Annotated in this window: 54 protein-coding genes and 2 pseudogenes (1 of these 56 running past the window's edge); 26 read left to right on the top strand and 30 right to left on the bottom strand. The window is 66.6% G+C overall.

Features of this window, described 5'->3' with window-relative positions; genetic code table 11:
• The 6 genes in view from WNB94_RS16720 to WNB94_RS16695 are tightly spaced (at most 43 nt apart) and all read left to right on the top strand, a layout consistent with a single transcriptional unit that may run on beyond the window.
• On the top strand, positions 1-1,461 hold the 3' portion of the coding sequence (locus WNB94_RS16720; protein WP_341391511.1) for an FAD-dependent oxidoreductase. Its footprint begins 558 nt before the window's first position; 1,461 of the gene's 2,019 nt are visible here — the last part of the coding sequence; its start codon lies off the left edge, out of view; it ends in the stop codon at positions 1,459-1,461.
• Between the two features lie 10 nt (positions 1,462-1,471).
• Positions 1,472-2,974, top strand: coding sequence for a cytochrome c3 family protein (locus WNB94_RS16715; protein WP_341391510.1), 1,503 nt, complete (start codon positions 1,472-1,474; stop codon positions 2,972-2,974).
• 43 nt (positions 2,975-3,017) lie between these two features.
• Positions 3,018-3,587: a Tll0287-like domain-containing protein gene (locus WNB94_RS16710; RefSeq protein ID WP_341391509.1), complete on the top strand. Its 570-nt coding sequence runs from the start codon at positions 3,018-3,020 to the stop codon at positions 3,585-3,587.
• A 1-nt stretch (position 3,588) separates the two neighbouring features.
• Positions 3,589-3,945, top strand: coding sequence for a c-type cytochrome (locus tag WNB94_RS16705; RefSeq protein WP_341391508.1), 357 nt, complete (start codon positions 3,589-3,591; stop codon positions 3,943-3,945).
• A 35-nt stretch (positions 3,946-3,980) separates the two neighbouring features.
• On the top strand, positions 3,981-4,391 hold the full coding sequence (locus WNB94_RS16700) for a globin family protein (RefSeq protein ID WP_341391507.1): 411 nt from the start codon (positions 3,981-3,983) through the stop codon (positions 4,389-4,391).
• Between the two features lie 29 nt (positions 4,392-4,420).
• Positions 4,421-5,875 (top strand): EAL and HDOD domain-containing protein, encoded by a 1,455-nt coding sequence (locus WNB94_RS16695; protein WP_341391506.1) that lies wholly within the window; start codon positions 4,421-4,423, stop codon positions 5,873-5,875.
• 66 nt (positions 5,876-5,941) lie between these two features.
• On the opposite strand, the gene WNB94_RS16690 is transcribed toward WNB94_RS16695, so the two are convergent.
• From WNB94_RS16690 to WNB94_RS16680, 3 genes are read right to left on the bottom strand one after another with little or no spacing between them, the layout of a single operon-like run.
• Positions 5,942-6,190 (bottom strand): hypothetical protein, encoded by a 249-nt coding sequence (locus WNB94_RS16690; RefSeq protein WP_341391505.1) that lies wholly within the window; start codon positions 6,188-6,190, stop codon positions 5,942-5,944.
• 7 nt (positions 6,191-6,197) lie between these two features.
• Entirely contained in the window at positions 6,198-7,115 is a 918-nt protein-coding gene (gene yghU / locus WNB94_RS16685; protein ID WP_341391504.1) for a glutathione-dependent disulfide-bond oxidoreductase, read from the bottom strand.
• 44 nt (positions 7,116-7,159) lie between these two features.
• The gene (locus tag WNB94_RS16680; protein WP_341391503.1) at positions 7,160-7,738 is read right to left on the bottom strand and encodes an NAD(P)H-dependent oxidoreductase; all 579 of its coding nucleotides are present in this window, start codon (positions 7,736-7,738) and stop codon (positions 7,160-7,162) included.
• Positions 7,739-7,838: 100 nt separating this feature from the next.
• Between WNB94_RS16680 and WNB94_RS16675 the strand changes: the two genes are divergently transcribed.
• Entirely contained in the window at positions 7,839-8,465 is a 627-nt protein-coding gene (locus WNB94_RS16675; RefSeq protein ID WP_341391502.1) for a TetR/AcrR family transcriptional regulator, read from the top strand.
• On the opposite strand, the gene WNB94_RS16670 is transcribed toward WNB94_RS16675, so the two are convergent.
• Entirely contained in the window at positions 8,450-9,238 is a 789-nt protein-coding gene (locus WNB94_RS16670) for a CHAP domain-containing protein (protein ID WP_341391501.1), read from the bottom strand. The genes WNB94_RS16675 and WNB94_RS16670 overlap by 16 nt on opposite strands.
• Before the next feature lie 114 nt (positions 9,239-9,352).
• Between WNB94_RS16670 and WNB94_RS16665 the strand changes: the two genes are divergently transcribed.
• Complete coding sequence (locus WNB94_RS16665) at positions 9,353-10,312, top strand: class I SAM-dependent methyltransferase (protein WP_341391548.1); 960 nt, start codon at positions 9,353-9,355, stop codon at positions 10,310-10,312.
• Here WNB94_RS16665 and WNB94_RS16660 read toward each other — a convergent pair.
• From WNB94_RS16660 to WNB94_RS16650, 3 genes are all read right to left on the bottom strand, one after another.
• Positions 10,299-10,640, bottom strand: a complete 342-nt coding sequence (locus WNB94_RS16660) for a zinc ribbon domain-containing protein YjdM (RefSeq protein ID WP_341391500.1) — start codon at positions 10,638-10,640, stop codon at positions 10,299-10,301. The genes WNB94_RS16665 and WNB94_RS16660 overlap by 14 nt on opposite strands.
• Positions 10,641-10,679: 39 nt before the next feature.
• The gene (locus WNB94_RS16655) at positions 10,680-10,853 is read right to left on the bottom strand and encodes a hypothetical protein (RefSeq protein ID WP_341391499.1); all 174 of its coding nucleotides are present in this window, start codon (positions 10,851-10,853) and stop codon (positions 10,680-10,682) included.
• A gap of 171 nt (positions 10,854-11,024) precedes the next feature.
• Positions 11,025-12,524: an amidase family protein gene (locus WNB94_RS16650; protein ID WP_341391498.1), complete on the bottom strand. Its 1,500-nt coding sequence runs from the start codon at positions 12,522-12,524 to the stop codon at positions 11,025-11,027.
• Between the two features lie 112 nt (positions 12,525-12,636).
• On the opposite strand from WNB94_RS16650, the gene WNB94_RS16645 reads away from it, so the two are divergent.
• A complete protein-coding gene (locus tag WNB94_RS16645; protein ID WP_341391497.1) occupies positions 12,637-13,671 on the top strand; it encodes an AraC family transcriptional regulator in 1,035 nt (344 codons plus the stop codon).
• 171 nt (positions 13,672-13,842) lie between these two features.
• Here the strand turns inward: WNB94_RS16645 and WNB94_RS16640 are convergent, their stop codons facing one another.
• Positions 13,843-14,838 carry an AraC family transcriptional regulator gene (locus WNB94_RS16640; protein ID WP_341391496.1) on the bottom strand — a complete coding sequence of 332 codons (996 nt, stop codon included), beginning with the start codon at positions 14,836-14,838 and terminating at the stop codon, positions 13,843-13,845.
• A 74-nt stretch (positions 14,839-14,912) separates the two neighbouring features.
• Here WNB94_RS16640 and WNB94_RS16635 point away from each other — a divergent pair, with 74 nt between their 5' ends.
• On the top strand, positions 14,913-15,650 hold the full coding sequence (locus tag WNB94_RS16635; RefSeq protein ID WP_341391495.1) for an SDR family oxidoreductase: 738 nt from the start codon (positions 14,913-14,915) through the stop codon (positions 15,648-15,650).
• A 195-nt stretch (positions 15,651-15,845) separates the two neighbouring features.
• Here WNB94_RS16635 and WNB94_RS16630 read toward each other — a convergent pair.
• The 5 genes and pseudogenes from WNB94_RS16630 to WNB94_RS16610 all read right to left on the bottom strand — a co-directional run.
• Positions 15,846-16,015: pseudogene (locus WNB94_RS16630) on the bottom strand (integrase); the annotation flags it as partial.
• Between the two features lie 383 nt (positions 16,016-16,398).
• Positions 16,399-18,084, bottom strand: coding sequence for an acetolactate synthase large subunit (locus tag WNB94_RS16625; protein ID WP_341391494.1), 1,686 nt, complete (start codon positions 18,082-18,084; stop codon positions 16,399-16,401).
• Positions 18,081-19,253 (bottom strand): L-lactate dehydrogenase, encoded by a 1,173-nt coding sequence (locus WNB94_RS16620; RefSeq protein WP_341391493.1) that lies wholly within the window; start codon positions 19,251-19,253, stop codon positions 18,081-18,083. Before WNB94_RS16620 ends, WNB94_RS16625 begins: the two co-directional genes overlap by 4 nt.
• The gene (locus WNB94_RS16615; RefSeq protein ID WP_341391492.1) at positions 19,250-20,134 is read right to left on the bottom strand and encodes a bile acid:sodium symporter family protein; all 885 of its coding nucleotides are present in this window, start codon (positions 20,132-20,134) and stop codon (positions 19,250-19,252) included. The genes WNB94_RS16620 and WNB94_RS16615 overlap by 4 nt, the downstream gene beginning before the upstream one ends.
• An 18-nt stretch (positions 20,135-20,152) precedes the next feature.
• Positions 20,153-21,778 carry an FAD-dependent oxidoreductase gene (locus WNB94_RS16610; RefSeq protein ID WP_341391491.1) on the bottom strand — a complete coding sequence of 542 codons (1,626 nt, stop codon included), beginning with the start codon at positions 21,776-21,778 and terminating at the stop codon, positions 20,153-20,155.
• 83 nt (positions 21,779-21,861) lie between these two features.
• On the opposite strand from WNB94_RS16610, the gene WNB94_RS16605 reads away from it, so the two are divergent.
• Positions 21,862-22,869 carry an AraC family transcriptional regulator gene (locus WNB94_RS16605; protein WP_341391490.1) on the top strand — a complete coding sequence of 336 codons (1,008 nt, stop codon included), beginning with the start codon at positions 21,862-21,864 and terminating at the stop codon, positions 22,867-22,869.
• A 135-nt stretch (positions 22,870-23,004) separates the two neighbouring features.
• Positions 23,005-23,511 (top strand): hypothetical protein, encoded by a 507-nt coding sequence (locus tag WNB94_RS16600; RefSeq protein WP_341391489.1) that lies wholly within the window; start codon positions 23,005-23,007, stop codon positions 23,509-23,511.
• 16 nt (positions 23,512-23,527) lie between these two features.
• On the opposite strand, the gene WNB94_RS16595 is transcribed toward WNB94_RS16600, so the two are convergent.
• Positions 23,528-24,427 carry an AraC family transcriptional regulator gene (locus WNB94_RS16595; RefSeq protein ID WP_341391488.1) on the bottom strand — a complete coding sequence of 300 codons (900 nt, stop codon included), beginning with the start codon at positions 24,425-24,427 and terminating at the stop codon, positions 23,528-23,530.
• A gap of 167 nt (positions 24,428-24,594) precedes the next feature.
• Between WNB94_RS16595 and hchA the strand changes: the two genes are divergently transcribed.
• The 3 genes from hchA (at position 24,595) to WNB94_RS16580 (ending at position 27,643) form a co-directional block, all read left to right on the top strand.
• On the top strand, positions 24,595-25,464 hold the full coding sequence (hchA, locus tag WNB94_RS16590) for a glyoxalase III HchA (RefSeq protein ID WP_341391487.1): 870 nt from the start codon (positions 24,595-24,597) through the stop codon (positions 25,462-25,464).
• A gap of 39 nt (positions 25,465-25,503) precedes the next feature.
• Entirely contained in the window at positions 25,504-26,676 is a 1,173-nt protein-coding gene (locus WNB94_RS16585) for an aminotransferase class I/II-fold pyridoxal phosphate-dependent enzyme (protein ID WP_341391486.1), read from the top strand.
• A gap of 94 nt (positions 26,677-26,770) precedes the next feature.
• The gene (locus tag WNB94_RS16580; protein ID WP_341391485.1) at positions 26,771-27,643 is read left to right on the top strand and encodes a PEP-CTERM sorting domain-containing protein; all 873 of its coding nucleotides are present in this window, start codon (positions 26,771-26,773) and stop codon (positions 27,641-27,643) included.
• On the opposite strand, the gene fdhD is transcribed toward WNB94_RS16580, so the two are convergent.
• From fdhD to WNB94_RS16555, 5 genes are read right to left on the bottom strand one after another with little or no spacing between them, the layout of a single operon-like run.
• A complete protein-coding gene (gene fdhD, locus WNB94_RS16575; protein ID WP_341391484.1) occupies positions 27,634-28,446 on the bottom strand; it encodes a formate dehydrogenase accessory sulfurtransferase FdhD in 813 nt (270 codons plus the stop codon). The two genes, WNB94_RS16580 and fdhD, sit on opposite strands and share 10 nt — an antisense overlap.
• Entirely contained in the window at positions 28,443-30,722 is a 2,280-nt protein-coding gene (locus WNB94_RS16570) for an FdhF/YdeP family oxidoreductase (RefSeq protein WP_341391483.1), read from the bottom strand. Before WNB94_RS16570 ends, fdhD begins: the two co-directional genes overlap by 4 nt.
• Before the next feature lie 57 nt (positions 30,723-30,779).
• Positions 30,780-31,628: an S-formylglutathione hydrolase gene (gene fghA, locus WNB94_RS16565; RefSeq protein WP_341391482.1), complete on the bottom strand. Its 849-nt coding sequence runs from the start codon at positions 31,626-31,628 to the stop codon at positions 30,780-30,782.
• Between the two features lie 13 nt (positions 31,629-31,641).
• A complete protein-coding gene (locus tag WNB94_RS16560) occupies positions 31,642-32,775 on the bottom strand; it encodes an S-(hydroxymethyl)glutathione dehydrogenase/class III alcohol dehydrogenase (protein WP_341391547.1) in 1,134 nt (377 codons plus the stop codon).
• Between the two features lie 22 nt (positions 32,776-32,797).
• Positions 32,798-33,061, bottom strand: coding sequence for a metal-sensing transcriptional repressor (locus WNB94_RS16555; protein WP_341391481.1), 264 nt, complete (start codon positions 33,059-33,061; stop codon positions 32,798-32,800).
• A gap of 135 nt (positions 33,062-33,196) precedes the next feature.
• Between WNB94_RS16555 and WNB94_RS16550 the strand changes: the two genes are divergently transcribed.
• Positions 33,197-34,303 (top strand): hypothetical protein, encoded by a 1,107-nt coding sequence (locus tag WNB94_RS16550; protein ID WP_341391480.1) that lies wholly within the window; start codon positions 33,197-33,199, stop codon positions 34,301-34,303.
• A gap of 35 nt (positions 34,304-34,338) precedes the next feature.
• Positions 34,339-35,766, top strand: coding sequence for a TAXI family TRAP transporter solute-binding subunit (locus WNB94_RS16545; RefSeq protein ID WP_341391479.1), 1,428 nt, complete (start codon positions 34,339-34,341; stop codon positions 35,764-35,766).
• On the opposite strand, the gene WNB94_RS16540 is transcribed toward WNB94_RS16545, so the two are convergent.
• Positions 35,730-36,476, bottom strand: coding sequence for a response regulator (locus tag WNB94_RS16540; protein ID WP_341391478.1), 747 nt, complete (start codon positions 36,474-36,476; stop codon positions 35,730-35,732). The two genes, WNB94_RS16545 and WNB94_RS16540, sit on opposite strands and share 37 nt — an antisense overlap.
• Before the next feature lie 64 nt (positions 36,477-36,540).
• Between WNB94_RS16540 and WNB94_RS16535 the strand changes: the two genes are divergently transcribed.
• Positions 36,541-38,577: an ATP-binding protein gene (locus WNB94_RS16535; protein ID WP_341391477.1), complete on the top strand. Its 2,037-nt coding sequence runs from the start codon at positions 36,541-36,543 to the stop codon at positions 38,575-38,577.
• Here WNB94_RS16535 and WNB94_RS16530 read toward each other — a convergent pair.
• Positions 38,543-39,694 carry a DUF3734 domain-containing protein gene (locus tag WNB94_RS16530; RefSeq protein ID WP_341391476.1) on the bottom strand — a complete coding sequence of 384 codons (1,152 nt, stop codon included), beginning with the start codon at positions 39,692-39,694 and terminating at the stop codon, positions 38,543-38,545. The two genes, WNB94_RS16535 and WNB94_RS16530, sit on opposite strands and share 35 nt — an antisense overlap.
• Positions 39,691-40,476: a 3-hydroxybutyrate dehydrogenase gene (locus WNB94_RS16525; RefSeq protein ID WP_341391546.1), complete on the bottom strand. Its 786-nt coding sequence runs from the start codon at positions 40,474-40,476 to the stop codon at positions 39,691-39,693. The genes WNB94_RS16530 and WNB94_RS16525 overlap by 4 nt, the downstream gene beginning before the upstream one ends.
• Before the next feature lie 153 nt (positions 40,477-40,629).
• Here WNB94_RS16525 and WNB94_RS16520 point away from each other — a divergent pair, with 153 nt between their 5' ends.
• The 4 genes from WNB94_RS16520 to WNB94_RS16505 all read left to right on the top strand — a co-directional run bounded on the left by WNB94_RS16520 (position 40,630) and on the right by WNB94_RS16505 (position 43,282).
• Positions 40,630-40,908 carry a hypothetical protein gene (locus WNB94_RS16520; RefSeq protein WP_341391475.1) on the top strand — a complete coding sequence of 93 codons (279 nt, stop codon included), beginning with the start codon at positions 40,630-40,632 and terminating at the stop codon, positions 40,906-40,908.
• 114 nt (positions 40,909-41,022) lie between these two features.
• Positions 41,023-42,594 carry a methyl-accepting chemotaxis protein gene (locus WNB94_RS16515; protein WP_341391474.1) on the top strand — a complete coding sequence of 524 codons (1,572 nt, stop codon included), beginning with the start codon at positions 41,023-41,025 and terminating at the stop codon, positions 42,592-42,594.
• A 149-nt stretch (positions 42,595-42,743) separates the two neighbouring features.
• Positions 42,744-42,992, top strand: coding sequence for a type II toxin-antitoxin system Phd/YefM family antitoxin (locus tag WNB94_RS16510; RefSeq protein ID WP_341391473.1), 249 nt, complete (start codon positions 42,744-42,746; stop codon positions 42,990-42,992).
• Positions 42,989-43,282 carry a type II toxin-antitoxin system VapC family toxin gene (locus WNB94_RS16505; RefSeq protein ID WP_341391472.1) on the top strand — a complete coding sequence of 98 codons (294 nt, stop codon included), beginning with the start codon at positions 42,989-42,991 and terminating at the stop codon, positions 43,280-43,282. Before WNB94_RS16510 ends, WNB94_RS16505 begins: the two co-directional genes overlap by 4 nt.
• Positions 43,283-43,306: 24 nt before the next feature.
• Here the strand turns inward: WNB94_RS16505 and WNB94_RS16500 are convergent, their stop codons facing one another.
• Positions 43,307-44,185, bottom strand: a complete 879-nt coding sequence (locus tag WNB94_RS16500; protein ID WP_341391471.1) for a discoidin domain-containing protein — start codon at positions 44,183-44,185, stop codon at positions 43,307-43,309.
• Positions 44,186-44,254: 69 nt separating this feature from the next.
• Positions 44,255-44,536, bottom strand: a complete 282-nt coding sequence (locus tag WNB94_RS16495) for a ribbon-helix-helix domain-containing protein (RefSeq protein WP_341391470.1) — start codon at positions 44,534-44,536, stop codon at positions 44,255-44,257.
• A 186-nt stretch (positions 44,537-44,722) separates the two neighbouring features.
• Between WNB94_RS16495 and WNB94_RS16490 the strand changes: the two genes are divergently transcribed.
• The 4 genes and pseudogenes from WNB94_RS16490 (at position 44,723) to WNB94_RS16475 (ending at position 46,521) form a co-directional block, all read left to right on the top strand.
• Positions 44,723-44,893 carry a hypothetical protein gene (locus WNB94_RS16490; protein ID WP_341391469.1) on the top strand — a complete coding sequence of 57 codons (171 nt, stop codon included), beginning with the start codon at positions 44,723-44,725 and terminating at the stop codon, positions 44,891-44,893.
• Positions 44,894-44,938: 45 nt separating this feature from the next.
• Entirely contained in the window at positions 44,939-45,565 is a 627-nt protein-coding gene (locus WNB94_RS16485) for a class I SAM-dependent methyltransferase (protein WP_341391468.1), read from the top strand.
• A 3-nt stretch (positions 45,566-45,568) separates the two neighbouring features.
• Positions 45,569-45,742: pseudogene (locus WNB94_RS16480) on the top strand (phosphorothioated DNA-binding restriction endonuclease family protein); the annotation flags it as partial.
• A gap of 155 nt (positions 45,743-45,897) precedes the next feature.
• Positions 45,898-46,521, top strand: coding sequence for an HNH endonuclease (locus WNB94_RS16475; protein ID WP_341391467.1), 624 nt, complete (start codon positions 45,898-45,900; stop codon positions 46,519-46,521).
• Here the strand turns inward: WNB94_RS16475 and WNB94_RS16470 are convergent.
• From WNB94_RS16470 to WNB94_RS16445, 6 genes are all read right to left on the bottom strand, one after another.
• Positions 46,515-49,685 (bottom strand): type I restriction endonuclease subunit R, encoded by a 3,171-nt coding sequence (locus tag WNB94_RS16470; protein ID WP_341391466.1) that lies wholly within the window; start codon positions 49,683-49,685, stop codon positions 46,515-46,517. The genes WNB94_RS16475 and WNB94_RS16470 overlap by 7 nt on opposite strands.
• A gap of 72 nt (positions 49,686-49,757) precedes the next feature.
• The gene (locus WNB94_RS16465) at positions 49,758-50,273 is read right to left on the bottom strand and encodes a hypothetical protein (RefSeq protein ID WP_341391465.1); all 516 of its coding nucleotides are present in this window, start codon (positions 50,271-50,273) and stop codon (positions 49,758-49,760) included.
• On the bottom strand, positions 50,273-51,466 hold the full coding sequence (locus tag WNB94_RS16460) for an AAA family ATPase (protein WP_341391464.1): 1,194 nt from the start codon (positions 51,464-51,466) through the stop codon (positions 50,273-50,275). The genes WNB94_RS16465 and WNB94_RS16460 overlap by 1 nt, the downstream gene beginning before the upstream one ends.
• A gap of 86 nt (positions 51,467-51,552) precedes the next feature.
• On the bottom strand, positions 51,553-52,413 hold the full coding sequence (locus tag WNB94_RS16455) for a GIY-YIG nuclease family protein (RefSeq protein ID WP_341391463.1): 861 nt from the start codon (positions 52,411-52,413) through the stop codon (positions 51,553-51,555).
• The gene (locus WNB94_RS16450) at positions 52,410-53,681 is read right to left on the bottom strand and encodes a restriction endonuclease subunit S (protein WP_341391462.1); all 1,272 of its coding nucleotides are present in this window, start codon (positions 53,679-53,681) and stop codon (positions 52,410-52,412) included. Before WNB94_RS16450 ends, WNB94_RS16455 begins: the two co-directional genes overlap by 4 nt.
• Positions 53,678-55,423: a type I restriction-modification system subunit M gene (locus WNB94_RS16445; protein ID WP_341391461.1), complete on the bottom strand. Its 1,746-nt coding sequence runs from the start codon at positions 55,421-55,423 to the stop codon at positions 53,678-53,680. Before WNB94_RS16445 ends, WNB94_RS16450 begins: the two co-directional genes overlap by 4 nt.
• Between the last annotated feature and the right edge of the window lie 175 nt (positions 55,424-55,598).

Genomic DNA, 55,598 nt, shown 5'->3' with positions numbered 1-55,598 from the left:
CAGGTCACCATCATCGAGCAGGCGCCCCGCCTGATGGCCCGGCAGCTGGACACCTCGGCCGCGCAGGCGCTGCAAACACGGCTGGAGCAGTTGGGCATGCGGGTGATCACCGGCGTGGCCGTCAAGCGCCTGCGTGGCCAGGGGCAGGTCACCGGGGTGGAACTGCGCGATGGCACCGTGGTGGAGGCCGACACGGTGCTCATCGCCGCGGGCATCGTGCCCAACACCGCGCTGGCGCTGGACGCCGGCCTCTCGGTGGGGCGCGGCATCCGTGTGGACGACCGCATGCGCACCAGCCACCCCGACGTGCTGGCCATCGGCGAATGCGCCGAGCACCGCGGCGAAGTGCATGGCCTGGTGGCCCCGGGGCTGGAGCAGGCCGGCGTGGCCGTTCACACCGCGCTGGGAGGCGAGGCCCACTATGAAGGCACGGTCACGGCCACCCGGCTGAAGGTGGCCGGCGTGCCGGTGTGTTCGGTCGGCGTGCTGGACGCCGATCTGTTTGGCAAGCCCCTGCAGCTCATCCGCCGTGCAGACCCCCTCGCCGGCACGCACCTCACGGTGGCGCTGCATGAACACAAGATGGTGGGCCTGGCCGCCGTGGGCGAGGTGCCGCACCTTGGCCGCCTGCAAGAAGCGGTGCTGGCCCAGCGCTGGCTGTGGCCCTGGCAGGTGCGCCGGCTGCGGCGGCAAGGCCGCTTCTGGGCCGACGACGCCGAAGACAGCGTGCTGGCCTGGACAGCCGACACCATCGTCTGCCAGTGCAACCAGATCAGCCGTGGCCAGCTGGGTGAAGCCATGGCCCAGGGCTGCGACAGCGTGGAATCGCTGTCGACCTGCACCCGCGCAGGCACCGTGTGTGGCAGCTGCAAACCCTTGATGACCGAGCTGGTGGCCGGCAGCACCGGCCGGCCGGTGCAACTGCCCGCCCTGCCAGCCTGGCGCAGCCTGGCCACCGGCACGGTGCTGGCCGGGCTGCTGGCCCTGCTGTTGCTGCTGGTGCCCGGCATCGTCTACTGGGACACGGTGCAAGACGCCCCCCGTTGGCATCGCCTGTGGACCGACGGGTCACTCAAGCAATGGACCGGCTACAGCGTGCTGGCCCTCACGGCCGTGGGCCTGGTGATGAGCCTGCGCAAGCGGGCCGACCTGGCGCGGCGCTGGGGCTCGTTCGACGGCTGGCGGCTGATGCACACCCTGCTGGGGGCCGTCGCCCTGGCGGGCTTGATGGTGCACACCGGCGCCCGCCTGGGTGCGCGGGCCGACGCCGCCCTGATGCTGTGCTTTCTGGGCCTGGCCCTGCTGGGCGTGACGGCGGCGGCGGTCACCGCCTGGCAGCACCGCCTGTCGCCGGCCCTGGTGGGCCGCTGGCGCCGCGTGTCCACCTGGGGGCACATCCTCCTGTCGTGGCCCGTGCCCCTGCTGCTGGCCCTGCACATCCTGAAGTCGTACTGGTATTGAGCCCCCCGCCATGAGCACGCCCACCCCTTCCGACCCCGCCCGCCGACGCCACCGCCTGTGGTGGCTGTGGCTGGCCCTCATGGCCGGCCTGGGCGCTTACGCGGCCTGGGCCCTGAGCACGCACCAGCGCGCCGACGAGCCCCTGGCCATGCCCCTGCGGGTGGCGCTGCTGCCCGGGCAGACCACACACGCCCACCACCAGATCGAGATGGCCTGCGCCAGCTGCCACGGCGATGCCTTCGGGCAGGGGCCGGTGCTGCAAAACGCCTGCATCAACTGCCATGGCAAGGCCCTTGAAGAAGCCAACGACAAACACCCGGCACGCAAGTTCGAAGACCCCCGCAACGCCTTTCGACTCGACAAGATCGACGCCCTGCAGTGCATCACCTGCCACGCCGAGCACAAGCCGCAGATGACGCTGGCCATGGGCGTGACGCAACCCAAGGACTTCTGCTTTCACTGCCACGCCGGGCCTGAAGAGATGCCGCCCAGCCACAAGGACTTCGACTTCGAGGGCTGCACCGACTGCCACAACTACCACGACAACCGCGCCCTGTACGAAGACTTTCTGCTCAAGCACGCCAGCGACCCTGCCATCAAGGCCACGGCGGCCGTGCCCGGGCTGGACAACCTCGTCGAGGCCTTGCAAGGCCTGAGCAGCTACCCGGCAGAGCGTTTTCCGTTCGAACCGCTGAGCCCCACCCAGGCCGACGCCCCCACCGACTGGGCACAAGGCGCGCTGGCCAAGGCGCACGCTGGCGCACTGGACACCTCACACGCCCGTGCCGGCGTCAACTGCAGTGCCTGCCACCTGGCACCGCCCCCCGAAGGGCAGCTGGACGCCCAGGCCCTGGCCCGCTGGAGCGCCGACAGCCAGCACTGGATTCGCAAGCCCAGCATGCCGCAAGCCTGTGTGGCCTGCCACGCCGATGAGGTCAAGGGCTTCACCCAGGGGCTGCACGGCATGCGCCAGCTGGTGGGTCTGGACGCCATGCGGGTGGGCGATGCGCGCCTGCCCATGAAGGCCTCGGCCGGCCACCAGGCCCTCAGCTGCGTGAGCTGCCATGGCTCTCACGAGTTCAACACCGGCATCAAGGCATCGGTGGACGCCTGCATGACCTGCCACAACGACCAGCACACCCGATCGTTCAAAGACTCGCCTCACTTTGCCCTGATGCGCAAAGAGCTGGCCGGCGAGCTGCCCGCCGGCTCGGGCGTGACCTGCGCCACCTGCCACATGCCCCGCGAGCGCTTCGAAGGCGAGTTCAGCAGCCGCATCGGCGTGCAGCACAACCAGAGCGCCACCATGCGACCCTTCAGCAAGATGGCCCGCCCCGTGTGCATGAGCTGCCACGGCCTGGGCTTCAGCCTGGACGCGCTGTCCGACCCGGCCCTGGTGGCCCGCAACTTCACAGGCCAGCCCGCGGCCGTGCACAAGAGCATCCAGATGGCGGTGGACAAGGACATCGCCTTCCGCGAGCGACGCGCTGCGGAGCAGCCCAACGCCCCATGAGTTCTCTCCCCCCGTCCCTTCCCACCCTCACCAGGAGCTTGCCATGTCCCGTCGATTCCGCTTCATCCCCCACACGCTGATGGCCGCCACGGCCATGGCCTGCGCCACGCCGGCGCTGGCCCAGGGCATCACCCCGCAGATGATGACCGACGCGCTGCACGCCGTCATGTCGGCCGACCGCACGGTCTACACCAAGCTCATCGTCAACCGCCTGCAAAACGAAGAAAAGATCATCAAGGCCAGCGAGCACTGGAAGGACGACAAGGCCCTGGTGCTGCCCGCACAGATGTTCCGCTTCGGTGCTGAAGAAGTGGCCAAGACCAACAAGAGCTTCAGCTACTCGCTGCAGTCGCTGTGGCCCATCAACAAACAGAACGCACCCCGCACCCCCGCTGAAAAAGAAGGCCTGCAGTACGTGGCCGACAACCCCACCAAGGCCTACTACAAGGAAGAAGTGCTGGGCGGCAAGAAGTACTTCACCGCCGTGTACGCCGACCGCGCCGTGGCCCCGGCCTGCATCACCTGCCACAACGACCACAAGGACTCGCCGCGCAACGACTTCAAGATCGGCCAGACCATGGGTGGCGTCGTCATCCGTGTGCCGGTGCAATGACATGCGCCGCGCCCGCATCGCCGCCTGGCTGACCGCGCTCATGGCCCTGAGCGGTGCCGTCCACGCCGAAGAGTTTCCCGTCATCGCGGGGCTCGAAGCCCAGCGATCGGTGTGGATGGGCACCTGCGTGGGCTGCCACGGCGACGGCCTGGCCGGCGCCCCGCCCGTGCTGGACCGCCAGGCCTGGGCCCCCCGCCTGGCCAAGGGCCGCGACACCTTGCTGCGTCATGCGCTGAAAGGCTTTTTTGGCCCCGACGGCAGCATGATGCCGCCGCGCGGGGGCAACGACCAGCTCAGCGACGCCGAGGTCGCCATGGCACTCGACTACATGCTGGCCGTCGCAGGCGGCCAGCCCTGACCTTCACCCATCCCACCGCTCAAGGAGAGCACCCCATGACCCCCGAACAAGTTGCCCTGATCCAGACCTCCTGGCAAAAGGTTGTCCCCATCCGCGAGAAGGCCGCCGAGCTGTTTTACGGCAAGCTCTTCGAGCTGGACCCTGCGCTCAAGCCCCTGTTCAAGGGCGACATCAAAGAGCAGGGGCGCAAGCTGATGATGATGCTCAACACCGTCGTGACCAACCTGGAAAAGCTCGACAGCCTGGTGCCCGCCGTGCAGGACCTGGGCAAGCGGCACGTGGCCTACGGCGTGAAGGACGCGCACTACGGCACCGTCGGCGCGGCCTTGTTGTGGACCCTGGGGGCGGGCCTGGGTGATGCCTTCACAGCGGACACGGAGGCGGCCTGGACCGAGGCCTACACCGTGCTGTCGACCGTGATGAAGGATGCGGCCGCCACCGTGTGAGCCCAGCGGCAGGCGCCATCCGCCGGCAGATGTGCGAAGTACTGCCGCAATTGGCGCTCAAGCCGCTGCCGCGATTGAAGCAGGACACGCCCACGGCCGACTCCAGTGGCCAAGGGGCGGTGAACCGCACCCCACAAGGGAGTCGCGTGCTGAAGTTTCTGTTGTCGCTGCTGGGGGTGCTGCAACCCCACCGCAAGCTGCCGGTGGATGCCCGCGTGCGCGTGCCCGCCAGGGACAGCGCGCCCAGCAAACCTGCGCCCCGCCAGCCCGCGACCAGCGGCCCCGCACCCGGCCAGTTCGGCAGCACCTTGTTGCTGCGCGAAGAAATGCTGGACCACCGCGGTCGCCTGGCCGGTCACCGCGTGGGTGCGCCCACCTCGGGCCAGGGCCATGCCGGCCTGCTGCAGGCCTTGATGGCCAGCCAGGTGCAACGCCAGGCCGAGCGCCGCTGGGTGCTCATCGACCTGCAAGGCGGCTGGCCGCACCCGTGGCAAGACAGCGATTGGCGCGGCCTGGTGCAGCAGCACACCGTGGTGCAACTGGCGGCCGCTGACGCCCCGCACGCCCCGGCCCTGCGCCAACGGGGCGCCGGTGTGGCCCTGCGCTGGACGGGCGCCACCCCGGAGCCGTCGGTGCTCAGCCCCGCGCTCACCCACATCGTGCTGTCGCTGCGGCAAGACCCGCTGCAGCTGATCGAGCAGCGCCTGCAGCACCTGCGCCGCACCCAGCCCCACCTGCAGGTCCTTGTCGAAGACGTGGGCACCTGGGCAGAGCAGCGCCTGTGCGTGGCCCAGGGCGCCCACCTCGTCATGGGCCCGTTCCTCACCACGCTGGACGAACACGGGGCGCAGGAGCCCGTGTCCCCGGGCCGCCTGGTGTTGATGGACATGCTGCAGGCCGTGCGCCAGGGCGCCGACAACGCCGCGCTGGCCGAGCTGGCCAAACGTGATCCGGGCATCGCCGTGCAACTGCTGTCCATGGTCAACAGCCCGGCCTTTGGCCTGAGCCAGCCCCTGAGCAGCCTGGACCAGGCCATGACCGTGCTGGGGCGCGATGCGCTGTACCGCTGGTTGTCGGTGTCGCTGTTTGCCGGCGGGCGCGAACGCCCCCACGACCTGGCCCTGCTGGAGATGGCCCTCACGCGGGCGCGGTTCATGGAGCAGCTGGGGCGTGCGCACAGCAGCCCCGGCCAGCCTGGCCAGGCCGATGAGCTCTTTCTGGTGGGCTTGCTGTCGTTCGTGGACCGCCTGCTGGGCCTACCCCTGAACGACCTGCTGCAGCGCATGGCCGTGCCCCAGGCCGTGGCCGATGTGCTGCTGCACAGCCAGGGCCCTCACGCCCCGTGGATGCTGCTGGCGCTGGCCATGGAGCGCTGCGATGCCGACCGCCTGCTGCGCATCGCCCAGGCCCAGGGCCTGCCCCCGGGCGACTTTGCGCGCTGGCGCGACGAGGCCGTGCTGTGGGCGGCCGACGCCGTGCACTGAAACCCTGGTTCCACCGATCCCAATGGCTTGACAAGCCCGCCAGATCCTGTCGAAATCAAAGCGCTGTCAGCAGTCACAGACAGCCACCGGCGGTGGCGTGCGCCGCCTGTTTCGTGTGGGGGTGCGGCCATGCATCGTCATCTTGAACCACTGGAAGTGAGACTGCTGCTGGCCTTTCTGGCCGGTTTTGGCGTGGGCTGGCTGGGCCAGACCCTGCTCACCCCGCTGCCCCTGGTGGGGCCGCTGCTGGGCAGCGTGGTGGCGCTGAGCGCGCCCATGGTGCTGCCCCTGGCGCTGTGGTGGTGGTCCGGCCACGCGGGCCTCAAACAGCCGGCGTCTGCGGCGCCAGGCGATCCTGGGTCTTCGTCTCAAAATCGCTGGCCTCATGACGCTCATGAAGCTGACTGGACGGCTCACCCCAGACACGGTTGACCATGCGGCCTCGGCGCGCGGCCGGGCGCTGCGCGATCTCATCGGCCCAGCGCTGCACATGGGTGTACTCGTGCACCTGCAAGAACTCGCCGGCCTCGTACAACTGGCCCTTCACCAGGGCACCGTACCAGGGCCACACGGCCATGTCGGCGATGGTGTAGTCGTCGCCGATCAGGTAGCGGCGCTCGGCCAGCAGGCGGTTCAACACGTCCAGCTGGCGCTTGACCTCCATGGCGTAGCGGTCGATCGCGTATTCGATCTTGACCGGCGCGTAGGCATAAAAGTGCCCAAAGCCCCCGCCCAGAAACGGCGCGCTGCCCATCTGCCAGAACAACCACGACAGGCACTCGGCCCGCGCCGCTGGCGCGGTGGGCAAAAAGGCCCCGAACTTCTCGGCCAGGTGCATCAGGATGGCGCCCGACTCGAACACGCGGATCGGCTCGCCCCCCTGCGCCACGGGGCTGCGGTCCAGCAGCGCCGGGATCTTGCTGTTGGGGTTCACCGCCACAAAGCCGCTGCCAAACTGGGCGCCCGTGTTGATGGGGATGAGCCAGGCGTCGTACTCGGCCCCCGTGTGACCGGCGGCCAGCAGCTCTTCGAGCATCACCGTCACCTTCACGCCATTGGGCGTGCCCAGCGAGTACAGCTGCAAGGGGTGGCGCCCCACGGGCAACTCAGCCTCGTGCGTGGCCCCGGCGACGGGCCGGTTGATGTTGGCAAACTGGCCGCCGTTGCCCTGCTTCCAGGTCCAGACCTTGGGCGGGGTGTAGGCGGTGGCCTCAGGGGCATCGTGGGGGGCGTCAGGCATCAGGGGCTCCGGCTGAAAGCGATCCAGACCCCAGCTTAACAAGCTCAGGCGGCACGCCCCAGGGCCAGGGCTTTTTGCAGCCAGGCCTGGCGCCGCTCGGGCGTCGAGCCCTTGACCGAACCAAAACTGTGGATGCGCACCGGCGTGATGCCACTGAACTGCAAAATGGTCTTGCGCATCTGGTGGTGGCCGGGCATGCGGTTCACCAGCCGGAAGTACCACGGGGGCGAATCCATGGTCACCAGCAGCTCGGCGCTGCGGCCGGTCAGCAGGCGATCCCACAAGGGGCTGCCCTGGCGGTACTTGAAGGCAAAGCCCGGCAAAAACACCCGGTCGATGAAGCCCTTCACCAAGGCCGGCATGCCGCCCCACCACAGCGGGTACACCCACACCAGATGCTGGGCGGCGGTGATGGCCTCGCGGGCCGCCGCCAGATCGGGCTCCAGCGGCTGGCTGCCCTGGTAGCCGCCATGCAGGATGGGGTCGAAGCGCAGCTCGGCCAGGCGCAGCACCCGCACCTCGTGCCCGGCCGCGCGGGCGCCATCAATGTAGTGCTGGGCCAGGGCCCCGCACAGGCTGTCGACTCGGGGGTGGCCCAGCACCACCAGGATCTGTTTCGGCATGGATGGCCTCGATGACTTGACACTGTCTAGCAGCAATGGCGCCATGCTAAAGTTCAACACTAGACACTGTCAAGTGGCTGGCATGCCGCATGATGACGCCATGGCAACCTCCACCCGCGCCACCCCAGGCCGCGACCTGCGGCAAGAGATCCTGCACACGGCCCGCGCGCTGCTCAATGACGCGGGCGTCAGCGGCCTGAGCATGCGCGAGGTGGCGCGCCGCGCGGGCGTCACGCACCAGGCGCCCTACCACCACTTTGGCGACCGCGAATCCATCCTGGCCGAGCTGGTGGCCGAAGGCTTTCACGAGCTGGGGCGCGACCTGGCCCAGGCCAACACCCTGGCGGCGCACGACCTGCGCGGCGCCGTGATCGCCTCGGGGCGCGCCTACATCGACTTTGCGCTGCGCAACCCGGGTGTGTTTCGCGTGATGTTCAGGCCCGAAACCTGCGACCCCGCGCGCTTTCCGGCCGTGCAGGCCGCCGGGCAAGCCGCCCAGGCCACCCTGATCGAGCTGGTGTCGATGGTGCATGGCGCGCAGGCCAGCCCGGCCCTGTGCATGGTGTACTGGGCCCATGTGCACGGCATGGCCAGCCTGCTGCTGGACGGCTCACTGGGCCAGGAATGCCCCATGGGCCCCCTGCGCGACACCCTGCTCGACGAGGTGACCCAGACCTTCGCCACCCTGGTGATGGGCCCGCCCGCCAGCGCTCACACCCCGGCGTAATCGATGAAGCCCCGGTTGATGCTGCCCAGCTTGCGCTGAAGGCGGTACACACCACCGCCCTCGCGGGTTTGAGAGGCATCGGTGTTGCCCTCGATGGTGTGCACGTAGCCGCCTTCCACCCGCTCGACAAAGCCCGTGTGCCCCTTGCCGCCCCCAAAGTCCATGATGAAGACCATGCCCGGCTGCACCAGCGCCGGGTTGTCGGTGGCCTCGCGCACGCTGATGCGGCGCGCGCCCCGTGCGGGCGCCTTGTTCCAGTGGGCCAGGCAACCGGCCGTCTTCACCATGGGGTTGGGGCGCCCTGCGGCCAGCGCGGCCTCGTCAAAACACCAGTAGGTGAAGGCACAGCACCAGGCCAGGCCCACGGGCACCCCGGTGCGCTTGAGGTAAGCGTCCACCTCGGGGCCCCGGTTGCTGTTGCGCGGCACCTCCATCACGCCCACCTGCGAGGCCGCCTGGGCCAGCACGGCGGCGATGAACGGGTTCTTCACCACCTCGGCCTGGGGCACGCGCTCGGCCCCGAACAGGGCCGACCAGGTCAGCGAGCCCACCTCGCCATCGATCTTCAGCGGCAGGCCCTGGTCGTCCAGATGGCGGGCCTGGAACAGCTTGACCGCCCGCTTCATCGAGGGCCCGAAATGCGGGTTGTCGGGGTCGAGCTGCAAGGCCTCGTCACCGCGCAGCACCAGCGCCTTGTTCAGCGCCGTCTTCAATGCCTTGACAATGCGGGCGTCGCGTTCGCCTTGTTTGATGACCCGTCCGGGGTATTTCATGGATGTTCCTTTGATGACACTGCCGGCTCGCTGGCAGCCCGCCAGTCTCATGTGGCCACGGCGCGCTGCCCATCACTAAGTCTAGGGATTCAAGCTGTGCCCCACCTGCTTTTGCTGCAACCGTTGCTGGACGCCATCGGCGCCCTGCCCACCCTGCCCGCCGACGCCCAACGCTGCTTTCATGGCCGTGGCGGCACCCACCCCGGCTGCGACGCCTGGACGCTGGACTGGTACGCCCCCGTGTGGCTGCTCACCTGCTTTGCGCCCGTGAGCGACACCACCCTGGCCCAGGCCGAGGCGGTGCACCAGGCGCTGGCCGTGCGCTGGGCCACGCTGGCGCCCGGCCAGCCCTTGAACCTGGTGCTGCAACACCGCGACGAGGTGCGCGCCGCCACGCGCGTGCTGGCCGGCGCCGTGCCCGATCCGCACGTGGTGACGGAAGCCGGGGCGCGCTTTCGGGTGCACCTGATGCGCGGCTACAACCACGGGCTGTTTCTGGACATGGCCGAGGGCCGCCGCTGGGTGCGCAAGCATGTGGCCGAACACGTGACGCAGGCCCTGACACAGCGGCCCGGTGAGCGCTTCAAGGTGCTCAACCTGTTTGCCTACACCTGCGCGTTTTCAGTGGCCGCGCGCCAAGGCGGCGCCACACAGGTCGTCAACGTGGACATGGCTGCCGGTGCCCTGGGCATCGGCAAGGCCAACCACCAGCTCAACGGCCTGGGCACGGGCGCCAGCTTCTTGCCGCACGACATCTTCTCATCGTGGGGCAAGATCGGCCGCATGGGGCCGTACCAGCTCGTGATCGCCGACCCACCGTCATACCAAAAGGGCAGCTTCGTGGCCGAGAAAGACTACGCCCGCCTGGCGCGCCGACTGCCCGGCCTGCTGACGCCCGGGGGCCATGCCCTGCTGTGTCTGAACTCGCCCAAATACACCCCCGCCTTCATCCAGGACGTGGTGGCCGCCGAGGCCCCCGAGCTGCAATTCATGCAACGCCTGGCCAACCCGGCGGGCTTTCCGGATGCGCAGCCCGAGCGGGGGCTGAAGGTGCTGGTGTTCAGGCTTTCTTGATGAACTCCGACTTCAGCTGCATGGGGCCAAAGCCCTCGATCTTGCAGTCGATGTCGTGATCGCCGTCGATCAGGCGGATGTTCTTCACCTTGGTGCCCACCTTGATCACGGCCGACGAGCCCTTGATCTTCAGGTCTTTGACCAGGGTGACGGTGTCGCCATCGGCCAGCAGGTTGCCGTGCGCGTCCTTCCACACCTTGGCCACCGGCTCGGCCTCGGCCGCTGCGGCCGCTGGCCATTCATGGCCACATTCAGGGCAGACGAGGTTGGCGCCATCTTCGTAGGTGTAGACCGAGGCGCATTGGGGGCAGGGGGGCAGGGTGCTCATTGGCGGGATGATAACCCCGCCAACTGTGGGGGCATGGCCTCACTTGGGGCTTGGGTGGGCGTCTTCGCCACGCGCCATGCGCTCCCGGAAATGGCGCTCGGTCTTGAGCGCCGACACCTTTTCGGCAATATCAGCGTTCGTCCACCAGCCTGCAGCACCGCGAACGAAGCTCCGGGCCGTGGAGTTTCGTTGCGCACTGACGGGCGACACCATGGGGCAAACCCCGCCAGAAGGTCTGGCAGCGCTTGACGCCGGGTCGGGGAGCCTCCACGCACTGATCTATTCACAAAGCAATTCAAATCCGTGACGGGCATGCGCACGCCCCAGCGTCCAGCACACAGCCCTCTCTGCAGACCCGTGGGCATTTTTCGTCAGATGCCACTCTTACCGGCGCCCCGCCATCGGCGCCAACACCTCTCCTCGCATCTCGGACAACAACTTTGCAAACTGGATGGTCTTCCGGTCCTCGTAGGGGGCGCCGATGATCTGCACATTGACCGGCAGCCCTTCCGATGTTCGAGCGATCGGTGCGCTGGTGGCGGGCAGGCCCAGCACTGTGGCAGGGGCAATCCACATGAAGAGGTCGCTGTAATGGCGGGCGCGCCCCTCGACCACCAGCTTGCGCGTGGCGAAGAGCGAGGCGTCGTGGGGGAAGGCTGTTGTCATCGTGGGGGGAGCCAGGATCACATCGTATTGCTCAAAGGCGGCCATGAACCGTTCTCGCAGAACGAGCGAATCTTCGATCACCTTCAGCCAACGGCTGTGGCTCATGGTCATGCCTTCCACGAACTTGTCGATGCATTTGGGCGAATCCATGACCTTCGCCAACGTCCGCAGCAAAGCCGGCGTCCAGCCCATGGCCGGCGCCACCATGCCCTTTGCCATCCGCTCACCTCTCGTCAGCCAGGCCTTCATCAGTGCGCCCATCTGCAAGGTGTAGTTGGGGTACAGGTCCATGAGCCCCAGGTTTGCAGGGGCGCCGCGGCTCACTTTAGCCCCTGCTTGTGAAAGCTGCTCCACAAGATTCCCGTACGCGCTGGCCAGGCGCGAATCAATGGGGCAATCGTCGTCCTCGGTCCACATCAGTACCCGGAAATCAGCCAGACGATCGTGCCTCGGTGGCGGAAGATCCAGTCGCCAGCCGGGCTGCGTGCCGGGTGGAGGCACCGTGATGATGTCCAGCAAAAATGCGAGATCGTCTGCGCTGCGCGCCATGGGGCCGGCCACCCCGAGGTCCGGCTCCCCGATGTGCCCTGGTTCGGCCGGGACGTGGCCGCGCATCGAGATCATCCCGTGCGTGGTCTTGTGTCCATAGACGCCACAGAAGTGGGCTGGAATGCGGATCGACCCGCCGATGTCGCTGCCGACTTCCAATGGTGTGAAGCCGCATGCAAGCGCTGCGGCCGCACCACCCGATGAGCCACCCGTGGTCAGCTCTGGCGCCCATGGGTTGCGGCTGAGACCGTAGACCGGATTGTCGGTCTGGATGTCCAGCGCCTTGTAAGGCACGTTGGTTTTGCCAAAGATGATGGCGCCTGCTTGCTGGAGTCGCTGCACCACGGGCGCAGGCTGCTGCGGGCGGTGGTTGGCGTACTCTGGTGCGCCTGCGGTACATGGCATGCTGGGCACTTCCCAAGTGTCCTTGATCGTCATCGGCAGGCCATGCAGCGGCCCCCAACACTCGCCCCGACGGATGGCGGCATCGGCCTCGTCGGCTCGGATGCGTGCCTTCTCCAGGGCCACCGCAACCACGGCATTGACGGCGGCATTGCGGTCTTTGATCCTGGACAGATGCTGCTCCAGCAGATCTCGGCTTCCCAGGCGTCCGGCAGCCAAATCCTTGGCGAGATCCCTGGCGCTTTGCAAGTTGTCGGTGGCACTCATTCTGGGCGGTCCTTCTCGTTGGCGACGCGGGATTGTTGACGTGCGGCACGGCACGGCGTGAGAGACGCTGCGGCCATAATGCTTGTCAATTTCGGCCAACCGTTCACGACCGATGCCCTCATCCGAAAACGAATCCCTGCAAGCAGTCACGGTTCCTGCGCTGTTCACGCGCAGCTACCTGGCGCTGGCAGAGGAACATGGGCATGCGCGACAGCAGGTCCTGCGACGCGCTGGGATCTCGGCTTCGCGCATCGCATCTGGGCATGAGCTGTCGATGCCCGAGTACCTGTGCCTGCTGAGCGCCGTCGGAGACTTGCTAGGGCCTGAGGTGTGCATTGGCGTCGAGATGGGCTGGCGGATCCCGCCGACGGCGTTAGGGCCGCTGGGCGCGGCCGTGTTGTCCAGCACGACAGGGCGCGAGGCCCTCGCTTTGTGCCGCCGTTTTTGGCGCTTCTACGGCGTGGGTCTGACGCTGGGCATATCGACCATCGACAGCGTCTGCACGCTGTCTTTTCAAGTACAGCCAGCCCTGGTCCCGGCCGCACACCGCCATACCGTGCTGGAGGCCATGGTGGCTGGCTTTGCCCGCGGTATCCTGGGTCTCCACCGTGGTGCGTCACAGTACATGGTCATCTGGTTCGATTTCGACAAGCCGCCGTGGGCCGACTCGGTGCGCGATCGTTTGGGCAACGTCCACTGGGGCATGCCGGCATGCTGCATCCGTCTTCCCGAGCACCTGCTGGATACCCCGCTTCCGAACGCCAGTGCGCTGGCGTTGAATGATGCATTGAGCCAATGCGAGCAACTGGAGCGGCTGCTGGGTAAGCGCATGGACGACATCGCAGAACGGGTGCGACACGAGTTGGTGCAGCAGGTCGATGGCTACCCCAGTTTCGAGGCCTTGGCCGAACGGCTGCACATGAGCACCCGGACTTTGCGTCGCCGGCTGCGTGATCAGGGGGTGGGCTACATGGACCTTCTCAACATGGCGCGCCGCAGAGATGCCCTGTCGTTGCTGAACCGCCCAGTGCTGGAGGTAGCGCAGATCGCTCAGATGCTGGGCTATGCCGACCCTGCGAACTTCACCCGAGCGTTCAAGCAATGGACAGGGCTCACGCCCAGTGCCTGGAGAGCAAGGCTGTCTTGAGCTGCCCGCCACGACTTGCAGGCATCTGGTTCTGGCCTATCGGCGTTTCATGGCTGAAGGTGCTGTTGAGCGCGCAAATTTTCACAGGCTTGAGGCGACGAGGCAACGGCTCGCGCGGAAGGCCTAGCGAAGTGCAGTGCACCGGCCGGGAAGAAAAGCCGTGCACTGCGCCTAGCCACGTCGCAAGGCCTCAACGTCTCGCATCGGGGGCGCCCCGAACAGCCGTGCGTACTCGCGACTGAACTGAGACACGCTCTGATAACCCACCCGATATGCTGCACTGGCAGCGTCCATGCCGCCGCCCAGCAGCAGCCCGCGGGCCTCCGTGAGCCGCAACCGCTTCTGATATTGCAATGGGCTCATGGCCGTCAAGGCCTTGAAGTGCTGATGAAAGGACGACGGGCTCATGTTCGCTTGCGATGCGAGTTCCTCCACACGGATCGGCTCTGCGAAATTCGCGCGCATGTGCCGGATGACTTGTCCAATCTTGTGCGTGTTGCTGCTCGCGATCGCCATTTGTGCCACCGTAGGGCCGTACGGACCGCGCAACAGCCGGTAGTGGAATTCTCGCAATGCCAGAGGAGCCAGCACCGGGATGTCGTGGGGCTCATCGAGAAGCCGCGCAAGCCTGACGACCGACGCCAGCGTCGCGTCGTCAAGATCGCCGACGAACAGGCCGCGCGCCGTTTCGCCTCGTGGCCAGTCTGCGTCGTCCATCTGTGCAAGCAGATCGGCGATCGTGCTCGCGTCCAGGTCAATCGCAAGGCAAAGATAGGGCGCGTCTGCGCTTGCGACGAGCACCTGGCCGAACAAAGGCAAGCTCACCGACACCGCAAGGAACTGCTGCGGCGCGTAGCGGTAGGTCTCACTCTCCAGCAGAACCTGCTTCTCGCCCTGCACGATCACGCACAAGCAAGGGTTGTACACGTGCGGCAATTCATGGTTGGGCGTCGACATGCGGATGCACTGCAGAGCATCGATCGCGACGGGGTGCATTCCATCCCCGTTGGAGTTTTTGACGATCAGCCGGGCTAGCTCTCTGAAGCTGTCTCGGCGCAACTCATTGATTGGCTTACCCATGAGCATGGACGATACGCGCAGATTCCGCAGGCGTCTATCAGTGCACTTCATGGTTTGGAGGATCAGGCAATCACGCTGCAGCTTCATGTATTCCCAAAACAGCCCCCGAGGCCGATGCTCTCTCTCACGCAAAACCCACCCATCCCACACGGAGAATTCTCATGAACAGCAGCAAAGTCGTCCTCATCACCGGCGCCAGCAGCGGCATTGGCGAAGCCACCGCCCGCACGCTTGGCGCTGCAGGCCACACGGTCGTCCTCGGCGCGCGCCGCACGGACCGTCTCGAAAAAATCGCAGCCGAGATTCGTACTGCTGGCGGCACCGCGGAGTTCCGTGCGCTTGACGTCGTGAACCGCGCTGACGTCGCCAACTTCGTGAACTTCGCCAACAACAAGTTTGGCCGTGTCGACGTCATCTTCAACAATGCGGGCGTGATGCCCGTGTCGCCCATGAACGCGCTGAAGGTCGACGAGTGGGATGCCATCGTTGACATCAACATCAAGGGCGTACTGAACGGCATCGCGGCCGTGCTCCCAATCATGGAGGCCCAGGGAAGCGGGCACATCCTGAGCACCGCATCGACTGCCGCGCATGCGGTTGGCGGCCAGTTCGGCGTGTATTGCGCAAGCAAGTACGCCGTGCGCGCGATCATGGAAGGCTTGCGCCAGGAGATGGACAAGATCCGTGTGACGACCATCTCACCGGGCGTGACGACCTCAGAACTTGGCCACGACATCTCTGATGACAACACGAAAGAGGCCGTGAACCAACTGCGCAGCATCGCGCTCGAAACCAACGCAATCGCCAATGCGGTGCTCTACGCGATCGAGCAGCCGTCGGATGTGGACGTCAGCGAGATGATCATCCGTACGGTGCGAAGCGCAGGCCACGCATTCTGAGGCACCGCAGTGCTGCCCAAGAATGGGTAACGGCACCGAAAGAGGCTGGACTCGAGCTGTCCTCCAACACGGTTGCAGTGACGTCAGCGCCCCTTCGGCAGTGACCGGGAGCGTGGGCAGAATCGGCCGCCAGTCAGCGGCCAGTGGTACCCCGCAGCAGCGGCGTTTGAGCCGGGCTGCGGGACTTCCACCAAGTCAGATCTCCGTCTGCTCGGAGATTTCAGTGCGTCGTCCACTTCGACAACGAAATGCCTCACGGCTGACTCCAACTTGGAATGGCCCAGGAGCAGTTGCACGGCACGGAGGTTCTTGGCGCGCAGGTAGATCAGCGTAGCCTTCGTTCTGCGCATCGAGTGCGGCCCATAAGTTTTGATCGCGAATGTCGGTCACGGTCGGCAACGTGCGTCCGCACGGCGGAGAAGCAGTAGTTCTATTGGTGCTCCCGCCTAATTCACTCCATTGTCAGTTGTGATTCGCTCAGCGGCTGGACCGAATGTCAGCTTACAAGCGCCAACCGCGAGTTGGTCTGTCGACAGCGGCCGGCTCCTGACGCTGCAAAGCAACCCCTCGCCCGCCCCCACCCACATCAGCCCACACCCAGGCCGCGCAGGGGCGCCTCGATGCCGCCGAGGCGCGCAGCGTTGAGCGCGTAGCGAGTTCCGCAGCCCCGGCCCATGGCGAGCACCGCAGGGCAGCCCGGCCTGGGTGTGGGCTGATGCGCGCCACACGCCCGCCACGCGTCACCAACTCAGGGCGCCACCTTGCGCTTGATCAGCCGCGCCAGCGGTTGCGGCAAGTTCGCCAGCGAGCTCAACACATGCGGCAGCAGCCGCAGCTTCAAACCCGCAAACGCATTGGGCACCACCGCCTCAATCAGGTGCGGCCCCGGCGTGCTCAAACACTGCGCCAGCGCGCGGTTCAACTCTTCGGCCGTGGTGGCGCGCACCGCGTGCACGCCCATGCCGGCGGCCATCTGCACAAAGTCCAGCCCGGGGTTCGACAAATCCAGCTGGCTGCGCGCCTTCACGCCTTGCGCATCGCCCTTACCACCACCTGCCGCCACCGCGCCCACGCGCTGCAGCTCCACATTCAAGATCGCGTAGCTCTTGTTGTTGAACACGATGGTGGTCACGTTCAAGCCCTCGCGCGCCATCGTCCACAACGCCTGCAGCGTGTACATGGCCGAGCCATCGCCCACCAGCGCCAACACCGGCCGGTCAGGGCAGGCAATGGCCGCGCCCACGGCGTTGGGCAAGCCCTGGCCAATGGCCCCACCCGTCAGCGTGACCACATCGTGGCGCGGGGCCCCCCGCGTGAAGTGCGGCAGCATCACGCCCGAGGTCTGCGCCTCGTCCACGATGATGGCGCGCTCAGGCAGCAGGTGGCCCACCGCCTTGCACACCTTCTCGGCCGTCAGCTTGCCCTTGGGCGCGTCAGGCCGCAGAGGCGGCTGCAAGGCCGGCTGTACGCCCTCGGCCCCCAGGGCCCGCACCAGGCGCTCCAGCCCGCCCACCGCGTCCTGCGTGGGCGAGGCCAGCGTGTGCACCGTGCAGCCCTCGGGCACCAGGTCACTGGCCTTGCCCGGGTAGGCAAAGAAGGACACGGGCGATTTGGCATCCACCAGCACCAGGTGCTTCAGGCCCTGCAGCTGCACCGAAGCCAACTCGGCCAGGTAGGCAATGCGCTCCACATGCGGCAGGCCCGCGCCCCGCTCGATGCGCGTGGGAAAGACCTCGGCAAACAACTGCACGCCCGCCTTCACCGCGATGCGCGAGGCCGCCATCAGCCCCGGCTCGCGCAAAGCGCGGGCGCCCAGCAGCAACGCCGTCTTCTGGCCCGATTGAATGGCCTGCGCAATGGCCTGCACCACACCCTCGTCGGCCACAGGCGGCAGCGCCAAGGTGGGCAGCGCCGCGGGCACGCCGCCCTCGCCCCACGACACATCGGCGGGCAAGATCAGCGTGGCCACCTGCCCGCCACCGCCCAGCCCGCCCATGGCGGTGGCCACGGCCTCGGCCGCATCGCTGGCCAGCGCCGCGGTAGAGGCCGACGTGCGCACCCACTTCGACACATTGCGCGCCACGGTCTCGATGTCGGACTGCAGTTGCGCGTCGTACTTGACGTGGTAGGTGGCGTGGTCGCCCACGATGTTGACCACCGGCACGCGGCCCTTGCGGGCGTTGTGCAGGTTGGCCAGGCCGTTGCCCAGGCCACAGCCCAGGTGCAGCAGCGTGGCGGCCGGTTTGCCCGCCATGCGCGCATAGCCATCGGCCGCGCCGGTGGCCACGCCTTCAAACAGGGCCAGCACGGCGCGCATGCGGGGCTCGGCGTCCAGCGCGGCCACGAAGTGCATCTCCGAGGTGCCGGGGTTGCTGAAGCACACGGTCACGCCGGCATCGGCCAGCGTCTTCATCAGGGCTTGGGCGCCATTCATGCCAGGGTCTCCAGGTGTTGGGGGCCGATGTCGGCCACCCGGGTCACGCCGGCCAGGGTCATGGCCAGCTTCAGTTCATGCTGCCAGCGCTGCAGCAGCTCGGTCAGGGCGCGCTCGCCGCCGCCCGCCAGGGCCCACACCCAGGGCCGGCCGATCAGCACACCCCGGGCGCCCAGGGCCAGCGCGCGAAACACGTCCACCCCGCTGCGCACGCCGCCATCCACCAGCACCTCCAGCTCGGCGCCCACGGCGTGGGCGATGGCGGGCAGCTTGGTGGCGGTGGGGGCCACGCCGTCGAGCTGGCGCCCCCCATGGTTGGACACGATCAGGCCCTGCACGCCGGCCTGCACGGCCGCATGGGCATCGCCCTCGTCCAGCAGGCCCTTGAGCACCACGGTGCCGGGCCACTGCTGGCGCAACCAGTCGATGTCGGCCCAGGTCACGGTGGGGTCGAACTGCGTGTCGATCCAGGCCTTGAAGGCGTCCATGTTTTGCGCGCGGGGCACCTGGTCGCTCAGGTTGCCAAAGCCGTGGGGCTGACCTTTGATGGCCACGTCCCACAGCCAGCCCGGGCGGGTGCTCAGTTGCACCGCCTTGATGAGCGCGGCGCGCGCGGGTGGGGCCGACAGGCCGTTGCGGGTGTCGCGGTGGCGCATGCCCGAGATGGGCAAATCCACCGTGAACACCAGGGTGCGGCAGCCGGCCGCCCAGGCGCGCTGCAGCAAGGCCCGCACGATGCCGCGATCGCGCAGCATGTACAGCTGAAACCACGGTGGCCGCTGCACCGCCCCCATCACCTCGGCCAGCGGGCAGATGCCCACGGTGGACAAGGTGAAGGGCACGCCCACGGCCTCGGCCGCGCGGGCGGCCTGCACCTCGCCGCGCCGGGCCATCAGGCCCGCCAGGCCGATGGGCGCCAGCGCCAGGGGCAGGCTGCAGGGCTGGCCCAGCAAGGCCGTGCGGGTGTCCACACCGTCCACGTCCACCAGCACGCGCTGGCGCAGGGTGTGCCCGGCCCAGGCCGCCTCGTTGGCGCGCAGGGTTTGTTCGTCGGTGGCGCCGCCGTCCACATAGTCAAACAAGAAGCGCGGCAGGCGGGCCTGGGCCTTCAGGCGCCAGTCGGCGGCGGTGGCCGGCAGGCGCCCCCAGTCGGATCCCCACGCGCTCATGCCACGGCCTCCGGCGGCACCACAAAGCGCCGCATCACCCACGCAAACAACAGCCCGCCCGCGTACATGGTCACGCCGTAGATGGCGCCGGGGATGGCCATGTCGCCATCGTTGAGCACCGAGCTGGCCACCACCAGCGACAGGGCGGCGTTTTGCACCGCCGTTTCGATGCCCAGCGTCACGGCCTGTCGGCGCGGCAGTCGGGCCGCCCAGGCCACGGCAAAGCCCACGCTCAACATGGTGAGGTTCAGCGCCAGGGCCATGGGGGCCAGGCTGATCAGGTGCGCCTGCACGGTGGCAAAGTTCTTGACCACGGCCAGCACCAGGATGATGACGAACAGCACGGTGGCGATGCGCGTGGCCGTGGGCTCCACCCGCAGCGCCCAGGCCGCCCAGCGCGCGCGGGCCAGCATGCCCAGGCCCACGGGCAGGCCCATCACCAGGGCCACCTGCGCCATCAAGAAGCCCACGGGCACCGGCACCGCCACGGCGCCGTCGGCCGACATGAAGTGCGCCAGGGCCCAGGTCACGATCACTGGCAGGGTGAAGATGGTCAGCACGCTGGCCATGGCCGTGAAGCCCAGCGCCAGGGCCACATCGCCCCGGGCCAGGTAGGTGAGCAGGTTGGAGGTGGCGCCCGTGGGGCAGGCCGCCACGATCATGAAGCCCACAGCCAGCGCACCGCCCATGCCCACCAGCTTGAGCATGGCAAAGCACACCAGCGGCAGCAGCACGAAGTGGCACACCACGCCCACCACCAAGGCCTTGGGCTGCACCAGGATGCGCCGGAAATCACCCAGCGTCAGGCCCAGGCCCAGCGAGAACATGATGAAGGCCAGGATGAGTGGCAAGAGCACGATGGAAACGAGATCACCCGACATGGTGTTCCTTCATTGACATCACCGGCCCGTCACGATGGACTGCGCCGCCGCACGCGCCGTGAGGATGCAGCCCGGCAGGAAGGTGCCCTCCAGCGAGCGCTTGCCACTGGCCCCGCCGCCGCCAAAGCCGGCGGCCTCGCCCACGCAGTACAGGCCCGAGACGGGCTGGCCATCGGCGCGCAGCACGCGGCTGTGCAGGTCGGTTTGCAGGCCACCCAGGCTTTTGCGGGTGATGAGCTGGGTGTGGATGGCGATGAAGGGCCCCGCCCCGCGTTGTTGCAGCGGCGCCGGGGCGCAGGTGCGCAGGCGGTCGGCCCGCCACTGGCGCGCGTGCACGATGCGGCGGATCTGGTCGTCGTTGCTCAGCGCCAGGCCGTTGCCCAACTGCGCGTCAAAGGCATCGGCCGTGGCCTGCAGCACCTCGGGGCGCACATCGGCCGTGCCCGTCAGGGCGTTCATCTTCGCCGCCAGGCCCGCCAGGGTGTCGTCCACCAGAAAGTGCGGGCTCTCGCGCTGCATCTGGCGCAGCAGGCGGTGGTTGCCGGTCAGCGTTTCCCACGCAAAGCGCAAGAACTGCTGGTCGCGGATGCGGGGGTTGTGCTCGGCGCCCGAGATGGCGAACTCTTTGGCCGCGATGCGCCAGTTCATCAGGTGCCAGCACCAGGGGCGGGGCTGGGCGGCCACCTGCTGGCACAGCCAGTGGGTGTCAAAGCCCGTCACCAGGGGCTCGGGGCCAATGCGGCGGCCTTCGTGGTTCAGCCACAGCGCCGATTTGCAGGGGATGATGGACAGGCCATGCCCCTCGAAGTGCGGCTGCGGGTGCGGGAAGCCCGCCGCGTAGTTCCACATCTCGCCGGCGTGGGTGATCTGTCCGCCCAGGCTGTCGGCCACCAGGGCGTGCAGGCGGCCATCGGCAAAGGGGTGGGCGCCATTGAGCATCGTGGCCGGCTGCGGCCGGTCGGCCGGCCAGTGGGCGCGCACCTGCTCGTGCGCGCCATTGAGCCCGCCCATGGCCAGCACCACCACGGGCGCGTCGATGCGCAGCTCGGCACCGTCGGGCTCGGTGCCCCCGGGCTCGGCCTGCGCCACCACGCCCGAGACCTGCCCCGCCGTGTGCTCGATGCCCGTCACGCGGTGCCGGTGCAGCACCGTCAGGCGCCCGCCAGGGTCGGCGCCGCGCAGGGCCTCGATCAGGCGGCGCGTCATCGCGCGCGAGGTGCCCCACAGCACGTGGTAGCGGGGCACGCTGTTGCCCTCGCCAAAGCGGCCGCGCTCCACCCAGTTCACCGCCGGCAAGAAGCGCAGGCCATGGGCGTGCAGCCAGTCGTGCACCCGGGCGCGCGAATGCGCCACGTAGTGCTCGGCCCAGCGGCGCGGCCACACATCGGCATCGGTCAGCTCGGCAAAGCTCAGCCAGTCGTGCAGGGCGCGCTCGGGGCTGTCGTGGATCTTCATGCGGCGCTGCAAGGGCGTGTCCACCAGGGCCATGCCGCCAAAGGCCCACCAGGCCAGGCCGCCAAAGCGCTCGGGGGTGTCGCGGTCCAGCACGGTCACGCGCTGCCCGGCGCGCAGGCATTCCAGGGCGGTGACGATGCCCGCCAGGCCGCCACCCACCACCACCACATCGGATCGAAGTGTTTTCATGCTGAGGCGCACCTTATCGCCTTAAGATGCACACACATTGACTTTAAGAGACATCCGCATTGACTTCACAAGCCAGCGTTTCCATGAGCTGGGTGCGCACAGTGTTGGGCCAGGCCCGGCGCCAGGGCATCGAGGAAAACACCCTGTTGCAGGCCGCCGGCATCCCCTCGCACGAGCTCGGCGCCGAGCGCTGGCCCATCGACCACATCACCCGGCTGTGGCGTGCGGCCGCGCGGCTCACGCAAGACCCGGGCTTCGGCCTGAAGGTGGGCCGGCAGGTCAGCCCCACCAGCTTCAATGTGGTGGGCTTCATCGTGCAGTCGGCCGCCACCCTGCGGCAGGCCCTGGGCGTGGTGCAGAAGTACCAATCGCTCATCTCGGACGGCGGGCGCTTTCAGCTCTTGACCGGCCCGCACCACAGCTGGCTGGTCTACCACCCGCGCCAGGGCGATCTGGCCTTCAGCCCGCACCAGCTGGAGGCCGTGCTGGCCACCGTGGTCAGCGCCTCGCACTGGATCATGCGCCGCCCCCTGCCACCGCTGCAGGTGTGCTTCAGCCACGAGATGCTGGGCCCACCGGCCGGCTACCGTGAGGCGTTTGGCTGCCCGGTGGTGTTCGGCCAGGCCTTCAGCGGCTTGTTGCTGGACAACGCCGTGCTGGACGAGCCCCTGCCCCAGGCCAACCCGCAGCTGGCCCACCTGCACGAGCAGTACGCGCGCGCGCAGCTGTCGGCGCTGAGCGCCCAGGCAACCCGGGCCAGCGATCACCGGCTGGACGAAGTGGTGCGGCAGTGGGTGGTGGCGCACCTGCCCCAGCCCCGGCGGGCCGACATGGCGCGGGCCCTGGGCCTGGGCGAGCGCACCTTGGGCCGGCGCCTGCAGGCGCTGGGCACCAGTTTTGACACGTTGGTGGACGAGGTGCGCCGCGAACGCGCGCTGCACCTGGTCAAACACACCGACACCCCGATGCGGGATGTGGCCCAGGCGCTGGGCTTTGCCGAGCTCAGCCCGTTTTACCGCGCCTATGCCCGCTGGACGGGCAGCACGCCGGTGGCGTCGCGCCGGGGCGATGAAGGCAGCTCTCCAGCATAGCCCCGAAAAAGCCCTTTGTGGCGACACGTTGCAAACAAACCCCGAAGCCGGGGAAACCGGTGCAAATTGCCCAACACGGCGGGCCTGAAACCTGCATGATGGGTGCACGTAGCAACCACTTCGGAGGACTCTCGCATGAACTGGTTCGACAACGTTTCGTCAGACAGCGACCAGCCTGTGGCCGCTGCCCGACTGATGGAAGGACACTGGCGGCATCGGCTGCATCCTTTCGGAGATCTGGTGCTGTGCCGGCTGGTGATCGACGTGGCCGAACCCCGTGTGGTCGCAGCCCAGGTGATCGAGCACGGTGTGGCCGAAGACTTCGGCAGCAGCGAGCTGGAAGACCTCAGCGACCTGCTGATCCAGCAAGACATCCACCTGCAGGCCCGTGCCTGGGGCTTCACCCCGTGCACCTACTTGCCGGCCTGGGCCAAGCCCAGCTTCAGCGACAGCCAGATCGAAGAGCTCGAGCGCATCGACGGCTACCTGGTCGAGGCCTCGGACGACAACATCGAAGACGTGCTGCAGTTGCGCGAGGACTTCCTCAAGGCCATCGGCGTGACCGACCAGCACATCCTGCGCGCGGCGCGCTCGGCCGAACCCGAGCCGGTATGCCGCAAGGGGCTGAAGCTGCTGAACTGACGCCTGAGCGGTCCTTTCAGAGCGAGGTGCCGCGGTCTTGTGACGGCGGCACCCCGAACTGTCGCTTGTAGTCACGACTGAACTGCGATGGGCTCTGGTAGCCCACCTCAAAGGCCACCTCGGCGCTTGAACGCGACGTCAGGCCCAGCAATTGACGCGCGCGGTGCAGGCGCGCAGTCTTCAGGTATTGCATCGGCGTCTGCCCGGTCAGGTCCTTGAACGCCGCGTGGTAGGCCGATGAACTCAGTGAAGCTTCACGGGCCAGGTCGGCCACCTGCCAATCCTTGTCAAGCTGTGCCCTGAGGCATTCAATGCTGCGGAGCACGGTACCGACGCGCCCTCGCCAGGTAATCAACTCGCGCAGACAAACACCCGCGCTGGATTGCAGAACTCGGTAGTGCAGCTCCCTGACGAGCGAGGCCCCCATCACCGCCGCATCGACCTTCGAGGCCAGGGCGGTGAACAAGCGCCGAGTAACGTCCAGCAATGGCGCATCCAGCGTCATCACCGCCATGGCGCGCGGCGACATGGCAGGCGGAGCGGGCATCCCGGCGTCGACCATGTGTGTCACCACATCGCGCACGGTCTCGAGGTTGATCCGAACATGAATGGCCAGCATGGGCGACCCTGGCCGGGTGGCTACCGTATCGCACTGAAAGCTCATGGGCAACGAGACCACCAGGCCCTGGCCTGCGCCATAAGTCAGCACCTCGTCACCCAGGTGCCCTCGCTTGATGCCCTGCAACGCCAAAACGATGGCGGGCTCTTCAAACACAGTGGCTGGTTCAGTGTCGTGATCAGATCGCATCAAGGTGACGTCTGCCAGCGGTGTGGCGAACCGACCTTCATGGGGCGTGAGCTCACTCAGGCGTTGCGCGAGCGACTTCACGAGAATCGATTCACGCGCTTCGTTCATGGGGTGCCATATCGATGTGTTCAGGTCGCATGCGCCATTGTCAATGTCGCGGCACGGGCTGCGCAGCGCTTGCAGGATCAGGCAAGCACGTCGGAGTTCAAGGCATTCATGCCGCCCGGGATCTGCGCTGAAATGAACTCTTTTCACCACACCTGCTTGGAGCACGCATGAGCCAACACGACAGCCGCTCGCCCACACCCGACTCGGCAGAACCCTCTGCATTCTTTCCGTCGCCATATTCCTTGAGCCAGTTTGTAGCGCCAAGCACCGGTGCACAAGCGGTCACTTACCCGCCGCTGCCTGCAGGCGCGCGCCGCAAGGTGCTGGTGGTGGGCACAGACCAGCGCTACATGCTGATGGGCAATGGTCTCAAGTTTTCAACCGGCAACCATCCCGTCGAAACCTTCTTGCCGATCTATCACCTGGACCAGGCCGGCTACGACATTGACGTGGCCACCATCAGCGGCGAATCCGTGAAGATCGAAATGTGGGCCATGCCCACGCAGGACGAGCTGGTGCTGCGAACCTACCATCGGCATCAGCACAAGTTTGAACACCCGAAGGCCCTGCGAGATGTGGTGTCACAAGCACTGGGCGACGACTCGCCCTACGCGGCGGTGTTCCTGCCTGGCGGCCACGGCGCCATGCTGGGTTTGCCTGACAGCCGTGACCTTCAAACCGTGCTGCGCTGGGCCCAGGCACAAGAACGCCTGGTGATCGCGCTGTGCCACGGGCCCGCGGCATTGCTGGCTGGCGCGGCTGATGGCGATGCGAGCAACATCCCCTTCAAGGGGCACGACATCTGCGCCTTCCCCGATGCCATCGACCGACAAACCCCTGAGATCGGCTACATCCCGGGCCCCATGCCCTGGTACATGGGTGACAAACTGAAAGCGCTTGGCCTGCGGATCCTCAATGACGACATCACTGGCCGATGCCATCTGGACCGCAACCTGTTGACGGGCGACAGCCCACTGGCATCAGATGCAATCGGGCGGCTGGCCGTGCAGACCCTGCGAGAGCGGCTGTCTGCCTGACGGTCGGCCGGCGCACGGACGGGCCTACACTGCCCGTCCATGAAGGTCTCGCAACGCGCCCAAGCCATCACCCCTTTCCTGGCCATGGAGTTCGGCAAGCACGCTGCCGCGCTCGAGGCCGCCGGTCACCGGGTCATTCGCCTCAACTTGGGCGAGCCTGATTTTGGCGCGCCACCGGCCGTGCGTGCCGAGTTGCAGCGGGTGGCGGCCCAGGCCGCCATGCCCTACACGGGCGCCTTGGGCCTGCCGGCGCTGCGCGAGGCCATCGCCGGGTTTTACGCGCAGGTGCATGGCGTGCCGCTGCAGCCCGAGCAGGTGGTGGTGACGGCCGGGGCCTCGGCCGCGCTGCTCTTGCTCACCGCTGCCCTGGTGGACCCGGGCGACGAGGTGCTGGTGGGCGACCCGTCTTACCCCTGCAACCGGCGCTTTCTGAGTGGTTTTGGTGCCGAGGTGCGCCTGGTGCCCACGGAGGCGGCCTCGCGGTTTCAGCTGACGCTGGCCAGCGTGCAGCGCCACTGGTCGGCGCGCACACGGGGCCTGATGATCGCCACGCCCTCCAACCCCACCGGCACCTCGGTGCCCCGGGCCGAGCTGGCCGCCATCGGGCAATGGGCGCAGGCGCACGAGGCCTGGCGCATCGTCGACGAGATCTACCTCAACCTGAGCGATCCCCAGCCCGATGGCACCCCGGCGCCCACCGCCCTGGCCGCCGACCCCGGGGCCTGCGTCATCAACAGCTTTTCGAAATACTTTGGCATGACGGGCTGGCGCCTGGGCTGGGCCGTGGTGCCGCCGGCCCTGGTGTCCGCCATGGAGCGTCTGGCGCAGAACTACTACATCTGCGCCCCCACCCCGGCCCAGCTGGCCGCGCTGGCCTGCTTCACGCCCGAGTCGCTGGCCGAGTGCGAGGCGCGCAAGCGCGAGTTTCTGGGCCGACGCGCGCTGGTGCTGCAAGGGCTGCAGCGCATCGGTCTGCCGGTGCCCGTGCCGCCCGATGGGGCGTTTTATGTGTACATCGACGTGGGTGCCACCGGCATGGACGCGATGGCGTTTTGCCAGCGGGCGCTGAACGAGGCCCATGTGGCCCTGACGCCCGGACACGACTTTGGCGTGCGCGAGGCGGGGCGCTTCGTGCGCCTGTCGTACGCCGCCAGCCGCGACGACCTGGCCGAGGGCCTGGCGCGCCTGGGACGCTGGCTGGGCACGGCCTGAGCGGGGCGCCACACCACCCACCTGGGGGTTTCGCCCTCGCGTGGAACCGTTAACATTTGCACAAATCTTTACGCATCCGTCTGGAGGAGTTCCCGTGCACCGCGCCTTGTCCCTGTCTGCCGCCACGCTGGCCCTGTCGGCCCTGCTGCCCTCGGCCGCCCTGGCCCAGACGGCCACCTACACACTCAGCTACTCCTGCACGGCTTACTCGGGTGTCACCGCCCGAGATCTGCCCCTGCGCGACTTCGGCGGCACCGAGTGCTTCAACGTCATCAACAACACGGCCGTGGGCAAACGTTCGGTGGCCCGAGATTTCCAATCCTCGGCCGGGTATTTCGGCGGGTGGTTCTCGGCCAACTACATCGCTGATTACTGGCATGGTGGCGGCGCATCGGCCTCGCTGCACCTGGATGACTTCCGTTTCAGCGACAGCTTCACCGTGGTGTACGACGACCCCGCCCAGTCGGGCACGGTCAACCTCACGCTCATGGTCGACGGAGACCTGCTGACCCGTGGCTACGGCAATGGCTACTCGTCCAACGGCTCCATGAGCTTGTCGGTGCGCAACCCGTGGCAATCGCTGGGCACGCGCGGCTTCTCGGGTCAGTTCACTTCCCACTATGCCGGCTCGGCAGGCACCACCGACCTGTCGCCCCTGACCCTGACCGTGAAGGACGGCGACGAGATCACCCTGTCGCTGTTTGCCGACGTGTATGTTCAGGGCTTGCTGACGGTCGGCCTCAACGGCATGTACCCGGATGACTCTGGCGCCGACGCACGGGGCTTCCTGACCTGGTGGGTGGAAGCGCCCACCGGCGTGCGCCTGGTGTCGGCCAGCGGCCACGACTACACCCAGCGCGTGCTGGCCGTGCCCGAGCCCTCGGCCATCGCCATGCTGCTGGCCGGCGTGGGGGTGGTGGGCGTGGCGGGCCTGAGGGCGCGCCGACGCGCCCGCGCTCAGGCGTAAGCCACCACGGCATCGCCTCGGCAAAAGCCGTACAGGCGCAAGCCACTGCGCTGCGCCAGGGTGATGGCCATGGAGGTGGGCGCCGAGATGGCGCCCAGTGTGCCCACCCCCACCCGCACGCACTTGCTGACCATCTCGTGGCTGGCGCGGCTGGACACCAGCACCATGCCACGGGCGTCGGGCGCGCCGTCGGCCATCGGCCCCTGGGCCGTGCGCGCCAGGGCCCCAATGAGCTTGTCCAGCGCGTTGTGGCGACCCACGTCTTCGCGCACCAGGGCCAGCTCGCCACCGAACGTGGCCCACGCGGCCGCATGGCTGGCACCACTGCGCGCTTGCAGCGGCTGGTGCGCCGGCAGGGCTTGCAGCGCACGGCGCACGGCGGCGCTGAGGTCCGGCCCGGGTGCGGCCACCTGACGCTGCGGCAGGGCCTCTTCAAAGGCCTGCAGGCTGTCGATGCCGCACAGCCCACACCCCGTGCGCCCGGCCAGTTGCCGCCGCCGGTGCTTGAAGCGGTCAAAGGCGCGGGGCGACACCTCGATGTGCACGCTCACGCCCTGCGCGGTGTGCGCCACCTGCAGGTCACGCAACTCGTCCAGGCCCTGCAGCAGGCCCTCCGACAGCGAAAAGCCCATCGCCAGGTCGTCCAGCGCCGTGGGCGTGGCCAGCATCACCACGTGCGACACCCCGTTGTAAACCAGGGCCACGGGCACTTCGTCAATCACCCAGTCGTGATCAGGCCGTTGTTGCGGGCCCTCGTGGCGCTGCACAGCGACGCGTTGCAAGCCGGCCGGGGTGTCGTTCACGCCGGCTCCGCTGCCGCCCGCAGGCGCACCGGGATGGCCTTGGACGCCGGCGTGCGCGCGCCCACGGCGTGGCTGTCCAGCGGCACCAGCACGTTGGTCTCGGGGTAGTAGGCGGCCACGCAGCCGGGCGGGATGTCGTGGTCCACCAGCTTGAAGCCCGGCGCCACGCGCTCGATGTCGTCGGGCGCGGCGCCGACCAGGTCCACCCAGGCGCCTTCGGCCAAGCCGTTGCGCACGCGGTCTTGCGCATTGACGAAGACCACGCGGCGCTGGCCGAATACGCCACGGTAGCGGTCGTCCAGGCCGTAGACGGTGGTGTTGTACTGGTCGTGGGCGCGCACCGTGGTCAGGGTGAACACCTCGGTGGCAGCGCGGCCTGCGCGCCGTTGGGCGCGGTGCACCACGGTGTCGGTGGGGATGCCGTGCACGGCAAACTGCGCCCGGCCCGAGGCCGTGGCCCACACGCGCTCGCTGGCGGTGTTGCGCAGCCTGAAGCCCCCAGGGCGGTGCACCTTGTGGTTGAAGTCGGCGAACTCGTCGAACACCTGCGCGATGTGGTCGCGGATGCGGCCGTAGTCTTCCACCAGCCACAACCAGGGCACACGGCTGTGGGGCAGGGTGGCGGCGGCCAGGCGGGCCACGATCGCGGGCTCTGACAGCAGGTGCGGCGAGGCCGGCGCGTTGATGCCCGCCGACAAGTGCACCATGCTCATCGAGTCTTCCACGCTGATGTGCTGCGGCCCGCTGGCCTGGTGGTCTACCTCGGTGCGGCCCAGGCAGGGCAGCACCAGGGCCTCGCGGCCGTGCACGGTGTGGCTGCGGTTGAACTTGGTGGCCACGTGCACGGTCAGGTCGCAGCGCTGCAGTGCGGCCCAGGTGGTGGGCGTGTCGGGCGTGGCCGCCGCAAAATTGCCGCCCATGGCAAAAAACACGCGGGCGCGCCCATCGCGCATGGCCTCGATGGCGCCGATGGTGTCCAAGCCTTCGTGGCGTGGCGGCTCGAAGCCGTACACCTCGCGCAGCCGGTCCAGAAACGCCGCCGAGGGCTTCTCGTAGATGCCCATGGTGCGGTCGCCCTGCACATTGCTGTGGCCGCGCACGGGGCACAGACCGGCGCCCGGCTTGCCCACCATGCCGCGCATCAGCAGCAGGTTGGCAATGGACTGCACCGCGCCCACGCCATGCTGATGCTGGGTGATGCCCATGCCCCAGCAGGCGATGACCTTGTCGGCCTGCGCGATGACCTGCGCGGCCTGCAGCAGGCGCTCGCGCGACAAGCCCGATTCGGCCTCGATGCGGGCCCAGTCTTCGGCCTCCAGGTCGGCTTTGAGCGCGTCAAAGCCCGTGGTGTGCTCGGCCACGAAGGCGTGGTCCACGGCATTCAGCGCCAGCAGGTGCTTCATGATGCCCTTGAGCACCGCGATGTCGCCGCCCACCTTGAGCTGGTAGAAGTCGGAGGCGATGGGCGTGGCGCCACCGCTGAGCATCTCCAGCGGGCTTTGTGGGTCGGCAAAGCGCTCCAGGCCGCGCTCGCGCATGGGGTTGAAGCTCAGGATGCGTGCGCCGCGCCGCGAGGCCGCGCGCAACTCGCCCAGCATGCGCGGGTGGTTGGTGCCCGGGTTCTGGCCAAAGATCAGCAGGCAGTCGGCCAGCTCGAAGTCATCGAGCGTGACGGTGCCCTTGCCCACGCCCACGCTGGCCTTGAGGCCCACGCCGCTGGGCTCGTGGCACATGTTCGAGCAATCCGGAAAGTTGTTGGTGCCGAACTCGCGCACGAACAACTGGTACAAAAACGCTGCCTCGTTGCTGGTGCGCCCCGAGGTGTAGAAGATGGCCTCGTCGGGCGAGGGCAGGGCCTGCAGGTGGCGCGCCACGGTGGCGAAGGCCTCGTCCCAGCCGATGCGGCGGTAGCGGTCGGTGCTGGCGTCGTAGGCCAGGGGCTCGGTCAGGCGGCCCAGGGCTTCCAGGTCGTGGTCGGTCCAGGTGCGCAGTTCGCTGACGGTGTGCTCGGCCAGGCGCTCGGGCGTGGCGCGATCGGCCGTGGCTTCGGCGGCCACCGCCTTCACGCCGTTTTCGCAAAACTCGAAGCTGCTGGTGTGCTGGCGGTCGGGCCAGGCACAGCCCGGGCAGTCAAAGCCATCGGGCTGGTTGGCCGAGAGCATCGTGCGTGCGCCCTTGACGGCGATGCGGTGCTGCAGCAGTTGGTGGGCCACACTGCGCAGCGCGCCCCAGCCACCGGCCGGGCCCTTGTAGATCTGGATCTTGGCTTCGCTCATGGGTGCTTAGCAAGCAGGGCGCATGCCACGCACCGCAGGCGCAAGGCAGCCGCCCGGTCAGTCGGCAGGCTTCAAGGCCCGTGCGTGGTGGGCGAGGTGGTCGCCCATGAAGCTGGCCATGAAGTAATAGCTGTGGTCATACCCCGGCTGGCGCCTCAGCGTCAAGGGGTGGCCCACGCGCTCGCAGGCCTCGGCCAGCAGTTCGGGCCGCAATTGGCCCGCCAAAAATTCATCGGCTTCGCCCTGGTCCACCAGCAGGGGCAGGCGCTCGGCGCCCTCCGGCAGCGATGTGATCAGCGCGACCGCATCCCACTCGGCCCAGGCCGCCGTGTCCGCACCCAGGTAAGCCCCCAGCGCCTTCTGCCCCCAAGGCACCTGCGAGGGCGCCACGATGGGCGCGAAGGCCGACACGCTGGCGTAGCGCCCCGGGTGGCGCAGCGCCGTGATCAGGGCGCCGTGCCCACCCATCGAATGGCCGAAGATGCCCCGCCGCCCGGTGGTGGCAAAGTGCCGCTCCACCAGGGCGGGCAATTCATCCGCCACGTAATCCTGCATGCGGAAGTGCGGTGCCCAGGGGGCTTGCGTGGCGTTCACGTAAAAGCCGGCGCCCTGGCCCAGGTCGTAGGCCGGGTCGTTGGCCACGGCCTCACCCCGGGGGCTGGTGTCGGGCGCCACCACGATCAGGCCGTGCTGCGCCGCGTGCGGCTGAAACCCGCCCTTGGTGATGGCGTTTTGCTCGGTGCAGGTCAGGCCCGACAGCCAGTACAGCACCGGGCAGGCCTCGCCCGCCAGGGCGGCCGGGGGCAGGTACACCCCGAATTTCATGTCGCAGCCCAGGGTGGCCGAGGCGTGCTGCCACACCTCTTGCCGACCGCCAAAGCTGGCGTGTTGCTCAACGCGTTGCATGAGGGCGCTCCGTTCAGGCTGCGACGGCCGCAGGCTGGGCAAAGTTCACCACGCTGCGGATCGACTTGCCCTCGTGCATCAGGTCGAAGGCGTGGTTGATGTCGGCCAGGCCCATGGTGTGGGTCACAAACGGCTTGAGGTTGATCTCGCCCTTCATCGCGTCTTCCACCATGCCCGGCAGCTCGCTGCGGCCCTTGACGCCACCGAAGGCCGTGCCCAGCCACTTGCGACCCGTCACCAATTGGAAAGGCCGGGTCGAAATTTCCTGGCCCGCACCGGCCACGCCAATGATCACGCTCTGGCCCCAGCCCCGGTGCGCGCATTCCAGCGCGGCGCGCATCACGTTGACGTTGCCGATGCATTCGAAGCTGTGGTCCACGCCCCAGCCCGTCATCTCCACAATCACCTGCTGGATGGGCTTGTCGAAGTCCTTGGGGTTGACGCAGTCGGTGGCACCAAACGTGCGCGCCAGCTCGAACTTGTCGGGGTTGGTGTCCACCGCGATGATGCGGCCCGCACCGGCCTTTTGCGCGCCATGCACCACGGCCAGGCCAATGCCGCCCAGGCCAAACACCGCCACCGTGTCACCCGGCTGCACCTTGGCCGTGTTCTTGACGGCGCCCAGGCCGGTGGTCACGCCACAGCCCAGCAGGCAGACCTGCTCGGGGTTGGCCTCCGGGTTGACCTTGGCCAGCGACACCTCGGCCACCACGGTGTACTCGCTGAAGGTGCTGCACCCCATGTAGTGGTAGATGGGCTGGCCCTGGTACGAAAAGCGCGTCGTGCCATCGGGCATCACGCCCTTGCCCTGGGTGGCGCGCACCGACACGCAGAGGTTGGTCTTGCCGCTCTTGCAAAACAGGCACTCGCCGCACTCGGCCGTGTACAGGGGGATGACGTGGTCACCGGGCTTGACGCTGGTCACGCCCTCGCCCACCTGCACCACGATGCCCGCGCCTTCGTGGCCCAACACCACGGGGAAGAGGCCTTCGGGGTCATCACCGCTGAGGGTGAAGGCGTCGGTGTGGCACACGCCGGTGTGGGTGATCTTCACCAGCACCTCGCCCTTTTGCGGCGGGGCCACGTCGATCTCGACGACTTGCAGGGGCTGGCCAGCGGCGAAGGCCACGGCGGCACGGGACTTGATCATGGGAGGCTCCTCAACAGGTTCACTTCAGGTAAGAGCGCACCAACGTCGTGATGTCGTCGGCCAGCTCGTCGATGCTGCGTTGCGCGCTGAGTTGCTCGCGCACGTGCGATTCCAGAATCTCGGACATCAGCCCGTTCACGGCCCCCCGGATGGCGGCCAACTGCTGCAGCACGGGCGCGCAATCGGCCCCCGCCTCCAGCGCGCGCTCCAGCGCCTCGGCCTGGCCCTTGATGCGGCGCACGCGGGTCAGGGCTTTTTTCTTGTCTTCGGGGGCGTGGGGCATGGCGGATGTCAGATAGTGGGGGGGAGTATATCCAATCGGGCCATTGACGCAAGTTGTGCAGTGCAGTAACTTGAGCCCCGTCGTAGGCAGTTCCCTGGCAGTTTTCCTCAACCCGACACACGCTCAGGAGCGCCCATGCCCGGCCCTGCTCAACTGCACTCACTGCACTCACTGCACGCGATGCGTGCGACCGCGTTCGCCACCCTGTTGGCCACCCTGTGGACCTTCACCACCACATCGGCTGGTGCCCAGACGCTGAGCATCACCGGCCTGGGGGCCGAAGTGAAGGTCTCCACGAACAGCGATGCCGACCTCGATGGCATCGTCTTCACGCGGGGCACAGAAACGGTCGCCAATGAAGACCAGTTCCAGTGGGCCAGCGCGGGCCTGCAGGCAGGCACGGTGAAGTACCTCACCCACGTGAACACCACCACGGCTGGTGTGCCCCTGCTGGAGGCCGGCGGCGGCATCACGAGCGGCGCCAGTGGCGGGCTGTTCTACCGTTTCAGCAACGAAGGCAGCGCCCCCATCACGCTGCCTGCGGGCGCCCTGCAATGGTCGCTTTCCTCCATGTCGGGGAGCTACCGCCCACCGGCCATGGACGGGCAGGAACCCTTCAGCATGACCAACTTCATTCACCAGGAATATCTGCTCTTCGGCTTTGACCAAGAGGTGGCCAACGACGGCTTCGACGCCTACCTGGACGCACTGGTGGCCAGCGGTGGCAGCGTGCAACCCACCCATCTGGCCCTGGGCGTCGCGATGAACTCGGTGTCCTACTTCAGTCCGCTGGGCGTGGTGCAGGACGGCATGGTGTTCATTGAAGATCCGCACCCGCCTGAAGACATCGACTTCGACCAGATTGGTGCCTTGAACGTGACGGCGAACGTGCGCGGCGTGGCGCTGGACATGGGCCTGGTCAACGATCAGGCCGTCACCATCGCCCCGGGAACCAGTCGCCTCTTTGTCGCGATCTCAGGCAGTGGCGTGCTCATTCAACCCGATGAAAACAGCACGAGTGAGTTGTTCTCTTATGTGTTCAAAGACAGCTCTCACAGCGCCACCTTGGCGCTGAACCTGCCCGAGGGCATCACCCTGGTGGGCGAACAGCCCAGTTGGGTGAGTGCCGTGCCTGAAGCGTCCTCCGTGGGCATGGCGCTGGCCGGTGCACTCGGGGTGTTGGGCGCACGGGGACGGCGGGGGCTGCGCCAGGGGCGGGAGCGCCACAGAACCCCGGTGTGAACGGCAAGCCGCAGGCCTCGGTATAGTCAGCGGCCATGCGCCGCCCACTATCTTCTCGCCGCCTGTCCCACTGTTCACACGCCGTGCGTGATGCACTCATCTCGCTGCGCGACCTGATCACCTCGGCCGGGCCGGTGGTGGTGCTGGTGGCGGCGGTGCTGGTGGGCGCCTACTGGTGGCTTGATCCCCAACCACCCAAAACCGTCACCCTGGCCACCGGGCCCGAGGGCAGCGCCTATGCGGCCTTTGGCCAGCGCTACGCCCAGGCCCTGGCGGCCGATGGCATCACCGTGACGCTGCTGCCCACCGATGGCACGGTGGGCAACCTGCAGGCCCTGCGCGATGGCCGGGCCGACCTGGCCTTTGTGCGCGGGGGCAGTGGTGCCGCCGCCGACCTGGACGAGGCCGAAGCCGCTGCCGCCAACGTGCCGGGCGTGCCGCAGGGCGCGCTGATGTCGCTGGGCTCGCTGTTCTACGAGCCGCTGTGGATCTTCTACCGCCCCGCCGCCTTGAACGCCTCACCCACGGCCCCGCTGGATTCGCTCACCCAATTGCGCGGCCTGCGCGTGAACGTGGACCAGGCCGGCAGCGGCGTGCCGGATCTGGTGCAGCGCCTGCTGTGGGCCAATGGCGTGAGCACGGATGAGCTGCAGCTGCAGCACCTGCCGCCCGAGGAGGCGGCACAAGCCCTGCAAGCGGGCCAGCTGGATGTGATGGTGCTGGTGTCGGCGCCAGAAACCGTGACCGTGGTGCGCCTGCTGCTGTCGCCGGGCATCGCCCTGGCCGACCTGCCCCAGGCCGATGCCATGGCCCGGCGCTTCCCGTTCCTGCAAACCGTCACGCTGCCGCGCGGCATGGTCGACCTGGCGGGCGACCGCCCACCGCAAAGCATCGGTTTGCTGGCGGCCACCACGGCCTTGCTGACGCGCGACGACACGCACCCGGCCCTGCGCCAGCGCTTTGCGCAAGCCGCTGTGCACATCCATGGCGAGGCGGGCTGGTTCAGCGGCGCGCGCGACTTCCCCAACACCAGCACCAGCGAGCTGCCCGTGAGCGCCGAGGGCGACCGCGCCATCAATGGCACGCCCCCCTTCTGGCAGCGCTACCTGCCGTTTTGGGCCAGCAACCTGCTGGAGCGCATGTGGCTGATCATCGGTGGCTTGATCGTGCTGCTGTTGCCGCTGTCGCGCGTGGTGCCGCCGCTGTACACCTACCGGGTGCGCCGTCGGGTGTTCCGCTGGTACGCCCGCCTGCGCGAGGTCGAGGCCATCATGGACGACCCCGAGTCCGACCAGCAAGCGCTGCTGGACGAGCTGGACGAGCTCGACCGCGTGGCCAGCCAGATCACCGTGCCACTGGCCCACGCCGATGAGCTTTATGCGCTGCGCAACAACATCGAGAAAACCCGCCGCCGGCTGCTGGGCCTTCACACCAAGGTTTCGACCGTGGCGTCAAACAGGTAACCCGCCCCGCGCTCGGTGCGGATCAGCACCGGGTGCAGCGGATCGGGCTCGATCTTGCGGCGCAGGCGCAGCACCTGCACGTCCACGGTGCGGTCGTAGACCTCGGCGCTGTGCAGGCGCGACAGGGTCAGCAACTGATCACGGCTCAACACCCGTTGCGGCGCCGAGCAAAACGCCACCAGCAGGCTGAACTCGTTGTTGCTCAGCTCGATGCGCTCGCCTTGCGGCGTGTTCAGGCGGCGGGTGCGCAGGTTCAGCTCCCAGCCCGCAAACCGGAAGGCGCGGCGGCGCTCTTCCAGCGGCTCGGTCTGGGTGTGCACCTGGTAACGCCGCCGCACGGCGCGCAAGCGCGCCAGCAACTCGCGGTTGCTGAAGGGCTTGGTGATGTAGTCGTCGGCGCCCAGCTCCAGGCCCATCACCCGATCGGCTTCGTCTTGCCGGCCCGACAGCAGCACGATGGGCACATTGGCCCGCTCGCGCAACTCGCGCGCCAGCACCATGCCGTCCTCGCCGGCCAGCTTGAGGTCCAGGATGACGAGGTCGATGGCTTCGTCGTCCAGCACCTGGCGCATGCCTTGGCCATTGGTGGCGGTGCTCACGCGCCAATCGTGGTCGCCCAGGTACTCCGTCAGCAGTTGACCAATGGCCGGGTCGTCATCCACCACCAGCACGTGGGCGGGCGCGGGCATCTCGGCATCGGCAAACGTCATGTCGTGGCTTGCGTTGTAATGGGTGCATGAGCAGTCTGACAGCTTGCGCACAAGCCCAACCCCCATGCCCGTGAAATCCATTCAAAGGGCGGGGTGGTTTCATGCCTTGGTGGTGGCCGAGCTGCTGGTGGTCGCCTTGAGCATCAGCGCCCTGGTGTGGGTGCGCCACCAGACGCTGGAGCGCGAAGCCACCTCGCTCAACGCCCTGGCGCGCATGATGGCCCTGCAGGCCGACCGCACCTTGCGCCTGGGCGCCTCGGTGCTGCGCGACACCCAAGACGAACTGCAACACGGTCTGATCGACCCGCGCAGCCCCCAGGCCAGCCAGTTGCTGCGCTCTCGCGTGCGCTCGCTGCAGCCCTACCGCGCGTTGTCGGTGTTTGATGCGCGGGGCGTGCGCCTGGCCACGTCGCGGCCGGTGGACACGCCGCTGCGCGCCGATGTGGCCCAGACGGCCTTCTTCCGCGATGCCACCGCGCCGGGGGCGCCGCCGCTGCATGTCAGCGATGCCTTTGTGTCGCCCATCGATGGGCAGCGCACGGCCGTGGTGGCCTCGGCCTGGCGCAACGAACGCGGCGCGCTCAAGGGCGTGCTGGTGCTGTCGGCCCCGCCCGAGTTCCTGGCCGACGGCTTCGAGCTGATCCGCCCCGGCCCCGAGGCTCGGCTTCAGCTGGTGCGCGTTGAAGGCGGCGCCTCACCCGTGCCCGAGTCGATGCCCGATGCCCTGGTGGCCACCGCCGAGCTGACCCAAACCCCGATGCGCTGGGTGCTGAGCCTGCCCAAGGCCGTGGTGCTGGCGCGCTGGACCGACCTGGCGTGGCTGACCGCAGGCATCATGGCCGCCATGCTGGCCGCCACCACCGTGCTGGGCATGCGCCTGGCCCGCGCCCAGGTGGCCCAGCGGGCACGAGAGCAACAAGAAGCCCGTGCCCGCAAGCTGCAGGCCCTGGGGCAACTGGCCAGCGGCGTGGCGCACGATTTCAACAACGTGCTGGCGGCGGTGGTGGGTTTTGGCGAGATGGCCCGGGAGGCGGCGCCCCCCGGCAGCCGTCAAGCGCAGCAACTGGACCAGGTGGTCGAAGCCGGCCTGCGCGGCCGTGACCAGGTGGCCCGCATCCTGGCCTTTTCGCGCGGGCAGGTGCGCCACCATGTGCCCTTCCAGCCGGGGCCTGTGGTGCAAGAGGTGCTCAATCACCTGGAGGCCAGCCGGCCGGCATCCGTGCAGGTGCAGGCCACGCTGGCCACCCCCTGCCTGGTGGAGGGCGACCCCACGGCCCTCTACGAGGCGGTGATGAACCTGTGCACCAACGCCTTGCAGGCCATGCACGACATGCCGCCACCGGCCCAGGGGGTGCACGTGCTGGGCGTGTCGGTGACGCGCCGCCACCTCACGCACGAGCTGACGCTGTACGACCAGCAACTGCCGGCCGGCGAGCACGCCTGCATCAGCGTGACCGACACTGGCCAGGGCATGGACGCGCAGGTGCTGGCCCGCCTGTTCGAGCCCTACTTCACCACCAAGGGTGCGGGCCGCCAAGGAGGGGGTACCGGCCTGGGGCTGGCCGTGGTGCACAGCGTGGCCACCGACATGGGCGGCGCCATCGACGTGCGCAGCACGCCGGGGCGTGGCACCCGCTTTGACCTGTACCTGCCGCTGTGCACCCGCACCGAGCACCCCGCCCCCCAGCCTGTCAGCACCGAGGTGCCCGAGGGACAGGGCCAGTGCGTGCTGGTGGTGGACGACGAGCCCGGTCTGGTCACCCTGTGCGAAGACCTGCTGGCCAGCCTGGGCTACGAGCCGGTGGGCACCAGCGACCCCGCCCAGGCCTGGCAGGCCTTCCAGGACGATCCACAACGCTTTGACCTGTTGCTGACCGATGAACGCATGCCGGGCCTCAGCGGCACGGCGCTGGCCCAAGCCGCCCGTGGCCTGCGCCCCGACTTGCCCGTGGTGCTGCTCAGCGGCCACGTGATGGCCAATGACGCACTCACCCAGGCCCTGGTCAACCGCGTGCTGGCCAAGCCCGTCACGCGGGCCGAGCTGGGCCGCGCCGTGCACGCGGCGCTCAGTCAGGCGCGTGACGGTGCACGTCGTGGGTGACGAAGGGCTGCTCGTCGGTGGGCACGGCCAGCCAACCGGGCCGCTCCAGGCTGTGGCGCATGTCGGCCAGGCCACTGGCCCAGTGGCGCCGCATGGTCAGCGCGCTGAACTCGTAGTCTTTCGACTCGCCATCGCAGGGCTTGCCCTGGTAGATCAGGTGCACCACGTTGCAACGCTGCAGCTCGGCGCGGGCCTGCATGCGCTGCACCAACGCATCGTTGCGCCGGTTGGCGGGAATCAGCGCCAACAACTCGGCCAACTCACGCTGGTGCTGGGCCTTGGCCCGCATGTGGTCGGTGATCATGCGCGTGCGGCTGGAGTACTGGATGTCTTTCAGGCGCTCGGCCACCTCGCCCAGGCTGGAGGGGCTGTCGCCCCGTGCCGGCCACAGGTCCACCTGAAACACCAGCATGTTGCGGGCGCACCGGCCTGAGTCCAGCACCTGCTGCAGCGGCGTGTTCGACACGAGCCCACCGTCCCAATAGGGCTCGCCGTCGATCATCACCGCCGGGAAGCCCGGCGGCAGCGCGCCGGAGGCCATCACGTGCTCGGCCCGCAGCGGGTGGCGGCGGTTGTCGAAATACTGCATATTGCCCGTGCGCACCCGCACCGCACCCACCGACAGGCGCATGCTGCCAGGGTGGTTGATGCGGTCAAAGTCCACATGGCGCTCCAGCGTGGCCTTGAGGGCCGAGGTGTCGTACCAGCTGGCCGAGGCGGCGCTGCCCGCACCGGGCCACAAAGGCGGCGCCCAGCGCGGCTTGAAAAAGCCCGACTGCCCCCACAGCAAGGCGCTCCAGGCCGCCACATGGCCATGCCAGACCTGCCAGGGTTCGGGCCACGCCGCCACGCCGGGCACGTCCACAGGCGCCCAGGGCGCGGGCGAGCGGCACACCTCGTTCCAGAAGCCCTGCAAGGCCGACAAGCGCGTCGCGGGCTCGTTGCCCGCCACGATGGCCGCATTGATGGCCCCGATGGAGATGCCCGCCACCCAGGTGGGCTCGATGGCGGCGTCCAGCAGCCCTTCCACCACCCCCGCCTGGTAGCTGCCCAGGGCCCCGCCACCCTGCAGCACCAGGGCCACCTCGTCGAAGCGGGTCAAGGCCTCGGCGATCACTGCATGAACCAGCCGTGGCTCACCACCACCGACTGTCCCGTGAGCGCGTTGGTGGGAAATGCCGCCAAAAACAGCGCCGTCTGCGCCACGTCGTCCACGGTGGTGAACTCCTTGTCCACCGTGCCGCCCAGCATCACGTTGTTGACCACCTCTTCTTCAGAGATGCCCAGCGTCCTGGCCTGTTCGGGAATCTGCTTTTCCACCAGGGGCGTGTGCACAAAGCCCGGGCAGATCACATTGCTGCGCACGCCATAGGCGGCGCCTTCTTTGGCCAGCACGCGCGCCAGGCCCAACAGCCCGTGCTTGGCCGTCACGTAGGCCGACTTCAGCGCCGAGGCCTCGTGCGAGTGCACCGAGCCCATGTAGATCACGGCCCCGCCCGTGCCTAGCGCCTTCATGTGGCGCACGGCTTCACGCGTGGTCAGGAAGCCGCCGTCCAGGTGAATGGCCAGCATCTTCTTCCAATGATCGAAGCTGAAGTCTTCGATCGGGTCCACGATCTGGATGCCGGCGTTCGACACCAGGATGTCGATGTGCTTGAAGTGCCTGGCGGCCTCGTCCATGCCGGCCTTCACGGCCGCTTCGTTGGTCACGTCCATCTCAACAGCCAGCGAGGTGCCGCCTTCGCGCTCGATCTCGGCGGCGGCGGCACGTGCGGCGTCCAGCTTCAGGTCGGCGATCACCACGGCCGCCCCTTCCTTGGCGAACAACTTGGCGATGGACAGCCCGATGCCGCTGGCCGAGCCGGTGATGACGGCGGTCTTGCCTGACAACTTCATGATGTGCTCCTGTGGATGAGGTTGAGCCCATCATGCAGACACCGGGCGGCGCTTGTATGTCAGACAAGATGACATTTGAAACACAGACAAGCCTGGATGTAGGCGTCCTGGCATCTGCGCGGCGCACGCTGAAGGCCTCGACTCTAGGAGCTCTTCATGAACCCACTGGCCCTCCGCACCGCCCAGCCCCTGGGCACCCCCACCGACCGCGCCGACCTGGGCGAAGCCCTGCGCACGGTGGAAGTCCACCTGTACTGCGACCACGAAGACGAGGCCCTGCACGGCCTGCGCCAACTGCGCAAATCACTGGCGCACGTGCCCATCGATCACCCCATCCACGCCACGCTGGAGGCCGCCGTGATCAGCGTGCGCCTGCACCACCCGGCCTCGGCCCACGACATGCTGCGCCTGATGCGAGAGCACCTGGCGCACTGAACCCAGCCCGCGCGTCAAATCCCATCATTTTTATAAGGCTTTAGTTTCTTGTGGATTTGACGAAATCCGATCAAGCGCCCACGTGGCGGGCGCTTGATCAGGAAAGGGCGCGCGATGCGCAATTTGACAGTACGGGCCAAACTGGTCCTGACCCAAGGCATCATGGCGACCTTGATGGCCACGATGGCGGTTTCTTCGCTGATCTCGCTGGGTGACGCCAACGACCGGCTGGAAGACTTCGTCAATGGCGTCAACGCCCGGGCCACGCTGGCCGAGGGCGTGCGCGACGCGGTCGAGCGGCGCGCCATCGCGGCGCGCAACCTGGTGCTGGTCACGGCGCCGCAGGACGTGGCCGAAGAAATGCAGGCCGTGCAGCAGGCCGAGGCCCAGGTGAGCGCACAGCTCAAGCAACTCGTTGACATGGCCTCGGAGGGCCACCTGCCCCCCGAAGTGCTGGCCCGCGCCAAGGCCATCGCCGCCGTTGAGGCGCAATACGGGCCCGTGGCCACCCGCATCGTGGCGCTGGCCAGCCAGGGGCAGCGCGACGCCGCAGTGGCCAGCATGAACACCGAGTGCCGGCCGCTGCTCAAGGCCTTGCTGGCCGCCGTGGAAGACTACGTGTCGCTGGCCCACCAGCGCGGGCACCAGATGATTGCCGAGGCCGAGGCGCACCACGCCGAACAGCACCTGATCTTGCTGTGCCTGGGCGTGGTGGCCCTGGTGTCGGCCATCGGCCTGGGCTGGGCGCTGGTGCACAACCTGTGGCAAGCCCTGGGCAGTGAGCCCGGCGAGCTCAATGCCGCCGCCCTGCAGGTGGCCAGCGGCGACCTCAGCCCCCTCCCCCTGGCGGCCCAGGCGCCCGCCCACAGCGTGATGTCGGCCCTGGGCACGATGCAAGGCCAACTGGCGCAACTGGTCAACCAGGTGCGCAGCAGCAGCGACTCCATCGCCACGGGCTCCACCCAGGTGGCCGTGGGCAGCGCCCACCTGAGCCAGCGCACCGAAGAACAGGCGTCCAACCTGCAGCAGGCCTCGGCCTCGATGATGGAGATTCGCTCGACGGTGGAACGCAACGCCACCACCGCGCACCAGGCCCGGCAAATGGCCGATCAGGCGCGCAATGCGGCCCACAGCGGCGGCAACGTCATGGGCGAGGTGGTCACCACCATGCAGGACATCACCACCAGCTCGCGCAAGGTGGCCGACATCATCTCGGTGATCGACGGCATCGCCTTCCAGACCAACATCCTGGCCCTGAACGCGGCGGTGGAGGCCGCGCGGGCCGGTGAACAAGGGCGCGGCTTTGCCGTGGTGGCCGGCGAGGTGCGCACCCTGGCGCAGCGCAGCGCCACGGCCGCCAAAGAAATCCGTGGCCTCATCAGCGCCAGCGTCGAGCGGGTGGAAACCGGCTCACGCCTGATCGAAACCGCGGGCGGCGCCATCGGCGAGATCGTTGGCCAGGTCAACCAGGTGGCCGAGCTGATCACCGAGATCAGCGACAGCGCTGCCGGCCAGTCCACCGCCATCTCGCAGATGAGCGACGCCGTGTCGCAGCTGGACGAGGTGACGCAGCACAACGCCGCGCTGGTGGAAGAAAGCACCGCCGCCGCCGAGAGCCTGCGCCACCAGGCCGGCGCCCTGGCCGAGATGGTGGGCCGCTTCAGGGTGGAGCGGATGGCGGCTTGAGGGACGGTGGTCCAGACAGTCTGGCGATTTTCGCAGGGGCCATGGTGCTTTCTGGAGGTGGGCCGCTTCGGCCGTCGCGGCGCCCCTCGGCATCCCTTGCTGAAAGAACTTAGCCAGACTAAACTAAGGCATTATCTGGAGATACCACCATGCCCTCGGTCAACATGCTGCAAGCCAAATCGTCGCTGTCGCGCCTGGTCGAGTCGATCGAGCAAGGACAGGCCCGCGAAATCGTGATCGCCCGCAACGGCCGGCCGGCGGCCAAGCTGGTGCCCATCGACAACCCCGGCGTGGGCCGCCGCATTGGCGTCGCCAAGGGTGCCTTTGAGGTGCCCGATGACATCGATGCCCACAACGACACCGTGGCACGACTGTTCACTGGGCAGGCAGCGCGGTGAACCTGCTGCTGGACACCCACGTGGCCCTGTGGGAGATCGCCATCAAACACAGCCTGGGCCGGGGCGACATGCCCATCTCGGGCTCGCAAGCCATGGCTTACTTTCAAGAAGCCGGTTACCGGTTTCTGGCGGTCGAGCCTGAGCATGCCTGCGCCGTGGGCGAACTGCCCGGGCACCACCAAGATCCGTTCGACCGCATGCTGGTGGCACAGGCGCTGACCGAGCCCATGCGGCTGCTCACCCACGACCCCATGGTGGCGTTGTACAGCGACACGGTCGTGCGGGTGTGATCGGCACGCTGCACGCTGCGCGCATCACCGCAGCTCACGCCGCCTGATCTGCTGGGCGCCCGCCGCCTGCTTCAAGCGCCCCTTCAGGCGCTCCAGCGCCATCGTGTTCACATCGGGGGCGGTCACGGCCACCCGGGCCAGGGCGCCGTGCACCTCAAACCCCGACAGCGCCAGGAAATGGTGTTGGTTGGAATTGGGCCCGCGCTGCGTCAAGCGCAAGTACCTGAAGTGCACCCCTGCAAACAACTGATTCGTGGCCCAGGTGTGCGTGGCACCACGCTGATTGAGCGATGCGTCGTTCTGCACCATGCTCAACAAGCACCAGGTGGTACCGTCTTCAGAGCCCTCCAGCGTCCACGAGCGCAGGGCCTCGGTGTCCCAGCTGGCGTAGTGGCGCAAGGCATAGTGCGTGGGCGCCACCCGGTGCTGCCCAAAATCAAACTGCACCCAGCTGTTGGGCGCCGCCTTGGTCACAAAGCGCACCACCTCGTTGCCCAGCACGGCACTGGGCGGGCTCGAATCCGGCGCCAGTGACGACGCCGTCACAGTGATCAAACCCGCCTCGGCCGGATTGGTGTAGCGCGCACCGGGCAGGCCCGCCAGGTGGGCAATGATGCCCGTGCTGCCAAAGTCAGGACCACCACGGTAGTCAAACTGCCCCACCGGCGCCAGTGGCGGCTGCTTGCGGTTGCTCTGTGCACCACGACTGCCCTCGGCCTCGCCCTCGTCCGTAGGCGACATCAGGCGCCAGTTGCTGGCCGGCACCTCGTCGATGGTGATGCAGGCCGGCACATCGTCATGCCCGGTCACCGAAATCAAGGCCTGCTGAACCGCCAGCATCAGGTGCTGCTTGGTTTCGTCGGACATGGTTTCGCCATGCAGGCGAATCTGCACATAGCGCATCACGGGCTCCTGGGTTGATCAAGACGGCTTGCATGATGTCATGGGACAGTTCGCACCTGCCAGGCGGGTTCAACTCGTGGGCGAAACGCCGTGACCCCGTGGCCGGGGGCCGCGCGATGGGCGGGCTGCACGCACACGCTGTCTCAGCCCATCGAAATAGGCCTCGGCCACGGGCTCGGTAGCTGCCGAGGCCGCACCGGCCAACAGCAAGTTGTGCAACTGCAGGCGGCCTTGGTCTTTGCGGATCAGCTCACACACGTACTCGGTACTGGTGCTGTAGCCCCGCTGGTTGACCAGCTCGTCCACAAATGCCTTGAGTTGGTCAGGCAATGAGATGGTCAATGTGCTCATGCGGCACAGACTAGTGAGATTGGCAAAATTTGGGAAGATGGTTGATGGTGGGACTGCCGAGCCGGCCAGCGCGCAGAAAAATCTTCAGCCCGCCCACTTTTTCTTCAGAAAAGGCCGTTCTGGCAACTTTTTGTTCAGCCAAGGGCCTGTTTGACAACGACCTTGGCACTGGAGATGATCCCGCTCATGAGCCCCAGCCCCAACCTTCGCGACCTCATCCACCAAAACGATGAAGTGCAGCCCCTGCAGCGCCTGCAAGGCCTGATTGAAGAGGGCCTGGCATCCGGTCCTGCCGAAGCCCGCTCAGCCGATGAACTGGACGAGTTGCGTGCGATTGCACTAGGCGAACAGCACTGAGATCCGGGCGCTAAGCTCGCGATACGACATGCTCTTTCCAACGATGTGATCGACATTCCGCACTACCGCCACCACGCCCAGGCCTACGCCACCGCCACGCGCAGCGTGGACATGACCCCGCTGTACGCGCGCTTCTTGCCGCTGCTGCCGGCGGGCGGGCGCGTGCTGGATGTGGGCTGCGGCTCTGGCCGCGATGCACGGGCCTTTGCGCAGCGCGGCTACCAGGTCACGGCCTTTGACGCCAGCCCCGAGCTGGCCCAACTGGCCGCGCAGCACACTGGCCTGCCCGTGGCCACGGCCAACGTGCTGCAACTGCAGGGGCCCGGCAGCCTGGGCCTGCCGCCCGATGCCCGGTTTGAGGGCCTGTGGGCCTGCGCCAGCTTGCTGCACCTGCCCGAGGCTGATCAGCCCCGCGCCTGGCAAACCCTGTGGGCCTTACTGGCCCCGGGTGGCGTGGCCTATGCCAGCTACAAGCTGGGCGACGATGCCCAGCCCAGCCAACGCGTGGACAACCTGGGCCGCCCCTTCACCGATGCCACCGAGGCCCGCGTGGCGGCCTGGCTGAGTGCCCTGCCCGATGTGGCGCACATCAGCACCTGGGTGACGACCGACCAGCGGCCGGGGGAAGGGCAGGCGTGGTTGAATATGCTGGTGCAACGCCGCCATCCCTGACCCATGCCGCTTTCCAGCCAGGACGTCCTCAAGGCCTTTGACCGCATCCGCGTGTTTCAGCGCGGCGAGCAACGCGCCGTGCACAAGCCCTTGCTGATCCTGATGGCGCTGGCCCGCATTGCGCAGGGTGCCCCGCGCCTGGTTCGCTTTGAAGACATCGACGCCCCGTCCAAGCGACCTGGGAGGCAACTGTGAGGCGAGACTGGACACGCGACGAGGTGCTGGCCGCGCTGCACCTGTACACGCAACTGAGCTTTGGGCAACTGCACAAGGGCAATGCCGACATCCAAGCCCTGGCCACCAAGATGGAGCGCACGCCCAGCTCTGTGGCCATGAAGCTGACTAACCTGGCCAGCCTAGACCCTCAGATCACCGCCAGCGGTCGCAAAGGGCTTGCAGGCGCCTCCGCATTAGACCGAGCGGTGTGGAAGGAACTGCAAAGCAACTGGGACACCACAGCGCTGGCAGCCCATGACAGCTACACCCGATTCACGGGTGCGCAACCTGAAACACCGGAAGCCGAAGCGCCAGAAACCTGGACGCACACAGAAGGCCGAACAAGAACCGCCCTGGTGCGCGTTCGCGCCAATCAACATTTGTTTCGGCGCGCCGTGCTGAGCAGCTACAACAGCACATGTTGCATCAGTGGGTTGTCTGACGAGCGCTTGCTGATTGCCAGCCACATCGTGCCGTGGCGTGAAGATCACCACAACCGCCTCAACCCACAGAACGGCTTGTGCCTATCGGCGCTGCATGATCGGGCGTTTGATCAAGGGCTGATCACTGTCACCCCCGAGTACCTGGTGCTCGTTTCCCCCGCGCTGAAACGCAAAAGCGCAGACAGCTTCTTGGCTGATGCTTTGCTGAGATACGACCAAAGCACCATTAAGTTACCGGAGCGCTTCAAGCCATTGCCAGATTTTCTTCAATGGCATGGACAGCACTTTGGCTACTGAGCTTGGCGCGACGTCATCCCCCTGCTCCGCAAAGACTCATACAGCTCCGCCGGTCCGAGCAATATGTGCTTCAGGCCTTGGCGCACCTTGTCTGAATCAAGCGCCTGCTTGCTCATGGTCGAGAAAGCATCAAAAGCATCGATGATGGCGTTGAGTTGTTCCGCCGTGAAGTCTGGTGAGTTGCTGAACTGCTCTTTGGTGTTGTTCATGGCCTGTTGAACCAACAGATCCGACTCCATCATCTTGCCCTTGATGTTGTCAACAAAGGCAAGCATGTCGTGTTCGGTCAGTTCGCCATCGAACAGGTCGTTCACCTTCTGCACGATCTCAGACAGCTTGATCTTTTCCTTGTCCTGGATCTGGCCTGTGCCTGGAGCCGTCATCGGGTCGAGCTTGTACTCGCCATCCACCTCGCCCAGCACCAGGGCTGCTCCACCCTGCTTCTTGAGCTTATGGTGCGTCAGGATCACTTTGGACAGGTCCACCCCTTCACGCTCTTTGCCAAAGTCCAGCAAGGGCATCAGGCGTTTGAAGAAGATCGACCGCTTCTCGATGGCCGTGTTGCCGTAGTCGAACATCTGCGACAAGAAGGCATACACACGCACGAAGGTGCCCAGGTCGCGCTTGAACAGCGTCAGGGCTTCCAGTTCGTCCTTGGCGGCCTGGCCATCCGGGCCCAGCTCGCCACCGGGCAGCTTCTCAGATGCCGCCTTGAACGCCTCAGTGGCTACTTTGAAACGCTTGAGCAGCCGGTCGGCCACTGGTTCGATGGCGGCCACCAGTTGGGCCTGCGTGGCCTTGGGGTTCAGCTCCACCTGTACCACGCGCTCCACCTCGAAGTCGTCGTAGTGGCCGGTGGCATCCAGCTTGGCGCGCAGGTCGAAGATGATGTTCGGGTCGGTCACGCCGGCCAGCTCGGCGGTCTCAAAGTAGGTCTGGAAGGCCGCCAGGATTTCTTGCGGATCGTTGGCGAAGTCGAGGATGTAGGTGGTGTCCTTCAGCCCGTGCGGGCCGTTGTAGGCCCGGTTCAGACGCGACAAGGTCTGCACGGCCTGGATGCCCGCCAGCTTCTTGTCGACGTACATGCCGCACAGCAAGGGTTGGTCAAAGCCGGTCTGGAACTTGTTGGCCACCAGCAGGATCTGGAACTCGTCGGTGGCGAAGGCATCACGGATGTCGCGGCCCTTCAAGCCCGGGTTCAACTGGGTGCTGTTTTCGGTGACCGGCTCGGGCAGCGCCTTCGGGTCGTTCACCTCGCCGGAATAGGCCACCAGGGTGCCCAGCGCGTAGCCCTGGGCCTTGATGTAGTCGTCCACCGCCAGCTTCCAGCGCACGGCCTCCACGCGGCTGCCCACCACCACCATGGCCTTGGCATGCCCCTTGAGCAGCGGCTGCACGTTCTCCAGGAAGTGCTCCACCACCACCTGCACCTTCTGGGCAATGTTGTAGGGGTGCAGGCGCACCCAGCGCATCAGGCCTTTGAGGGCTTCGCTGCGCTCGACCTCTTTGTCGTCCCACTCCTTGCCGTTGTGGGCCAGCTTGAAGGCCAGCTTGTACGAGGTGTAGTTCTTCAGCACGTCGAGGATGAAGCCCTCTTCGATGGCCTGGCGCATCGAATAGACGTGAAACGGCGCGGGCAGGTTGTCAGGGCCGGCGGGCTGGTCAGGGTTGGGCTTGCGGCCAAACAGCTCCAGCGTCTTGGCCTTGGGCGTGGCGGTGAAGGCCACATAGGTCACGGCCGAAGGGGCGCCCGCTTCGCCGGCTTTGGCCGTCATCTGTGCGGCCAGGATGTCTTCGGTGCTCAGCTCGCCGCCATCGGCCAGGTCTTGCAGCTCTTGGGCGCTCAGTTGCCCATAAAGCACCTGCTTGAGCTTGCCTGCGGCCTCGCCGGTTTGCGAGCTGTGGGCTTCGTCGGCGATCACGGCAAAGCGCTTGCCTTGCGTGGCCGCCAGCTCTTGCACGGCTTTGAGCGCAAACGGAAACGTCTGGATGGTGCACACCACGATCTTCTTGCCGCCTGACAGGGCTTCGGCCAGCTCTCCGCTCTTGCTCTGGCTTTCGCCCTTGATGGTGGCCACCACGCCCGCCGTGCGTTCGAAGTCGAAGATGGCTTCTTGCAGCTGGGTGTCGAGCACGGTGCGGTCGCTCACCACCAGCACGGTGCTGAACAACTTGTTGTTGGCCGCGTCGTGCAGGTCGGCCAGGAAGTGCGCCGTCCAGGCAATCGAGTTGGTCTTGCCGCTGCCCGCGCTGTGCTGGATCAGGTACTTCTGCCCCACACCTTCGGCCAGCACCGCCTGCACCAGCTTGCGGGTGGCATCGAGCTGGTGATACCGGGGGAACAAGTAGCCCACCGGGCGCTTCTTGTCGTCCTTCTTCGTCACCAGGTAGCGGGCGATGATTTCCAGCCAGCTGTCGCGCTGCCACACCTGTTCCCACAGGTAGCTTGTGCGGTGGCCCTTACCGTTGGGCGGGTTGCCTGCCGCGCCGTGGTCGCCCATGTTGAAGGGCAAGAAATAGGTGCTGGGGCCTTGCAGCTTGGTCGTCATCATCACCGTGCGGTTGGTGACGGCGAAGTGCACCAGCGCCCCACGGGGGAAGTCGAGCAGGGGCTCGGCAAAGGCCTTGCCCTTGGGCTTCGGCGTGCGGTCGAACTTGTATTGCTCCACCGCCTCGTTGATGCCCTGGGTGAACTCAGACTTCAGCTCGGCCGTGGCCACAGGGATGCCGTTCAAGAACAGCACCAGGTCGATGATGTCGTCGTGGTTGGTGCGCACCTGGCGCACCACGCGCAGGCGGTTGGCGGCGTAGCGGGCCTGCAGCTCAGGGTTCATGTCCAGCGCGGGCTTGAACTGGGCCATCTTCAGTGGCGCTTTGAGGCCCAGCATTTCCAGGCCCACGCGCAGCACGTCCAGCGTGCCCCGGTCGTCCATCTGCTTGCGCAGGCGGTCTAGCAGCATGGATTCGGCATGGGTGCCGTGGGCCTTGGTCAGCGTGGCCCAGGCATCGGGTTGGGTGGCTTGCACCCAGGCCAGCACATCGGCCGGGAACAAGGCACGCGGCGTGTCGTAGCCCTTGGCATCGCCTTCTGCATACAGCCAGCCATTGGCGGCCAGATGGTGGCAGATGTCTTTCTCGAACTCAACTTCCAAATGCAAAGCCACGTGACCCCCCTGTCGGCCTCTTATCGGTTGATTTTGCCTCCAGATGGCGTCTTCTGACTCCTGAAGCCAGGTTCAGCGCAGCAGAAACTGCACCAGTTGCTCCAAGGCAGGCAGGGTGGCCCTCGCCTTGTCCAGCACTGCCTGCGTGAAATGCCGCTCAAGAACAGCCGCCTCGTGGGCTGGTGCGCCAAATTGCTTAGCAAACGCCTTCTTGCAGGGTTCTGTGCCATGGGGCACGCGCTGGCCTGCGATTCGCAGCAGCAATGCCTCCAGGCAAGGCTGCGCTTCAATCACCTCGATGCCCCACTTCTTGGCCAACGCACGTTGCTCGTCGTCCCAATCGGTGTCGGTATCCAACAAAGCGGCCTTCTCGTCGAACGCAGCCTGCAGGCCTTGTCGCCGGGTGTAGTCGAGCACATGGGCTCCACCCTTGCCCTTGGCGTTTTTAACCGTGATCTGCTTGTGCCCACGAGCCACATACAACGCCTTAAGGTGGGTCAGAAAGACCTGTTCGGCAAGGCCCTCACCAACGAGCAACGCCGTTCGGCGTTGTTGCCGGGCAGGATGATCGACTTTGCGCTGGGCCATCAGAACTGCGGCACCGCGCCATAGGCGCCGGCCATGTATTTGGCGTAGAAGTTATCGTCGTTGCGAATGCCCAGGATGCTGTCCATGCGCCAGGCGGTGCTTTCGCAATCCTCGTTCTTCTCAACCAACATCACTTGAGATTTGTGCAGCACATTGAGCACCTCCATGGCGTGGCAGGTGAAGATGATTTGCGCTTGGTGAGGGTTGGTTTCCTCGTTGGCAAACAGGTCGAGGATGGGCTCCAGCATGTGGGGATGCAGGTCGTTCTCGAACTCATCGATGACCACCAAGCCGCCATCTGCCAAAGCTGGCAGCAAACGCGCCAGCAGCACGAATGCGCTTTGCGTGCCGCTCGACTCATCAAAAAGCGAAAGCTCTTGCGAGCGGCCGTTGCGGTCGGTGTGCAAGCCAAATGGCAGCCAAACCTTCTGAGGCTCTTCGCCAGGCATTTGCAGTGTGTGCTCGCGTACTTGCACATCGCTCAGGCCCAAATCCCAGGCCTTGAGCAACGACGCCATTTGGGTTTGCTGCGCTTGGTTGAGCGCGAAGTGCTTGGCTGCCGCAGGCAAGTCCCTGTCAGCCCTGAAGGGCATTCGGCCGTTGGCCACCACATTCGTCTGCAGGTGGATGCGGGTGAACATTTGTGCCTGTTCAACACCGTACTGGGCAGCAGTCGAGATCAACGAGGCATTGGGGCGCACCTTGCGGGCTTCGGATGGGGCCATGCCGAAGTCTTGCTGCTTGACCTGGTAATGCTGCGCTGATTCGTCCCACTCGCGCACGAACACGTAGCTGAAGCCCTTGACCTTTTGCTGATACAGCGCCTCGTGCAACACACGCTGCTGTGTCAGCCTCAGCACGTAGCGCCACATTTGGCCATCCAGGCCCTCAGCTTCCACCTCGAACTCGGTGGGCTCATTGGGGGAACTGAAATGGGGCGTGACTGGGATGGGCGCGTCAACCTGCGCGTGGAAGGAGTTTTTCAAGAACCACGCCAAGAACACCACCGGCTTGAGCAAGGCCGTCTTGCCCGAACCGTTGGCACCGATCACGGCGGCCACGGTGCTGAGCCGGTGTCCACCAACAGAAACCACGTCCCAACCGACCTGAGGCACCTTGCGGTTCAAGCGCAAGTTCACCTCGGTCGATTCACGAAAGCTCTGGAAATTGGAAAAGGCGTAGCGATGCAGCATGGTTGACGTCTGGGCCGGAAATCGACTTCAGACACCACATTATCAGCACAAATCAACAATGTTTTGTAGAAAAAAGTCCAAAACTGTCAGCTTGACTGCCTTTTGACCTCGTCCAGCGTGCGCCCCTCGGGCGTCTTCCACTCCAGCCAGCCGTTGGCCGTGCGGCCCAGCAGCGCCACCGCTGCCATGCTGGGCGAGCGGAACAGGTGGTCGCTCTGGAAGACGACGGTGTCGCCCTCGGCGCGCATCACGCCTTGCTCCAGCAGGCGCTGGCGGAAGTTGTCGTCTGAGGTGCCCTGGATGGACGGCACGCTTTGCAGCCGGCCCACCGAGCCTTGCAGCACCACGAAGCCTTCTTCGGTGTACTGGCCACGGCCCTTGGCGCCAGCGGCCTCGCACACGAACACCTCGGGGGCTTGGCCGGCCTCGCCCGCGCTGGCCACCGGGTCGAACAGCGAGAAGCCCAGCGTGGCCAGCAGGGTACGGCCGGTGTCGAACATCTCCAGGCAGTCGGCCTCCATGGGCGGGGGCGTGTGGGGGCGCGAGCCGCCGTTGCCGTTTTCATCGGTGAAGCGGCCCGCCGTTCGGATGGCCTGCAGGCAGTGCCATTCCAGAAACAGCGCGTGTGTTTGCGTGAGGCTGTGGGTGCGAGACACCAGCACCAGCGCGCGTTGCCAGAAGGGCTTGGCCCGGTTGTGTTCTTTCAGGCGGGTGGGCAGGTCGCCGGTTTGGCCCACGTACACGCGGCGCTCGGTGCCGTCGTCAGACTCGCCCACCAGGAAGTACACCGCCACCTGGGTGCTCTCGGGCATGGTCTGGAAGGCGGGCAGCAGGCTGCGCGGCACCTCGATGACCTGCACGATGCGCGTGGTGACTTCGGCCACGCGGATGCCGCGCGGGTCGCCACCGGGCAGGTAGATCTGGATGGTTTGTGGGGTGGGGGTCATGCGGCTTCTTTTGCAAGGGCCAGGCCGCGCACGTCGATCTGGCCGGTGACGGCGGCGGAGATGAGGGCGGAGCGGCGTTCTTTCAGCAAAACTTGTGCTTCCTCGGCTTCGCGTATCAGAGATGAAAACTGTTCAGACTGCTGCTTTACCCACGAAGCGATTTGCGACTGTTCATCAAGCGGCGGCACCAAGACGGGTGTCTTTCTAAGGACTTCCAGCGTGATTTCTCTGAAGGTCGCCCCCTTAGCCATTCGGTCAAAGTAAGTCTGTGATGCGTTCCCATTGATGAAGGACAACAGGTATCCAGGATCGGTGTCTGGACCGGGGGCGATACGCGCTGTTCCTTGCGTCAAGTTGGCCCCATCAAGCTCTTGTGGCACTGGAAGACACTTTCCAACAGTTGCACGAATCGCAATGACCAGATCGCCCGCAGACACCTTCGACCGCGCATAAGAAGCGTCGATTTCGGGGGATGTTTTGGGATAACCATCGACTGGCAACTCGTCACCAGCCATGTCGCTCGTTCTGATGTATGGGATCCCGCCCTCGAAATCAGGGCCAGCCTGAACGATGCCGTAAGTGACTGATGTACCGGGCTTGACGACTCGCTGAAGCCTGTTCACCTGCCAATGCTCCGGCACCTCCCCCAACCACTCGACGCCCGAATCCTTCATCGGCACCGACGGGTCCAGCCCCTTGGTCACGGCATGGGAGATGACGGCCTGGCGTTTTTCCTTGAGCAGGGTGATGAGCTGCTCTTGCTCGGCCACCAGGGCGTCGATCTTGGCGGTTTCGCGGTCGAGGAAAGCTGCAATTGCAACCTGCTCTTGCTCTGGCGGGCTGGCAAGCAAGTGTGCTTCCAAGACACTTTTCGTCATGCTTGGAAGAGCTGTGTTGGTCGAGTAGTAGCCGAAGGGAATCGTTAGCGCCGAGTAGTAGGCGAATCGACCGAATGCGCCCGGCTGGATCTTCGACCAGTACATGGTGTCAACGGTCCAGAACTTGCCGGATACGTACAAAGGTTTGTCGATGGTCCCTTTGCGGCCGAGAAGAACTGACTCACCGTCATGCATGAACTCCGACGCGCAGGCAAATTGACCACCTGATCCAATCACCGGGTAACCATCATCACATTCAATGTGTTTGTGGTCAGAGCCATTCTGCAAAGAGACCATGCGCTTGTATGGCGCCACATCCCAGTGGACAGGAACGGCTCCAAGCCACTCAACCCCACTCTCCTTGTACGCCGGATACCTCGGAAAGCTCATGCCGACAGCCCCTTGATCATGTCCAGGATGCGGTCGGTGGTGCGCTTCAGGTCGGCGTCGATCTCGGCCAGCGGGCGCGGTGGCTTGAACACATAAAAGTGCCGGTTGAACGGAATTTCATAGCCCACCTTGGTCTTCTCAGGGTCGATCCAGGCGTCGGGTGCATGGGGCAGCACCTCGCGCTTGAAGTACTCGCCCACGTCTTCGGTCAGGGGCACGTTCTCGGTGTCGCGCAGGCTGGAATCAGGCTGGGGCTTGCCTTTTTGCTTGCCCTTCTCGCCCACCACCACCTTGCCCTCGGCATCGCGCAGCGGGCGCTCCACGGTGATGGTGTGGTAGCCAAAGGCCTCGTTGGCAAAGATGCGGCTGATGGGCTTGCCGTCGCCACCCGTGGCTTCTTCAAAGCGGCCGAACAGCTGGGTGATGTGGTCGATGTGGGCGTCGCTCAGCTCCTTGCGTTTGCTGCCCAGGCTCTTGCGCATCTTCTGCCACATGCCGCTGGCGTCGATCAGCTGCACCTTGCCCGCTCTGGCCTGAGGCTTGCGGTTGCTGATGACCCAGATGTAGGTGCCAATGCCCGTGTTGTAGAACATGTCGCCCGGCAGGCCCACGATGGCCTCGACCAGGTCGTTTTCCAGCACATAGCGGCGGATCTCGCTTTCGCCGCTGCCCGCGCCGCCCGTGAACAGGGGCGAGCCGTTGAGCACGATACCGAAGCGGCTGCCGCCGTCTTTGGCGGGGCGCATCTTGCTGAGCAAGTGCAGCAGGAACAGCATGGAGCCGTCTGACACGCGCGGCAGGCCGGGGCCGAAGCGGCCATCGAAGCCGCGTTGCTCGTGCTCCTTGCGCACTTCTTTTTCGACCTTCTTCCATTCCACGCCAAAGGGCGGGTTGGCCAGCATGTAGTCGAACTTCATGGTGGGGTGGCCGTCGTCGCTCAGCGTGTTGCCGAAGGCGATGTTGGCCACGTCTTGGCCCTTGATGAGCATGTCGGCCTTGCAGATGGCGTGCGACTCGGGGTTCAGCTCCTGGCCGTACACCGTCAGGCGCGACTGCGGGTTCATGGCGGACAGGTATTCGCCTGCCACGCTGAGCATGCCGCCGGTGCCCGCGGTCGGGTCGTACAGCGTGCGCACCACGCCAGGCACGGACAGCGCTTCGCTGTCTTCGATGAAGATCAGGTCCACCATGAGGCGGATCACCTCGCGCGGGGTGAAGTGCTCCCCCGCCGTTTCGTTCGAGATTTCAGCGAACTTACGGATCAGTTCTTCAAACACCAGGCCCATCTGCATGTTGCTGACCTTGTCAGGATGCAAGTCGATCTGGGCAAATTTCTCGGCCACCTGGTACAGCAGCCCTGCCTTGGCCAGGCGGTCGATCTGGGCCTGGAATGCAAAGTGATCAAAGATGTCGCGCACATCGGCCGAGAACCCTTGCACGTACGTGAACAGGTTATGGGCGATGTGGTCGGGGTCGCCCAGCAGTTTGGGCAGGTCCAGCGGCGATTGGTTGAAGAACTTCAACCCGGTTTTCTTGAGCAGGAAGGGCTCGGGGTTCACGCCCATCTTCGTCTTGGCTTCAAGCTCTTTGAGCACGGCTGGCTTGGTGGCTTCGAGCACGCAGTCCAAGCGGCGCAACACGGTGAAGGGCAAGATGACCTTGCCGTAATCGGATTGTCTGTAGTCGCCACGGAGCAGGTCGGCGACGGACCAGATGAATGCGGAGAGGGCCTGTTGGTTCATTTTGTAATTGTCACCGGCAGCTCACAGAAGTTCGAACGTAGACAGAACGCCTAGGGAAGGTCTGCAAAACCCGCCGTCAAGGCGCGAGTCTTGCATGATGATGTCGTCAAGTTGATACGTGGCGCAAGGACATGAAGCAAGTCAGCCTGGGATTGAACCTGTCGACCAAGAAGAC

Source organism: Aquabacterium sp. A3 (genome assembly GCF_038069945.1).
In the GTDB taxonomy this organism is placed as follows: Bacteria; Pseudomonadota; Gammaproteobacteria; order Burkholderiales; family Burkholderiaceae_C; genus Aquabacterium.
This window is presented reverse-complemented; position numbering and strand designations above follow the sequence as displayed.

Bases quoted from the DNA above. Each gene is read 5' to 3' on its own strand.
- WNB94_RS16715 (WP_341391510.1), top strand. From the start codon at position 1,472: ATGAGCACGCCCACCCCTTCCGACCCCGCCCGCCGACGCCACCGCCTG.
- WNB94_RS16710 (WP_341391509.1), top strand. From the start codon at position 3,018: ATGTCCCGTCGATTCCGCTTCATCCCCCACACGCTGATGGCCGCCACG.
- WNB94_RS16705 (WP_341391508.1), top strand. From the start codon at position 3,589: ATGCGCCGCGCCCGCATCGCCGCCTGGCTGACCGCGCTCATGGCCCTG.
- WNB94_RS16700 (WP_341391507.1), top strand. From the start codon at position 3,981: ATGACCCCCGAACAAGTTGCCCTGATCCAGACCTCCTGGCAAAAGGTT.
- WNB94_RS16695 (WP_341391506.1), top strand. From the start codon at position 4,421: ATGTGCGAAGTACTGCCGCAATTGGCGCTCAAGCCGCTGCCGCGATTG.
- yghU (WP_341391504.1), bottom strand. From the start codon at position 7,115: ATGCCTGACGCCCCCCACGATGCCCCTGAGGCCACCGCCTACACCCCG.
- WNB94_RS16680 (WP_341391503.1), bottom strand. From the start codon at position 7,738: ATGCCGAAACAGATCCTGGTGGTGCTGGGCCACCCCCGAGTCGACAGC.
- WNB94_RS16675 (WP_341391502.1), top strand. From the start codon at position 7,839: ATGGCAACCTCCACCCGCGCCACCCCAGGCCGCGACCTGCGGCAAGAG.
- WNB94_RS16670 (WP_341391501.1), bottom strand. From the start codon at position 9,238: ATGAAATACCCCGGACGGGTCATCAAACAAGGCGAACGCGACGCCCGC.
- WNB94_RS16660 (WP_341391500.1), bottom strand. From the start codon at position 10,640: ATGAGCACCCTGCCCCCCTGCCCCCAATGCGCCTCGGTCTACACCTAC.
- WNB94_RS16655 (WP_341391499.1), bottom strand. From the start codon at position 10,853: ATGGTGTCGCCCGTCAGTGCGCAACGAAACTCCACGGCCCGGAGCTTC.
- WNB94_RS16650 (WP_341391498.1), bottom strand. From the start codon at position 12,524: ATGAGTGCCACCGACAACTTGCAAAGCGCCAGGGATCTCGCCAAGGAT.
- WNB94_RS16645 (WP_341391497.1), top strand. From the start codon at position 12,637: ATGCCCTCATCCGAAAACGAATCCCTGCAAGCAGTCACGGTTCCTGCG.
- WNB94_RS16640 (WP_341391496.1), bottom strand. From the start codon at position 14,838: ATGAAGCTGCAGCGTGATTGCCTGATCCTCCAAACCATGAAGTGCACT.
- WNB94_RS16635 (WP_341391495.1), top strand. From the start codon at position 14,913: ATGAACAGCAGCAAAGTCGTCCTCATCACCGGCGCCAGCAGCGGCATT.
- WNB94_RS16625 (WP_341391494.1), bottom strand. From the start codon at position 18,084: ATGAATGGCGCCCAAGCCCTGATGAAGACGCTGGCCGATGCCGGCGTG.
- WNB94_RS16620 (WP_341391493.1), bottom strand. From the start codon at position 19,253: ATGAGCGCGTGGGGATCCGACTGGGGGCGCCTGCCGGCCACCGCCGCC.
- WNB94_RS16615 (WP_341391492.1), bottom strand. From the start codon at position 20,134: ATGTCGGGTGATCTCGTTTCCATCGTGCTCTTGCCACTCATCCTGGCC.
- WNB94_RS16610 (WP_341391491.1), bottom strand. From the start codon at position 21,778: ATGAAAACACTTCGATCCGATGTGGTGGTGGTGGGTGGCGGCCTGGCG.
- WNB94_RS16605 (WP_341391490.1), top strand. From the start codon at position 21,862: ATGAGCTGGGTGCGCACAGTGTTGGGCCAGGCCCGGCGCCAGGGCATC.
- WNB94_RS16600 (WP_341391489.1), top strand. From the start codon at position 23,005: ATGAACTGGTTCGACAACGTTTCGTCAGACAGCGACCAGCCTGTGGCC.
- WNB94_RS16595 (WP_341391488.1), bottom strand. From the start codon at position 24,427: ATGAACGAAGCGCGTGAATCGATTCTCGTGAAGTCGCTCGCGCAACGC.
- hchA (WP_341391487.1), top strand. From the start codon at position 24,595: ATGAGCCAACACGACAGCCGCTCGCCCACACCCGACTCGGCAGAACCC.
- WNB94_RS16585 (WP_341391486.1), top strand. From the start codon at position 25,504: ATGAAGGTCTCGCAACGCGCCCAAGCCATCACCCCTTTCCTGGCCATG.
- WNB94_RS16570 (WP_341391483.1), bottom strand. From the start codon at position 30,722: ATGAGCGAAGCCAAGATCCAGATCTACAAGGGCCCGGCCGGTGGCTGG.
- fghA (WP_341391482.1), bottom strand. From the start codon at position 31,628: ATGCAACGCGTTGAGCAACACGCCAGCTTTGGCGGTCGGCAAGAGGTG.
- WNB94_RS16555 (WP_341391481.1), bottom strand. From the start codon at position 33,061: ATGCCCCACGCCCCCGAAGACAAGAAAAAAGCCCTGACCCGCGTGCGC.
- WNB94_RS16550 (WP_341391480.1), top strand. From the start codon at position 33,197: ATGCCCGGCCCTGCTCAACTGCACTCACTGCACTCACTGCACGCGATG.
- WNB94_RS16545 (WP_341391479.1), top strand. From the start codon at position 34,339: ATGCGCCGCCCACTATCTTCTCGCCGCCTGTCCCACTGTTCACACGCC.
- WNB94_RS16540 (WP_341391478.1), bottom strand. From the start codon at position 36,476: ATGACGTTTGCCGATGCCGAGATGCCCGCGCCCGCCCACGTGCTGGTG.
- WNB94_RS16535 (WP_341391477.1), top strand. From the start codon at position 36,541: ATGCCCGTGAAATCCATTCAAAGGGCGGGGTGGTTTCATGCCTTGGTG.
- WNB94_RS16520 (WP_341391475.1), top strand. From the start codon at position 40,630: ATGAACCCACTGGCCCTCCGCACCGCCCAGCCCCTGGGCACCCCCACC.
- WNB94_RS16515 (WP_341391474.1), top strand. From the start codon at position 41,023: ATGCGCAATTTGACAGTACGGGCCAAACTGGTCCTGACCCAAGGCATC.
- WNB94_RS16510 (WP_341391473.1), top strand. From the start codon at position 42,744: ATGCCCTCGGTCAACATGCTGCAAGCCAAATCGTCGCTGTCGCGCCTG.
- WNB94_RS16500 (WP_341391471.1), bottom strand. From the start codon at position 44,185: ATGCGCTATGTGCAGATTCGCCTGCATGGCGAAACCATGTCCGACGAA.
- WNB94_RS16495 (WP_341391470.1), bottom strand. From the start codon at position 44,536: ATGAGCACATTGACCATCTCATTGCCTGACCAACTCAAGGCATTTGTG.
- WNB94_RS16490 (WP_341391469.1), top strand. From the start codon at position 44,723: ATGAGCCCCAGCCCCAACCTTCGCGACCTCATCCACCAAAACGATGAA.
- WNB94_RS16475 (WP_341391467.1), top strand. From the start codon at position 45,898: ATGAAGCTGACTAACCTGGCCAGCCTAGACCCTCAGATCACCGCCAGC.
- WNB94_RS16465 (WP_341391465.1), bottom strand. From the start codon at position 50,273: ATGGCCCAGCGCAAAGTCGATCATCCTGCCCGGCAACAACGCCGAACG.
- WNB94_RS16460 (WP_341391464.1), bottom strand. From the start codon at position 51,466: ATGCTGCATCGCTACGCCTTTTCCAATTTCCAGAGCTTTCGTGAATCG.
- WNB94_RS16455 (WP_341391463.1), bottom strand. From the start codon at position 52,413: ATGACCCCCACCCCACAAACCATCCAGATCTACCTGCCCGGTGGCGAC.
- WNB94_RS16450 (WP_341391462.1), bottom strand. From the start codon at position 53,681: ATGAGCTTTCCGAGGTATCCGGCGTACAAGGAGAGTGGGGTTGAGTGG.
- WNB94_RS16445 (WP_341391461.1), bottom strand. From the start codon at position 55,423: ATGAACCAACAGGCCCTCTCCGCATTCATCTGGTCCGTCGCCGACCTG.